Genomic DNA, 57,671 nt, shown 5'->3' on the forward strand with positions numbered 1-57,671 from the left:
GAGTCGTCGAAGCGCATGCGACGAAGTCGCGAGTCTCGACGACTCGGACGCGAGACGGGCCGCGAACACGCAGCGCCGCAGGCGCTGCCAACGACACAGCACACGGCGCGCCGCAGGCGTGCCAAATTCAACACAGGTACCGTACGGCCGTGACTTCTGTGGAACCCCCCGAGCACGTGCGCGCCACGTTCGGTCTGCGCGAAGTGACGCCGGTTTCGCTGGGAGACTGGGACGGCGGCTGGCGGCTCGGTGACGTCGTGCTGAGCCCGGTGGCCGATCATGCCAGGGCGGCATGGTCGGCGAAGGTCCGCGAAACCCTGAAGGTGGACGGCCTACGCGTGGCACGCCCCGTGCGGGCCACCGACGGCCGCTATGTGGTATCCGGTTGGCGCGCCGACACCTACCTGGAAGGTGTGCCCGAGCCGCGCTATGACGAGGTCGTTTCGGTATCGCTGCGACTACATCAGGCCACGGCACAGCTCGAACGACCGCGTTTCCTGGTCCAGCCGCCGGTGACCCCCTGGGTCGATGTCGACGTCTTCGTCGCCGCTGACCGCGCCGCCTGGGAGCCGGTGCCGCTGCGAAGTCTGCGCGCCGGTGGCATCACTCCGGCAACCTCCCCCGACGGCCAACGCAGTATGGAACTGATCGGCCAACTGGCCACCTTGCGCAAACCGGTCCAAACCCCCGCGCAACTGGTGCACGGAGACCTGTTCGGAACGGTACTTTTCGCCGGAGTCTTCACCCCGGGCCTGACCGACATCACTCCGTATTGGCGCCCCGCACCATGGGCCGCCGGTGTCATCGTCGTCGACGCGCTCGCCTGGGGCGGCGCCGACGACGGCCTGCTCGACCGCTGGTCCGATTTGGCCGAGTGGCCGCAAATGTTGTTGCGCGCGGTCATGTTTCGGCTTGCTGTGCATGCGCTGCACCCCCGCTCGACCCCCGAAGCGTTTCCCGGATTGGCGCGCACCGCGGATATGGTTCGCCTGATGCTCTGAGTTTCGTCCCGACCATGTAATCGCCTGGTTATCTGATCCGGCGCCGTGTGCTGCATCGATTGTTCTATGCTCGGACGACCGCCGTCAGGCGGCGATTGCTCTACCTGCTCTGCGGGCTGCCGGATGCTCCGCGGTTGCCCGTGTTCGGACGGCCTCGCGACCGATTCCACCGATGCCGGAATGGAACCAGATCGGACCCTCGTGGAGCCAGCGTAAGCGTTGTGCCCGTGCTAATTTGACGTTCGTGGACGCGGTGTGGACCGGCGCGCCTGCGACATGGGGTGAGGACGGCAGCAGGTGAGAATCCAACCGAGGCAACAGATTCTGGATGTGTGGCGCGCGATGCTCGCCGCGTGCTGGGATGGTACGGACTGGCGCTGGGGCGGGCTGATGGACGCCAACTCCATCAGCGACTCCGAGCAGTTGCTCTGCCTGCTGTATCCGGCCACCGAGATCGATACCTTCGCACTGGACAATCCGGATCGCATGGAGGACGACGTCAGTTCGGTCCTCGAACCACTCGGCGGTCCGACGCAGATCGGCAGCTTCATGGTTTGGCTGCTCGAACGTTATATCGAGCGGAACACGCGAAACGACGGGCAGCCGAATTTCTCCTCGGGCAGCTATCTCCGCTCTACCGATGAGCGCGAACCCAATGCGGCGCAGCGCGGCATCGAAGTCGTCGACTCGTACTCGATGTCGCTGACCGTCTGTATGGCTGGCCTGCGTTTCTTGCGTGCGTTCCGCGGCTGGGCGCGACCGGGGGACCTGACGCAGCGGATCGATGGTCTCAGCGAGCAGCTCAGCGCGCGGCTCACCGCGGCGATGACCGGACTGGTTCGCAGCTTCGTCGTCAATACCGTGAAGCCGAAATCCCGTGAGGGACAGGCGATTCTGGAAATGCTGAACCAGACCGGCGAGCCCGAGCAGGCCATGGTCGACGGTGTGCGGCGCAGTCTGGAACGGGTGCGGGCACGGTTGCGCAGCGATGTCACCCTCGGCCAGGAGGAAACGGTCAAGGAACTCGAAAACGAGAATTTGCTGTTCGAATGCGGGTGGAGTTGGGGTGTGGTGCAAGACGCCACCGAGGTCGACTTCGTCGAGGCGCAGATCGCGAGTCAGAAGGGCATCGCCGATCCGCGCCCATACCTCTATTTCACGGTCGTCGCACTGGACGGCATCAACGACCTGGTCTCCCCGCGCACCGGTGAACTCGGTCTGCTCGACGAGAAGCAGCACCGGCTGGCCCAGGCCCTGCGTACCCGCTGGGAGCTGACCCAGCGCTATTGGTCGACGGTCGCGCGCTTCGGCTCGGGCAGTTGGCCGCTGGAGGATATTCCGTGGCGTACCTCCGATGGTGAGCAGTCGGACTACTTCAGTCTCATCGTATCCGCGGTACTGATCCAGGATCTGGTCGCGCGCACCGCTTCCGATGACGATTTGACAAGGGCCGTGGCCATTTTCGACGAATTGGCCGGCCGAGGCCGGATCATTCGGCGGACCATGCGCGAGGATCCCGCGGTCGCGATGCACACTCCCGGCGTGCGGCTGACCCTGCGGGGCAGTGAGGTCGTCGATGACGGACCGAGGCTGCAATGGGAGGTTTCGGACTTCTCGGCGGTGCTGCTCAAGCGAATGCTGCAGACGGCCAGGCTGTCCAACAATGTCGCGGCCCGCGACAAGCTGATGGAATTGGCCAAATCGGTGATGGAGCATCTGGATCGGCGCATGTTGCGCGTCGGAGCGCCCGGGCTGTGGGATGACCCAGCGGGCGCGTTCGGGGAGAACGGCGCTGTCGAGGTCACAAAACCGTCCTGGTACATGACCGAACGCGTCATCGAATGTCTGGTGGCCGCGGACCGGACCTACCGCGAACCGCCGCCCAACTGGCCGGATCTGCAGGAGATCGCGCGGCTCATGCTGAATACCGCTGAGCATCGGTTCGATCAGGAGATGCTCGGTGTGAGCATCGATGACACCTCGGGCAATCGGACCACGCTCGATCGCGTGGAGGACCATATCGACCAGGCCAGGCGGTTGGTGCGCAACGATTCCGCGACCACCTTCGTGCACGCCTTCGCCGCGCTGCGTGAAATCGACCGACTGGCCACCGGCCGCCGCGACGCGACAAGGAACCCTTAGCGCATGATCGTGTTCGCGACCTCGGACAAGGGCGGCACCGGCCGCTCGGTGACCAGCTGCAATCTCGCCTATCGGATGTGTGTGCGGGGTAGACGGGTCGCCTATCTCGATTTCGATTTCGGTTCCCCCACCGCGGGTGCGCTTTTCGAGATCAGCGGTGTCGAACGCGGTATCTCCGGTGGCGACGGGCTGCACTCCTATCTGCTCGGTAAGGCGGGCGTGCCGGCCCGAATCGACGTGCGGGACAACACCGATCGACGCGAATTGCGTAAGATGCGCACGCGAACCGGCAAACTGTTCTTGTTGCCGGGTGATGCCGGTGGCGCGGAGTTCGCCAAGATCGATGACCGCGCCCTCGACAACTGCGCCAAGTTGCTGCTAGAGCTCGATCAGGATTTCGACGTCTGCCTTGTCGATCTCAGCGCGGGGCGCTCGGTGGCGATGGAAATCGCGCTCAAGGCAACGGCTTTGCCGCAGTTGGCCGGGCGAACAGTGCGCTGGTTGGTATTTCATCGTTGGACCCGTCAGCACATCATCGCCGCACACGGTCTGGTGCGCGGCGAGTATGGACTGCTCGATTGTGGCGAGGGCGCGGGCCACGATCGCGAGGCGCTGCTGGACAACATCCGGTACGTGCGCACCGCAGTGCCGCAATTGAACGAGGCGACCGAATCCCCTGGGCCGCAGGCGGCTTGGTTGCACCAGCAGGACTCCATGTTGAAAAGGCTGGCATCGACGAACAAGGTCGGTGCGAGCGCGATGCTCGGCGAGACCCCGGTCGAGCCGGTTTTGCAGTGGCGCGAACAGTTGATCCTGGATATCGACGTGCAGAAGGAAATTGCCAACAAGGCAACCGTCGAGGCCTTCGACACACTCACCGATCGCGTGCTCGATCCAGCCACCTGGCGCCGAATCTGAATCGACCGAACTCGAGAACACTGTCCTGGAAAGGGATTTCGAGCACATGGAGTATGCAGCAGGGTACAGCGAAGCTACCGAGCACCCGCGCGTCGCCAGGGTGCCACTGTCCCATGTGTCGATCGAGGTCGGACATTTCTATATGCACGATCTGGCCAATGGTCAGGAGAAGATTCGCGCGCAGTTTCGTCGGATCGTGCCGCTGGTCGCGGCATTCACCGAGGCCGCGAAAATCGAATTCGGTCCCCGTGCCAGAGTGAGCACCTGCTTTCTGGTCGACGACTATTTTCGGTCCGATACCAATCCCGGCGAAATCCTCGATACATTGCTGCACAATGCCGACGAATGCGGTTTGGCCATCGACTATTTAGCGCGCGAGGCGGGCTGCTGGGAGGTTCCGGCAGCCGAGTACGGCGCGGTGAGCGCGCCGCGTATCGAGTTGGCCGAGTTGGTTCGCGCCCGCATCGTGGCCGAACCGCCCGAGGGTGCGAACGGTCGCAGGCCACCGACCGCGGAATCCGGCTGGCTGTGCAATGGCCGACGTGCCTCCGATGATCCCTCGGAACAGGCCATGCACGACGAGCCGTACGAACCGGCCGAGGAGTTCGGGCGGCGCGAGCATTCGATTTTTCTCGATGTCGAAATGTGGACCAAGCAGACCCGAAAGGTAAACGGGCGCAAGGAAGTATTCACCAAATGGTCCTGCCCGTATCTGGCCGCCGTCTGGCAGTTGCTGCGACTGGGCATGCTGCGTTTCGACGGTATGCCGGTGGTCGAGCCGCAGCCGTGGGATCCGGGTATGCCATGGCCCGGCAGTTGGTGGGAGATGCCCGCGGTGGTGCAGCTGAATCCACGGGCCAAACCATTTGCCGCATATCGGTCACTTTCGCTACTGCCACAGCGATATCTGGGTATCGAGCACGCGGTGCGAGTAATACTCGATCACATCCAACTCGACGATGAAGTGGTCGATCAGATCGTCGCCCGAGGTAACGAGGAGGGTATCGCCGTATCGCGCAAGGTGACCGAACGCCTCACCCATTTCCTGCTGGACGGATCCTGACGTGAACGAACCGAACGATGCGGCCGCGCGCCGGGTACGCACGGCCCGCTCCACGCCGCACTTGCGGCAGCTGCGCCGCGGCCGAGCCGTGCGCCTGCTGGAGCGCGCGGGTGCGGCGCAGACCAGGACACCCGTCGGCCCCCTGATCGTATTCGGCGAGGTGGACACCTGCCTGCTGCCCGCGGCGACGCCGCTGTCGCGCGGTGATCTCGAGGAACTGCTCGAGCTGGTGCCGGGCCGTCCGATGTTATGGCGGGAGCGGCCGATGTCGCTTGCGGTGTCGCCGACCATCGCCGAGGGGGTGGATTGTCGATTGGCCGCTCCGTCGCATACCGATGTGCGGGCGATCGGCACGGTGGCAATGCATGCGGTCGTGGTCGGTGGGCGGGTGCTGCAGAGTTCGGCGCAGACCAGAGTCGTTCGAGCCGCTGGCGATCAGCGCCGTACGTGGTCGCACTATTTGAGCCAGGTCGGCATATCCGAGGTGATCACCAAGGTCACCGCGGAAACCGGCGCCCGGCTGGTCGAGGGCTTCCTGGCCGCCGGCCCGGCGCCGGTGGGCACCCTAGATCTCGCGTCGATCGCCAATCGGCTGCTCGGCCGCATCCGGATGGATCATCGCCTGGACCAGAACACGCCGGTGCAATCGGGAACGACCAGGCTGCGCTGGGCGGCGCGGATCGGCGATCCGGCGCAGCCGGTGGTGTGGTTCCGGATGCAGAACGATACGGTTCGCACCGCGCTGATCACCGTGCGCACCGAGGCGGAACTCGCCGACGTGCAGCGGTTCTGTGAGGATCTCGCGGTGCACGATTGGCTGCTGTCGGTCACCGCCGCGGCGCTGGAGCAATCCGATCTGTTCGCACCGGGCAGTGCGGAATCGGTGGCGGTGCTGGCCCCGGTGCTGCACCACCTGGCACATCTGTGGGTGCCCGGCGCGCATACGCCACCGGCGCTGCGCGGACTCTGGACGCAGCTGAACACCGATCCGGATTTCACCGCGGGACGGCGGGCCTTGATCGATCAACTGCACAATCGGGTGCTGGTGGCGACGCTGGATGCGGTGCGGCACACCAGGATCGGCACCGAGGACTACAGCGCGGATTAGCCGCCGCGGCGGCATCAGATTCGAAACCATCGCCGGACCAGCAGTGCGAAGAACAGCGAGTTGAGCACGAGTCCGGCGTAGGCCTCGATGGTCAGAAGTGTCCGTCCGGCGCCCCTGATGTCCTCCAGATCGCCGAGGCCGAGTGGATTCAGGTAGTTGATCAGGCACATGTGCAGCGCGGTCGGGATCGGCTGGCCGTCGGTGGCCCACAGCACGACGGTGCTGATGAGCAGGACGGCGGCGATCCAGCAGAGCAGGCGGAACGGCCGAAAACCATAGCCGCACAACACTTCCAGGGTCCAATGCGGGATCCGCTTCCAGGCCGGATCGATGGAGCGGCAGCGAGCTTGTGCCAAGGCGTGTCCGCAGCGGTCCTGCGCATCGAAGTCCTCCTCGACGCGGTGCAGTCCCACCGCGCGTTTGAAAGCCAGTGCGGCATGTTGGGGCAGATCGGCGGCGATCAGCGCGCGGCCGAGATACTCATAGGTCTGGGCGATCCGGGTGTTCTGAGTGCGGCTCAGCCGTCGTGGGCCGCGGAATTCGACCTCGGCGGCGAGCAGAGCTGTCAGCGCGGGCAGGGGTCCGTCGTCGTCCGCGGCGGGTTCCTCCGCCACCTCGTAGATATGGGAGAAGACCAGGCTGTCGCCGGGCTGGGAAATCTTTACCGGGTCGTAGTCGAGCTCCAATGTCTCGACGTGGGTGTTGAAGGTGTCGAGTAGCCGCTGTTCGGATCCGGCGCCGGCCTGTTGGAAGTATTCGGCGATCTCACCGGCGTACCGATCGGCATGCCGATCGATCAGCATCGTCATCGAATTCACCGCAGGTGATAGTTGGGATAAGCTCGCGTATTCGGTCATCGTGTGTTCCCCCGGGTGCAGCCGTCACATTCGATGTGATATCCACCATACCAACGTGATTCGACTATCAATCCGGTGCTCGACCGCCCTTGAGCCACCGCTTGTCGTTCGGTCCTGGGAGCTGCGAGGTGGTCGGCCAGTGATCGATGCGGTGTACCAGTACATCTCGCGGTTCGTTCGCGCCGAAGTAGCGCTGTTCGTGTCCGGCCCAACGGAATCCGGCGTTCTTGTACAGCTCGACCGTGCGCTGATCGGTTGGCCGCACCGTGAGGTACACCGAATCCGCCTGTGCGGTGCGGCAACTCGTCACCGCCTGGTCCAGCAGCGCCCGGCCGAGGCCGCGGTTGCGGTACTTCAGTGCGACCGCCAGACCCATCACCCAGCCACGTCGGCGGGTGCCGACGCCGACGAGTGCGTAGCCGCGCACTCTGCCGCCGATTTCGGCCACCACCCAATCGGGTCCGTGCAGGTCGAACAGTTGTCGCAGCGTGACATACGGGTAGCACAGATCGCCGAAGTGTTCCCGCTCCAGCGCGGCGATATCGTCGAGATCCGCCAATCGCGCGGTCCGGAATACCGGTTCCCCCGCCCCCGTGGAGTTATCCAATGCTCACCTCTCCCGGTGTGAGTCTGCTGTCCAGCGTAAAGCCCCGACGCGCGCGCGGGGCCGAGACCGCCAAAGCTCAGTCGCGGGTATCCCAGCCCGATCGCTTCCCCAGCGGCCGTCGCTCACCGATGGGCTCGGACAGATGACTGATCGACAAGGGGATCGACACTGGCGCTGTGTCGATTGGCGGTTTCCTATTACTGGAACGCCGCAGCAGCGATATCAGGTGGTCGAGCAGGTGGTGTCGGATGGGAAGCATTGTGCATCCAGCGAATTCAGCTCGTCGAGATCGGATGCCTCGGTGTTGCGGATGCGTGCCATCTCGCCGGAGCCCCCTCATGCTGCCTACTGACTCGGCGTGATATCCGCCCACAGCAATGTGATTCGACTCGTGGACGGCCGAATGCCGCGCTGGGGACCTCTTCCGGCGCGGCATTCGGGTCTAACAGATGCGGTGGTCAGACGTTGGCGTAGGCCAGTGAGGGGACGCGGGTCACGGCGAACGAGGAGCGCAGGTAGAAGAACCAGGTGACCGCAGCCATGACAAGGAAGGTTCCCGAGTAGGCCCAGAAGGTCGGGTTCATGCTGTGGAAGTTGATGTTGGACAGGCGAAGTGCCTGCTGGAGCAGGTAGCCGCCGGAGGCGCCGATCGCGCCGATGACACCGATCGCGGCACCGGCCTGCCGCTTGGCCGAGGCCGCGGCGTCGGTGCGGTCGAGTCCGTGTTCGGCGGCGTATTTCTCGGCTTCGGCGCAGAAGATGGACGGGATCATCCGGTAGGTCGAACCGTTGCCGATGCCGGAGAGCACGAACAGCGCCAGGAATGCGATCAGGTAGAGCGGGAAGCTATTCGCCCGCAACCCCACCATGATCAGTACACACGCGATCGCCATACCGCCGAAGACATAGATGGTGATCTTGGCGCCGCTGACCTTATCGGCGATCCAGCCGCCGAACGGACGGCTGAACGAGCCGACCAGCGCGCCGAGGAAGGCGAGGTTACCGAGGGTGGTGATCCAGCCGATATCGGCCAGATTCGGGAAGTTGGCCTTGATCAGCGTCGGGAAGGCGAAGGAGAAGCCGATGAACGAACCGAAGGTGCCGATGTAGAGGAACGACATCACCCAGGTGTGCTTATTGGTCAGCGCCAGCTTGTAGGACTTGCCGTCGGCCTTGGCGGTGCTGATGCTGTCCATGTACCGCAGCGCGCCGAACATGGCGATCAGGATGAACGGCACCCACACCAGCACCGACAGCGTGATACCGAAGCGGTAGCCCGCCGCGTCCGCGGCCACGATGTGCGTGCCGAGGGTGATCAGCAGCGGCAACACCAACTGGGTCTGCGCGACACCGAGATTGCCGCCCGCGGCGTTGATACCAAGGGCCGCACCCTTTTTCCCCTCTGGGAAGAAGAACGAGATATTGGCCATCGACGACGAGAAGTTTCCGCCGCCGAAGCCGGCCAGCGCCGCCAGAACCATGAACACCCACATCGGGGTGCCGGGGTGGTTGACGAAGTAGGCGAGGCCCAGCGTCGGGATGAGCAGCATGACCGCGCTGAACGCCGTGAACGCGCGCCCGCCGAACTTAGGAATGGCGAAGGTATACGGAATGCGCAGTGCCGCACCGACAAGCGTCGGGGTGGAGGTCAGCAGCAGCGCGTTGCTCACCGCGCTCGGGTTGCCCTCGCCGAGTCCGGCCAGGAAGTCGAAGCCCGCCGGGCCCATGCTGGTCACCACGGTGCCCCAGATGACCCAGATGCTGAAGCCGAGATTCTCGGCGAACACGGAGCAGATCAGGTTCTTGCGGGCGGTGTATTTGCCGCCCGATTCCCAGAATTCGGTGTTGTCCGGCTCCCAGTGGTCGAGCCAGCGCCCCTTTTTTTGATGTGTGAATGCTGGGGTTTCCGACTGCTGGCCGGTGGCAGCGACTGCGGCGGTCATCGGCTTCCTCTCGATCTGGCTCGGTGGGTTCGCCGAGCTACGGTCGAGACAAAGGTAGGAGCCGGTTGTTGCGGGTAAATGGCCCCGAGTGACATTCCCGGCAAATCCGACTCACACAGTGGTGAGTCGATCGGTGACCTGTTGGCTACCTGGTCGGGCGCAAGGGGTTCGGTCGTTCGACCAGAGGTCTACCTATCCGGGTATTCGGCGATCAACGAGGTGAGGAAACAGCGCGCGGCCTGAGCCGCTCGTTCCGGATCGCCATCGATGACGGCATGCACCAATTCATTGTGCTCCGCATCGTAGGCATCGTCGGATTTCGCGGATCGCGCCCGGATCACCTGTTCGATAATCGGCAGCAGCGAATCGTAGAACTCGAGATATACCGCGTTATGGCTGGCTACGACGATCGCGCGGTGCAGTTCCACGTCGGCTTCGATCGCCGCGACGTTCTGTTCGTCCCAGTGCTGCCGGCTGCGTTCTTCCAGCAGTCGCCGCAGATTCGCGACATCGGTCTCATCGCGCCGGCGCGCGGCCAATGCCGCGGCGTTGGTGTCCATGGCCATCCGCAGTTCCAGCACATCGCGTTCCTCCGCGTCGGCGAAGTACTTGGCGAGCGTGCCGCCGACCTCCGAGGCCGCGATGACATAGGTGCCCGAACCTTGGCGCCGCTCCAACATCCCGGCGTGGACGAGCGCTTGCACCGCCTCGCGTACCGTATTTCTCCCGGTGCCGCTGAGCTCGGTCAGCTCTGGTTCGGTGGGGATTCGGGAGCCGATAGGCCAACGGCCGGAACGAACTTCGGCACGCAGCTGCTCGGTTACCTGGGCAATGAGGCTGGTCCGCCGGACGGGTTGCACGGCATCAGAGTACCGCTCATCACAAATCCTTGCCCCCTGTCATCGGGTCATCCTATGATTTCGCAAGTGTCAGCAACTCTCCCGGAAACCACGGTTCGCCCGGAATACGTCCGGGTCGAGCGGCGCAAACGTGCACTGACCGAAGGCCGACTGCTCGTCCTCGCCGCCATTGTGATGTCCGCGCTCACCCTCCGGGTCGCCGTCACCGCATTCACGCCACTGGCCGAGCGCATCGGCGCCGATATCGGTTACTCGACGGCCGTCGTCGGTGTCTTCGGCATGATCCCGACGCTGATGTTCTCGATTTCGGGTCTGCTCACCCCGCTTTTCGCGCGTCGAATCGGGCTGGAGCGCACCGCGCTGGTCGCGATGCTGATGTCCGGACTCGGCATGCTGATCCGGGCGGCGGTCGGCGGCACGGCCGAATTGCTGATCTTCTCCGCACTGGCACTCGGCGGTATGGGCATCGGCAATGTGGTGATTCCGCCGCTGGTCAAACGGTATTTCCCGGACCGGCTCGCGCTGGTCAGCTCGCTGTACATCACCATGGTCCAAATCGGCACCGTGGTGCCCGCGCTGATCGCGGTGCCCGTCGCCGACGCGCACGGCTGGCGGATCTCCTTGGGACTGTGGGCAATTCTCGGCTTCGCGGCCGCTCTGCCGTGGCTCGGTGTGCTGCGCGATCGCCGCGGCAACGATCGGGTCGACAGCACCGGGCTGCCGCCGCGTACGCAGGAGCCCAAGGGCAAGGTGTGGCGTTCGCCGGTGGCCTGGGGCATGGCGGGCATGTTCGGCATGACCTCGCTGACCACCTACGCCGTGTTCACCTGGCTGCCCAAGATCCTGTCCGAGGCGGGTGCGAGTGCCGGATTCGGCGGAACCATGGTCGGTGTGTTCGCGCTGATGGGTCTGGTGCCGGCGTTCGCTGCGCCGACGGTGGTCGCGCGGTTCCGCAATCCGTTCCCGTTCGTAGTGGGTTGTGCCGTCTTCTTTTTCACCGCATTCGCCGGACTGCTGATCGCGCCGATGAGTGCGCCGCTGCTGTGGGTCGTGCTGTTGGGCCTGGGCCCGAGCACCTTCCCGATGGCATTGACGCTGATCAATATGCGCACCAGGACCCCGCAGGGTTCGGCGGCGCTGTCGGGCTTCACTCAGGGGGTCGGATACGCGGTGGCGTGTGTCGGTCCGGTGCTGTTCGGCATGTTGCGCAGTGCGACCAACGGCTGGGCCGCGCCGTTCGGGATGCTGGTCATCGCGGTTCTGGTGCTGCTCATCGGTGCGTGGCAGGCGTGCAAACCACGCATGCTCGAAGACACCTGGAATTAATAGACTCGTCCGCCTCTTCAGGCTGTACAAGCAAGAGCCGCGCGGCTTGCGCTCAGGTCCTGCGTCGTGTGCGCGGCTGGTTTTAGGCGTACCCGGTGAGTTACCTCGACCATTCGGTCTGCTCGGCGGGAACGCTGAGATCCGCGCTCCGGCCGCGCAGCTGGAACTTCGCGTGGAAGGGTCGCCGCGGGATCCGTTCCAGCTCGGCGCTCAACTCTTCGCTGGACACGGGTGACCCCGTCGTCTTTCAGCTGTGCTGGGCGGTGATGTTGAACATCCAGCTGATCCCGAACCGGTCCACGAGCGAGCCCGCCTCGTCGCCCCAGACCTGGGTTTCCAGCGGCAGAGTGACGGTGCCACCGACAGACAGCTTCTGGAAGTAGTCGCGCAGTTCGCCGTCGTCGCCGCCGAGGAAGACCGCGACGTTGTTGCCTGGCTGATAAGGAGGATGGCCCGGCCTGTCGTCGGGGAAATCCCATGCCATCAGCGTGTAGCCGACCGGTGTGTCCAGACGAGAGTGCATGATCTTGTCGGCGTTGGGTGCGTCCGGTGAGCCGAAGTCCGCGACGGTTCCCATCTCCAGCTCGCCGCCGAACACCTGCCGATAGAACTCCATCGCCTGCCGTGCATTGCCGTTGAACGTGATACACGGATTGACCTGAGACCCCATTTGGACGCTCCTTCGTGACGTGACCTATCGGGCCGTCCGATGGTCGCCGAATCAGGATCTCAACTAATCACGACATCTCCTGTCGTGATTACCGGTAAGACTTCATGTATGCGCGCCGACCGACTGGTCTCCCTAGTGCTACTACTGCGCCAGCGTGGACACCTGTCCGCCAGTGTGCTTGCCCGGGAGTTGGAGGTATCCACTCGTACCGTGCTCCGTGACATCGAGGCGCTGTCTCTGGCCGGCGTCCCCGGCTACGCCGAGCGCGGCCGACACGGCGGCTTCGCCCTGCTACCCGGATTCCGGACCGAACTCACCGGCCTGACCGACGATGAAGCACTCGCGTTGCTGGTAGCCGGATCGCGGCGCGGCGCACAGGCTTTCGGACTCGGATCCGCACTCGCCTCGGCCGTGCTCGAGGTCGTCGACGCGCTGCCCGAGAGCAACCGGAACACCGCGGTCGGCGTGGCCGAGCGGCTACTCATCGATCCCGATACCGACCTACTCTCGCGCCGACTCGTCACCGAGGAGATCCCCCGACACGACGATGATCGAGATTCGGCGTGCGGTGCTGACCGGACACAAACTACGCATCCGCTGCGCCGCAGCCGGTCGATCACCGAAGCCGGCCATTACTTCGAAGATCGGCTGTTCGTGATGCGCGGAAATCGGTGTGTCACATGCCCGAAACATTTTCGTTGAAACTCACCCGGCTTACCCGGTAATCGTGAGCAACCGTTGATTTGACGGTCATTTGGGGCAGCATTTCGGCAATACCCGTTTCCTACCTTGGGGCTAACCGATTTTGGGAGGCCCCTGTTGAGCACGCCCACGTGTAACCACAACATCGAGCATTGGGATGCCGAGGGTGTGTCGCGGCCCGGCAGGCCGCTCGACTCCGAAGTCGTCGCGTTGGCCGTGGCGCTCCTCCTCGAAGCCGAGGCAGGCAACCCGTCCCGGTCCTCCAGCAGGTCGGCCCGACCCGGACGCCGAATCATCAAGGGAGGACGGTCATGAACTCGACAGTCGACCCCACCCAGCGCAAGACCGTCGTTGTCGCCGGCCACGGCATGGTCGGGCACCGGTTCGTGGAGGCGCTGCGGTCCAGGGACGAGGCAGGCCAGTGGCAGGTCGTCATCCTCAGCGAGGAGCAGTTGCCCGCCTACGACCGCGTCGGACTCTCGTCGTATGTCGGCACTGGGGATGCCGCCGCCTTGGCGCTGCCGGGTAACGAATACGCCGGTGACGAGCTGGTCGAGCTGCGCCTCGGCCAGTCCGCGCAGTCCATCGACCGCGCGGCGCGCAAGGTCACCACCTCGGCGGGCGACACCATCGCCTACGACGCGCTGGTGCTGGCGACCGGTTCGTACCCGTTCGTACCGCCGGTGCCCGGTCACGATCTGCCGGAGTGCTTCGTCTACCGCACCATCGATGACCTGGACGGCATTCGCGCGGCGGCCACCGCGGCCGGACCCGGTGCGGCCGGTGTGGTCGTCGGTGGTGGTCTGCTGGGTCTGGAAGCGGCCAACGCGCTGCGTCTGCTCGGTATGACGCCGCATGTCGTCGAGTTCAACACCCACCTGATGCCCGCTCAGGTCGACGAGGGTGGTGGCGCCATCCTGGAGAAGCTGGTCACCGACCTCGGACTGCAGGTGCACACCGGTGTCGGCACCGCGTCGATCGAGACCGTCGCGGATGCGGGAGCGGCTGCGCGCCTGAAGGTTACGCTCTCCGACGACACGGTGATCGACGCCGCACTGGTGGTCTTCTCCGCCGGTGTCCGGCCGCGCGACCGGATCGCCCGCGACAGCGGCATCGAGGTCGGCCCGCGCGGCGGAATCGTCACCGATCTCGGCCTGCAGACCTCCGATCCGAATATCTACGCGATCGGCGAATGTGCTGCGGTGGAAGGTGTTTGCTACGGCCTGGTCGCCCCCGGCTACACCACCGCCGAGATCGTCGCGGACCGAATGCTCGGTGGCGCGGGCGAATTCCCGGGCGCGGATATGTCGACCAAGCTGAAGTTGCTCGACGTCGATGTCGCCAGCTTCGGTGACGCGCACGGCACCACCGAGGGCGCGCTACCGGTCGTACTGCACGACGCCGCCAAGGGCACCTACGCGAAACTTGTCGTATCCGATGACGCGCGGATCCTGCTCGGCGGCATCCTGGTCGGTGACGTGACCGCGTACTCGGCGCTGCGTCCGCTGGTCGGGCGTCCGCTGCCCGCCGAACCGGCCGCACTGATCTCGCCCGCCGGTGCCGAACTCGGTGCCGACTCACTGCCCGACGATGCCCAGATCTGCTCCTGCAACAACGTTTCCAAGGGTGCGATCTGCGGGGCCATCGAAGCGGGCGCCTGCGATATCGCGAGCGTCAAGAAGTGCACGTCCGCCGGAACCTCTTGCGGCGGTTGCGCTCCCATGCTCGTGAAGCTGCTCGAGCAGTCCGGCGTCGAGATGTCCAAGGCGCTGTGCGAGCACTTTTCGCAGTCGCGGGCAGAGCTTTTCCAGATCGTCCAGGTCACCGGCATCCGCAGCTTCTCGGGCCTGATCGCCAAGTACGGAACGGGCACCGGCTGCGATATCTGCAAGCCGACGGTCGCCTCCATTCTGGCCTCCACCTCGAGCGAGCACATCCTCGACGGTGAACAGGCCGCGCTGCAGGACACCAACGACCACTTTCTGGCGAATCTGCAGAAGAACGGCACCTACTCGGTGGTGCCGCGGATGCCCGGCGGTGAGGTCACCCCGGATCAGCTGATCACCATCGGTCAGATCGCCAAGGACTTCGGCCTCTATGTCAAGGTCACCGGCGGTCAGCGCATCGACATGTTCGGCGCCCGCGTCGAACAGCTGCCACGGATCTGGCAGCGCCTCGTCGATGTCGGCATGGAATCCGGGCACGCGTACGGCAAGTCGCTGCGCACCGTGAAGAGCTGCGTCGGCTCCACCTGGTGCCGTTATGGTCAGCAGGATTCGGTCGGTATGGCGGTACTGCTGGAGCAGCGCTACCGCGGTCTGCGTTCGCCGCACAAGCTGAAGCTGGCCGTTTCCGGTTGCGCCAGGGAATGTGCCGAGGCGCGCGGTAAGGACGTCGGTGTGATCGCCACCGACCATGGCTGGAACCTGTATGTCGGCGGTAACGGTGGTCTTACCCCGAAGCACGCGGTGCTGCTGGCCGGTGATCTCGACGACGAGACGCTGATCAAGTACATCGACCGGTACCTGATGTTCTACATCCGCACCGCCGACCGGCTACAGCGCACCGCGCCGTGGCAGGAGGCGCTGGACGGCGGCATCGAGTACCTCGAGCAGGTCGTGTGCGAGGACAGCCTCGGTATCGCCGCGGATCTGGAGGCGGCCATGGCCCGGCATATCGACGGTTACCGCGACGAATGGGCCGCGGTGCTCGAGGACGAGGAGAAACTGTCGCGTTTCGTGTCCTTCGTCAATGCCCCGGAAGCGGCCGATCCGACCATTTCGTTCGATGAGACCGGGGAACGGAAGGTGCCGGTGCTGCTCGGCATGCCGGAAATCCCGGTTGCCATACGCGGGAAATAGCCGCTTAACCCCGAAGAAACAGAACGCCGGTACCAATGGGTAAGGCGTTTGGAGGATGACACCGATGACCGTGATGGATACCCCCGGCATTGCCACAGCTACCACCACGGGCTGGACGCGGGCGTGCCGAATCGACTACCTGATTCCCGGCCGCGGCGTCGCGGTGTTGCTGAAGGGTGGCCGTCAGGCCGCTCTGTTCCTGATGACCGATGGCGCCCTCGCCGCCGTCGGCAATATCGATCCGATCGGCCGGGCGGCAGTGCTATCGCGCGGGATCGTCGGTGATCGCGGCGGTATTCCGGTCGTGGCCTCGCCGCTGTTGAAGCAGGCGTTCTCGCTGCTGGACGGGCACTGCCTGGACGACGATTCGGTGACATTGCCGGTGTACGCGGTGCGCGTCGACGATCGCATCGTTTCGATTTCCAATGAGCCGGTCGATGCCGCGCTCGTCGCCACGGATGGTGGATCGGCATGACGACAATCGATACGGGTGCCTGTATGGCCGGTTTCACGGTGGGTGTCACGGCCGCCAGGCGGGCTGATGAGTTCGCCACGCTGCTCACCCGACAGGGCGCCGGTATTATCGTCGCTCCCGCCATCCGGATTATCCCGCTGGCCGACGACAACGAGCTGGAGCGGGTGACCCGCGTGCTCATGGCCGATCCGCCGCGGATCGTGGTGGCCACCACCGGCATCGGATTCCGCGGCTGGATGGAAGCCGCCGAAGGGTGGGGCATTGCCGAGGATCTGCGGCTGACGCTGTCGTCCACCAGGATGCTGGCGCGTGGGCCGAAGGCCAAGGGCGCCATCCGCGCCGCCGAACTGCGTGAGGAATGGTCGCCCGCGTCCGAATCCTCGGCCGAGGTGCTCGATCACTTGCTCGCCGAGGGCGTTGAGGGTGTGCGGATCGCCGTCCAATTGCACGGCGCGACGACCGAATGGGAGCCGGTACCCGACTTCTGCGAGGTATTGCGTTGTGCCGGTGCGGATGTCGTTCCGGTTCCGGTATATCGGTGGGTGCCACCGGATGATCAGGGCCCGATGGATCACCTGATCGAGGCCATCGCCACCTCCAGCCTGGACTGCGTGACCTTCACCAGTGCGCCCGCCGTGGCGTCGATGTTGATGCGCGCCAAGGAAACCGGACTGCTCGAGGGCGTGCTGCACGCGCTGCGCGGACAGGTGCTGCCCGCTTGCGTCGGACCGATCACCGCAGCTCCGCTGGAGGAACTGGGGGTGGCGACCTCGATGCCCGGACGGGCGCGCCTCGGTGCGCTGGCCCGGCACGTCGCTGAGGAATTGCCGCGGCGCGCCAATCGGATTCAGGCCGCTGGACACACCATCAGTGTGCGCGGGACGTGTGTGGTGGTCGACGGTTCGGTGCGTCAGCTCGCGCCCGCGCCGATGACCTTGATGCGATCGCTGGCGCGGCAGCCCGGTCGGGTGGTGTCCCGGGAGGATCTGCTCGCGGCGCTGCCCGGTGGCAGTGACGACACCCATGCCGTGGAGACCGCGATCGCGCGGCTGCGCGCCGGTCTCGGGACCCCGAAAGCTATTCAGACCGTGGTCAAACGGGGCTATCGACTGGCGCTGGACGCCGCTGATTCTGCACGCACCGTCGCTGATGGCCGTGCGCCGGTCGCGGGCATCGCCACTCCGGCCCGCGCGCCGAGGAACGTACAGATCGCGGGGAGTTGGTGACGGCTCCGGCCCTGGTCCTGGTCGCACATGGCACCAGGAGTACCAGGGGTGTGCGGATGATCGCCGCGCTCGCCGCGGCGGTGACACGAGAGCTCGCGGGGATGACGGGTGGCGCGGGGGAGTACGGCGTCGCGCTTTCGGCGCGCGACGCCGATACCTCCCCGGCTCCGGTTTGTGCAGATCGCGTCGTCGCGCGCGGGCTGGAGGCCGCCGAGAAGACATGGGTGCGTACCGCTTTCGTGGACGTGCTCGGTCCGTCGCCGTCCGAGGTTCTGCGCGATCTGACCGATGCCCGAGGGGAATCGGTTCCCGCCGTGGTGATTCCGGCCTTCCTCGCCTCCGGCTACCACGTGTATCGAGATGTGCCGCGTGAAGTGGCCGAGAGCGGTCATCCCGAGGTCGCGGTGACATCCGCGATGGGACCGGATCCGGCATTGGCCCGCATCATGGCCATGCGGCTGCGCGCGGCGGGCTGGCGGCCCGGTGACGCGGTGGTCTTCGCGGCGGCCGGATCCTCGGATGCCCGTGCGCGCCAGGATGTTCGGCGCGCGGCCGGCATGTTGGCCGAACATCTCGGTGTCCCGGTTCGCATCGGCTACGTCGCCATCGGAGCGCCGCGCGTGCCGGAAGTCGTTGCCGAACTTTGTGAGTCGGGTGCGCAGCGTGTCTTCATCGCCTCGTATCTGCTGGCCCACGGTCTCTTTCAGCTGCGCCTGCGCGAGGCCGGAGCCGATGGCATCGCCGAACCGATCGGGGTCCACCCGGCGGTCGTCCGTTTGATCGCCGACCGCTACCGCGCCGCCGCCCGAGAACTGATGCGAGCCGATACATTCCCCGTGGAAGTCAGCGGCGCGTAGCAGACACGCGACGCCGTGCGAACCCATGTGTGCGGCGAAACGCGCCTTAATCGGATCGATCAGGTCAGGGCGCGTTTGTCCTACTAGGACCTGTGCTCGTGGGCGGCTGGTTCAGCAGGCGATCGCTGGATCTGAATGGAATGTCGGCAATCACAGGTGCATACGGCAGTGCGCTGGTCGGCCCGGTATCGATTACGTCGGTTTCGCGCGGGCACGTCGGTGTTCGTGATTCTCAGAGCCCAGCGGCCCGGCGCTCGTCTTCACGCCGTCCGAGCGGGATGCGTTCACCGCTGGCCTGAGTGGTGGCGAATTCGAGCGCCTCTGACCTAATTCGAGACATGCGCCCCGCCTGAGCCAGTGCTCGGGTGGTGTGTTCCCGATCCGCCGCCCGCGAGTTGGTTCGGGCGCTATTCGATTGTGGACCGACAAGCCGTAGTACGACGTAGCAAAAATGCCACACTGAATTCATGTCTCAGCCTGAGCGGGTTTCGGTGCGCGAACTGCGCAATCACGTCAGTGAGGTGCTACGGCGAGTCGAGGCGGGTGAGACCCTCGAAGTTACGGTGAACGAGCGTCCGGTCGCCCTTTTGGTGCCTCGCCGTGAGCGGCCGTCCGCTATGGCGACGCGGGCACTCTTCGCTGATCTGCCGCTTGCTGATCCGGGCCTGCGCGATCAGCTTGCGGATGAGTTGACCGAGACCACGGACGACACCGTGGGTCCGTGGCGGTGAGCGAGCGCATGAGCATGGGCCTGCTCGACACGTCGGTATTTATCGCGCGGGAAAGTGGCCGCCGCATCGACATCGACCTGCTTCCGGAGGAGTCGGCCGTCAGTGTGGTTACTTTCGCTGAATTGCGGTGGGGTGTGCTGATGTCCGTCGATGATGAGTCTCGTTCCCGCAGGCTGGATACTTTGATGGCAGCGCAACGTTTGCAACCGATTCCGATTGATGAGCGCGTGGTGGCGGCGTGGGCGCTGCTGCGACAGCGGCTGAAGGCGGCCGGGACGAAGATGGAGATCAACGATTCGTGGATTGCCGCGACTGCGATGGCACACGGGTGGCCGGTAGCCACTCAGGACACCGGGTTTTCTTCCGTTGTGCCAGAGCTGACTGTCATTCAGGTATAGCCGAGCCACACCGGGGTTTGCTCAGGCGGATCGGCGTGGGGTGCGGGTGAAGGCGGCGCGGTAGGCGCTCGGAGGTAGGCCTACATGGCGGATCATGTGCTGGCGCAGGGATTCCGCGGAGCCGATGCCGCTGTGGCGGGCCACCTGATCCATGGGCAGGGTGGTGGATTCGAGGAGTTCGCGGGCGCGCTGAATGCGTTGGTGCAGTAGCCATTTCTGGGGGCTGAGGCCGGTTTCCTCGTGGAAGCGGCGGGTGAGGGTGCGCACGCTGGTGCGGGCGTGGGTGGCCAAATCGTCCAGGGACAGGGGAGTATCGAGGCGTTCCAGGGCCCAGGTGCGGGTGTCGGCGAGGGTGAGTCCCTTCTCGGGCGGCAGTGGTGAGTCGACGAATTGGGCTTGGCCACCGGGGCGTACCGGAGTTACGACGGCGGCGCGGGCCGCCCGCCGGCCCGCGACCCCGATCGAGGACATCGACCGAGCGCGGGCACTGCGGCCCGACCATCCGGCGTACCTGCTCTATCCCTCGACCGCAACGGGCACCCCGAAGGGCATCCTGATCACCCACCGCGTACTCGACCGCCACAGCGTGCTGACCGGGCACCCCTTGTCGTAGCTGGGCACCCCGTGCGTCGGGTGCCCAGCTATCAGACAGGGTGCCCGGTCTCAGGCATTCTCGTACGCGTCCTGCAGCACCTTGATATCGAGCTTGGTCATGGACCGCAGCGTGGTCGCGACCGCGCCGGCCTTGGTGGGGTCGGCAGCATTCAGCAGGGCGGGCAGTGCGGCCGGGACGATCTGCCAGGACAGGCCGTAGCGATCGGTGAGCCAGCCGCACGGGCCGGGCGCACCGCCGTCGACCAGGGCGTCCCACAGGCGATCGACCTCGGCCTGGGTATCGACGTTGACCTGGATCGACGCGGCGTCGGTGGGCGGATGCCCGGGACCGCCGTTCATCAGGGTGTACGGGTGACCGTCGAGTTCGATGGCGACGATGAATGCCGAGCCATCGGGGTGGCGAGTGACCTCGACGATGCGGGAGTTGGGGATCAGTGCGGTGTAGCGGGTGGCGGCTTCCTCGGCGTCGCTGTCGAACCAGAAGAAAGTGTTGACCGACATGGTGGGCTCCTCGGTGTGGTGATGACCAACTGTCACCCTTCGGTCGGAGCCACCCCGATGCCTACGACATATCTCCGCGAAATTTCTGAAGAAAACTTTCGCGCAGGTCAGACGCTCGTGACGGCGAGGATGTGATCGGGGATGATCGTGATGAACACCCGCGCACGCTCCACCTCACGCAGCGCCGGCCCACTGCCGCACTTCTGCCAGATGCGCTGGGTCCACACGCCATCCGCGTCGATGGTCAGTTCAGCATCCCCGATCACCCGCACCTGCCGATTCGGCCACTGCCCACCGGCCCGCGACCCCACAACCTCCCGATCGATCACCAATCCGACCCGCGGATTCGCCAGCATCCGCCGCACGGAATGTGTCGGTGGGTGAGTGCATACTGGCTCGCGTGAGTAACACCGAACCGGGTGCGCCCGAAGCGAATACGCGTGAAATAGCCTCCTACAACGATCCGGACGCCCCGTGGAACCAGAAGTTCTCCGATGCGGAGATGGCGAATTGGAACGACGACGTCATCAGTGAATTCCGTGCGAATACCGGCAAGGTGAGCGGCGCCTACGACGGTGCGACGCTGCTGCTGCTGACTACCACCGGCGCCAGAAGCGGTAAGCCGCATGTGGTTCCGCTCGGCGCGCTCTATCGCGACGATACCTTGTATATCAGTTCGTTCATCGAGGATCGCTATCCGGCCTGGTACCACAATGTCAAAGCCACTCCGCAGGTGGCGGTGGAACTGGGTGGCAAGTCCTACCGTGCCACCGGTCGTGCGCTGGAGGGTGCGGACTACGACGAATTCGCGGCATGGGCGCTTGCCAACAACCCCTTGTTGGCCGACTACCAGTCGAAGGTCGACCGGCCGCTGCCGCTGGTCGTGCTGACCCTCGACAGCGAAGTCTGATGCCGGGCCGTTACCTTCCAGGAGGCAGGGTGCAGGGGCGCCGAAACATGGTCGCCGACCGTGGCAATCGTCTTGTCGCGCAACGAATTCGTGCTGCGCGCGGTCCCCGACACACCCGATGAAGTGCTCATCGAGATCGTCGACGAGGTGTACTTGCCGCTGGCGCGGCAGCGCGCGCCGAGCTGACTAGGCGCAGTCGGGGGCGTCGGCGTCTTCGAAGAGCGGCTTACCGGTGGGCGGTGCGTAGACCACGTCGAGGACGAGCGGGTCGGGGCCGAGATTGCGGCCGATGTGCACATTCCAGGCGCCCTCGGGTTCGTAGATGAAATCCCCGGTGCGGAAAACCGGAGCCACACAGCCGGGACCGGGGTGGGTGAGGGTGCCCGAGCGGACGAAGCCGAAGACCGGACCGTAGTGATAGTGCCAGCCGGTGGAACCGCCTGGGGCAATGGTGATTTCCCGGACGACGAGGTCGGTGCCCGCGACGAACGGCAGCAGGCCCGCGGGGATCTGAGTCTGGGCGAGGGTGACCGCGGTGATATCGGTACCTGGCGTCGCATGAACGGTCGCGGCACCGAATACGGAACCGCCCACGACGACCGCCACGGCCGCCGCACGCGTGAATGACGTCATCGCGGCAGCGTAACCCCGAACACGCCTTTGGAAAAGGGGAGAATGCCGCTGCCGCTGGGGCATTCGTACGTTTTGGGCGAATTTCGAAACTATTGTGTCGGGAGGGCCGAGGTTCGGCTCAGAGTTCACCAATTGTTCGTGGCTGGGAAGCGGTGTCGAGTTGCGTGATGCGCTGGGGCCGTAGAGCATCGGATGCTGTGCCGACGAATCCGTTGAACCCCGCTGGCGATCTGCCGGATACCGGAATTCCCGCCGCCGAGGCCGCCCATATGACCATGGCCGAGCAGCACGAGTGGCATCGGAATTACCTACGTCGGCACGTGGTCTCCCGGCGCAATGTGCTGCGCGGTGCGGCTGCGGCCGCCGCGGTCGCGGCCGTCGGAACCTCACCGTTCGGCAGGCGCGCCTACGCCGAGGACGTGCAGCTCGCAGTCGGCGGTCGACGTGTCGGGTATGGGCCGGATTCGACGAGTCAGCTCCGGTTCGCCGGTCAGCTCTCCCGGCCACCGGCGGGCACCAAGGTCTTCCTGGACCACGGCCCCACGCCCGCGCTCGGCAGCACCATCGAGGCCGAGGTGCGCAACCTGCTGACCCAGGTCCCCTCCGCCGACGGCGGTGTCCTGGCGGCCGAACAGTTCTATGTGCACGCTCCGGTCGACGGCTTGCCCGGACGCGTGCCGCACTTCTATCGCTGGCGTACCTCCGACGGATTCACCGGTGATCTCCGCACCGCCGCGCCCGCGATGCCGAGTGCGCGCGGCGCGATTCTGCCCTTCCGGTTCACCATGATGGGCGATCAGGGCACCGACGAGACTCCGGCGCTGCCGCCGGGCACCGTGCCGGGCGATTACGACGACAAGTACTACAAGTCCGATAACGATCCAACCGCACCACACGCGAGTAATGTGCTGCGCCAAATCGCCGCCGCTAAACCGGATTTCCACATTCTCGCCGGTGATATCGCCTATGCCGACCCGTCCGGCGGGGGCAAGCCGAACGAATTCGTCGCCAACGGTGCGAAGCTCGGCTCCGGTTTCGACAAGTACAACCCCTACGTCTGGGATGTCTACTTCGGGGCCATCGAACGCAGTGCCGCCGAGACACCGTGGATGTTCGCCACCGGCAACCACGATATGGAAGCGACTTACGGCCAGCACGGTTACGGCGGACATCTGGCGCGACTGGATTTTCCCGGCAATGGCCCCGCGGGCTGTCCGTCGGCGTATTCGTTCACCTACGGCAATGTCGCGGTGCTCTCGCTCGACGCCAATGACGTCAGCTATGAGATCAAGGCCAATTCCGGGTATTCCGGTGGGGCGCAGACGAGTTGGGTGGAGCGCACCCTCGCCGCCTATCGCGCGGACCCGAATATCGACTTCCTGGTCTGCTTCTTCCATCACTGCGCGTACTCGACCACCGACGCCCATGCCAGCGACGGCGGCGTGCGCGATGCGTGGGCCGGATTGTTCGACCGGTATCAGGTGGATCTGGTGCTGCAGGGCCACAATCACGTCTACGAGCGCACGGATCCGATCCGTGCCGGCGCCGCGACCAGGATCGCCGCGGATAATTCCATCGTCTACCCGGATACCGACGGCACGGTCTACTACACCGTCGGCGGCGGTGGCCGACCGCGCTACGACTTCCGACCCGGATCGCAGGAAACGTTCCGGGGTCACGAATTACCGGACACCACGGTCCCGAACAGCTATGTCTGGACCGAATCCGGCGGCAAACAGGATGAGGCGGCCCCGTGGTCGCGGGTGCGGTTCCGCAACTATTCGTTCCTGCGCGTCGATGTCCGCCCCGGCATCTTCGCCAGTGAAATGGATGTGGTCGCGGTGGACGAATACGGTCGGGAATTCGACAAACTCACCTTCCGCCGTCTGGTCCGCTGAACCGCTACTTCTCCTTCGGCGGCAGCGAACGCGCATAGCTCACGCCGCGGTCGATCCATTCATCGAGCGCCGCATCGTCGGCGACGGCCGCGCCGTCGACCAGCAGCCAGTTGTTGGACATTTCGCGACCGCCCATCACCATCGCGCCGATATATTCGCGGGCCAGCAGGGTGGTGCTCTCCTGCGGGTCGACGCGGACGAGGAGACCGCCATTCCGACTCGCCGCGACTGCCATATTGCCGTTGATCAGGAAGGCGAGACCGCCGAACATCTTCTTCTCGCTCACCTCGGGTGTCGGGTCGATCAGCTCCCGGATCCGATCGGCGAGCACCTTGTCATAGGTCATACCGCATTGTCGACCAGGGCACCGACACGTTTGTGGCGAATGGTGGGCTATGCGCCGATGGCGGCGGCGAACAGCGGCCAGGACTGGTGGAGATCGTCCTGCCAGTACGCCCAAGCGTGGGTACCCCCGGGACGGAGATTCACGGTGGCGGGTACGCCCGCCGCGGCCAGCCGGTCCACAAAGGGGCGGGTGCAGTAGTCGATGACGGTCTCCATGACACCGCCGACCAGCATGCGATCCAACAGCCGGACCGGATTGCCGTCGATGCCGGAATCGCCGAGGGTTTCGTGCGGTCCGGGCGCGCCGTTGCCGGACGAGATGTAGAGCGCCATGCCGCGCAGTTGGTCCACGTGCAGCATCGGATCGTGTTCGGCCCAGGCCGGATTATCCGGGGCACCCCACATATTGTCCGCATTGGCGCCGAAGGCCGCGAGCTCGCCGTGCACATAGGCATTGGCGGCGGGGTCACTGGTGCGCGGGCAGCCACTGTAGGCGCCGACCGCCTGATAGAGGCCGGGTGCGCCGACGGCCAGATTCAGTGCCGAGGTCGCCGACATCGACAGGCCCGCAATAGCATTGCGCCCGGTCATCCCGAAACGGGACTCGAGCAGCGGCGGCAGCTCTTGGGTCAGGAACGTCGTCCATTTATTGCGGCCCAGGGCCGGATCGTCATTGAACCAATCGGTGTAGTAGCTCGCGCGCCCACCGATCGGCATGATCACATTGACGTTCTTATCCGCGAAGAAGTTCGCGACATCCGTGCGGGTCGTCCACGGCCCGCCGCTTTCGCCGCCGTCGACCGCATTGAGCAGATACAGCGCGGGCGCACCTGGACCGGGATGCGACATCCACAGCGTGATAGGCCGATTCATCGCCGGCGAATGGACCACGACCTCGAATTGTCGCCCGCCCAGCGGCCGGACGTCGAGAATCTCGGAGCCGGGATCGGCTCCGGCGGTTACGGGGACGATCGCGGTGCAGACCGCGAGGAGGAAAACCAGGCAGCGCGCCAGCCGGTACATGGGTCGATTCCTATCATGGCCGCGCGCGCGTCGTCGGGATTCGCCGGGCGTGTTTGCTGAAAAGTAACACTTCCCCATCCGCTCGAGCCTTGGGTGCTGGGAGTCGTCGCAACACCCCCGTTCAGGGGAGATTGCGATGGACTTCAGGATTCGGGCGGACCGGAAAACGGAACCTAGTAGGGGCACGTGAGGATGCCGAGGAATTCCTGGGCCGCCTCGACGTCGCCTGGCCGCTCGCGGCTCGGGCGGGTCGGGACAGCGAAATGTCGCCTGGTTGCGGGTGATGTGCCCGCACTGTCCCGGTGCGGACTCAGGGCAGCGTCAGTTCCGCGAAAGAGGAGATCCAATGATGCGGGGGACGTGCGGGATTCGGTTCACCGGGACGGTGGACACCGGTCACCGACCAGCCGGCGGTGACCGCGGCATCGAGTTCGTCGGGATGGTCGGACAGGAACAGGATGTGATCGGCGGGGGTGCCGATGCTGCTCGCGATCTTGTGGTAGGACGCGGGTTCGCGTTTCGGCCCCGCGCTGGATAGATCGAAGTAGCCGCTGAGGAGTGCGGCCAGATCGCCGTCGCGGGCGAAGGTGAACCAATCCTGTTGGTTGCGTACCGATCCCGAGGAGTAGATGTAGAGCCGCAGACCAGCGGCGTGCCAGGCGGCGAGGGCGGGCGGGACGTCCGGGAAGAACTCCCCGTGCAGTGCGCCGTTGCGGAAGCCCTCGGCGCAGATGATGCCCTGCGCGGCCTTGAGTGGTTCGGCCTTCACATCGGAGCCGAGCCAGTCGCGCAGGATCGCGGCGACCTCGTCGGTGTCGGCATCGGGGCGGCCGGCGAGTTCGCGGGTGGCCGCGATAATGGGCGCGGCCGCATCCGTGCGGTTTTCGGCCAGCCATTCGGGCAGGCGGGCGCGGGTGTAGCCGTAGAGGTCCTCGCGCACCGAATTGGTCGGGCTGGTGGTGCCCTCGATATCGACGACGACGGTGGCGATCACGGGGCCGTCAGCAGCTGATCGAGGGTCGGGAAACCCGAGCTGATGGGATCGCCGGTGAAATCGCCGACCCAGCCGTCGGCCTCCTCGAAGAAGCGGATGGCGATGAAATCGGGGCGGGTGCCCATATCGAACCAGTGCAGGGTGCCAGCGGGGACCGAAAGCAGGTCCCCGCCTTCGCATACCGCCGCCACGACCTCGTCACCGAGATGCAGATAGAAGCAGCCGCGTCCGGCCGCGAAGAACCGCACCTCGTCCTCGGCGTGCCGATGTTCGTCGAGGAACTTCGTACGCGCGCCCTCGGCGATCTGCGGCCACTCCGGATTCGCGTCGTCGGGGTGGATGCGGGCGATATCGATATGCTGGTAGCGGCCGGAGGCATTGAGTTCGGCCACCCGGTCGTCGTATTCGGCGAGCAGTTCGTCCGATGCGGTCGCGGTCGCATTGTCCAGCACCGGCCAGCGGTTGAAAGTAATGCCACGGGCGGCCAATTCGGCGCCGATCACCGCATCGTCGGTGGTGCGCAGCAGTACCTTGGCGGCATCGTCGGCGGCCATAACCTGCAACAGCGTCATGATGTCAGTCCAATCTCGCGGATCTCGTTCGGATTGCGTGCTGATCGTTTCGAGCGACCTGCGAGCAATCGCTAGCGGTGAAGGCCTCTCGACGGCCGGTGCGGGCCACTAGCTCGCAGAGGGCCTCGAGGCATTCGGTGCGGTCGCGTGCCTGGGAAAGATTGTCTCCCCATGTCGTGATCCCGTGTCCCGCGATCGCCAATATCGGTGCCGCGGTGGGATTTTCGAGCAGATAGGCCTCTACATCAGCGCCGATGCGTGCGACGTCGGGCCAATTCGGGAAGACGGGCAGGTCCAGGACGGTCGGATAGGTGCCGTCCGGCTGCTTGGCCACCAGACCCTTGATGAGTTCGTAGTCGGCGATCCGCAGGGTGGTCAGTGCGTCCGTCGAGCCGGCGCGCGTCGCGGCGGTCGTCGCGTAGGGCGGATGGATATGGACAACGGCCGCGGCATCGGTGGTGCGGTACACCGCCGTGTGAATTGTGGTCTCCGCCGAAGGTTTCCGCTGCTGATTCGGTGTCGGCGCGGAGTCGGCGATGCGGACGGTCACCATATCCGTGCCGGTCAATTCGCCCTTGGACAAACCACTCCCGGTGATCACCGCGGTATCGCCGGTGCGCACCGAGATATTGCCCGCGGTGCCCGGCATCCAGCCACGCCCGTACAACTCGCGGGCGATATCGGCGATGGCCGCCCCCGGATCACCTTCGGCCAGTTCGGCATTCGTGCCGTGGACGACACCCAGCTCGGTGACGACGGCCGTCACCAACTCCGCGGGCGTCACATCGAACGCCGGATTGAACACCTCGGTGTCGACGGGAGCCGTTGTGGCACCACCGAATCCGGTCACCTCGGCCGCGGCCCGCTGTTCGACGACGATATCGGCACCGGTTGCCATCTTCGGGTCACGCGTCGATTCCGGCGCGACCACGATGAACGGAATGCCATGGTGCTGGGCCGCGATCGCGAGCCCATAGGTGCCGATCTTGTTCGCGACATCGCCATTGGCGGTCACCCGGTCCGCTCCGACCAGCACGCAGTCGACCTGGCCGGTCGCCATCGCCCAGGCAGCCGCCGAATCGATGGTGAGCCGATACGGTATGCCCGCCTCGGCCAGTTCCCAGGCCGTCAGCCGGGCGCCTTGTAGCAGCGGTCGGGTCTCATCGACCAGGACGTTCTCGATCGCGCCGCGCTCTGACAGCACCCGCATCGCCCCGATCGCGGTGCCGAAGGCGCTTGTCGCCAGTCGCCCGGTATTGCAGTGCGTGAGCACCCGCAGCGGCCGGTCCGGGCACAGCCGCTGTACGAGATCGGCGGCATGGGTCGCGGCGGCGCGATTGACCCGGCCGTCCTCGGCCAGCATGGTCAGGGTTTCGGCGAGTACCGCCTCCGCACCGAGCGGCACCTTGGTCAGCACCCGCCGCACCGCCCAGGCCAGATTGACCGCGGTGGGCCGGGCATCCGCGATCCGTGCGGCATCGGCCTCGGCCCGCGCCACATCGACGACACCGTCGGTGGTATGCGCGGCGGTGGCGATGACCACGCCGAACGCCCCGGCGATGCCGATCGCGGGCGCACCACGGATGGCCAGCGTCTTGATGGCGTCGATTACCTGCTCGACCGTGCTGAGTCGCAGTTCACGCGCCTCGTGCGGCAGTTCGCGCTGGTCGATGGTGACCAGCGCACCGTCGTCCCAGATCAGGGAACTGTCGTCCATCAGGTGCATCCTTCGGTCGGGCACGGTCGGGGTGTTGTGCCTGGTCAACGGTATCGGACGGGCGGTGCCGCCGGAAACCCGCACCGGACCGGGCAGCGGCGCATCGTGCGCGCCGTGATCATCCTGCCCACTGGACCGACCCGGCCGCTACCCGCCGGATGTGCCGGGCCGCAACGCATCACTGTGATTACTGATGGGAGTTGCTGTCCGCCAATGACTTCGGTACACCGGTCGCGCCGATCGTCTTCAGCAGCAGCCGATCTCGGTGAGTCCTCGGTCGAGGAAGCGGATCATCCAGTCGAAGAGTTTGCCGGTCGATCCACGTCGCCGGAGATATGCGGGGCCCCGGCTGCGGCGGCCGTACTGTGCCCTGGTCTGCGGAGTGTGATCAGCATGTGCCCGCTGTCCTCGTCCGGATGACGACCTTCCTCGGCGAAGCCCATGGTGGTGTAGAAACCGCGGGCCTTGTGGTTGTTCTCGTAGACGTCGAGGGTAACGCTGTCGTGACGTGCCGCGGCAAACTCCACGAGGACTCGGCCGATGCCGGCACCCTGTGCGTCCGGATGTACGAACAGTCCGCCGATTTCCGAACCGAGCATGCCGAGCAGCGCGACAACCCGGCCGTTGGCGTCCTCGGCCACCCAGTTGTCGGCCTGGACGAGGTATATCTCACGCATCTTGCGCTCCCGCTCGCCACCGCCCTCACCGGGCACGAACGGGTGCGCGATCCGTGATGCGCGCGCCCAGAGGTCGACCACCACATCCTCGTCGGCAGGCCGGTACGGGCGTATACGCCCGACTGTGGCCGCTCGATAATCGGGTCCTGAGAGCACCACCGAATGGTATGCCGTGCCACCCAGGCGACCACGATCGCCTCCAGCACCGGACCAGCCGCGCGCACACCTGCCGATACCCGCCCCCGCCAACAGCGGATACACCACCACCCGCGAGTGCGGCGCCCCGCACCTGCACGGCGTTGGTCCGACCGTCGTGTGGCGGCAAGGACTTCCACGCCTTGCGCGGTGTACCCCTCAGCGTCGCACCGCGCGAGGTGATCGATCGGATCGGCGAATCCGGTTCCGGCAAAGGCGCATTCGGCCGGACCTTGCTCAGTCTGGTGCCCGTGCACGCGGGACAGGCAGAGCGGCGAGGATTTTCGCTGCCCGACTGCCGAACCGGGAGCCGCGTGCCCTGCGCAAGAACGTCGCGTTTGGTGGACCAGGATCTCACCGCGTCACTCGGCCCGCGGCACGGCATCGAGGACACCATCGGCGAACCAGGTGCACCGAGTCGCCACCTGCGCCCCAAGGTGGGCGATCTCCTCGAATCCTTCCGTCTACCACGCGATTACGCGGCGTGACGCCCCGGCGAACTAGCCTGCCTGTTCATCAGCCACGACCTCGCGGTGGTCCACCAGGTGGCCGACCCTGTCGTGGTGCTGTGCCAGGGCACCGTCGTCGAAACCAGACCTGTCGCCGAGGTATCCGCCTCCCCGCGCGCCGACTACACACAGCACCTCCTGGAAGTAGTCCCCATTCCCGATCCCACTCGCCGTATTCCCGACAGCCCAGCGCTACTGCGCCGCGTCGCCTGATCTGCCGCCGCCGTCGAATGATTGCCGCGCCGTTCGATTCGCTTCGATGGGCACGCAGAATTTCTGCGGCAAAAGGCAAGTCGCCGAGGCGTGGCCATCGGCGGTGAAATTCGACGCGTTCGAAAGAGTGCGTCAAATTTTGCGGATCGATCGGCCGGAATGTATTGCCGTGAATAGTTTCCCAACGGCTCCGAATCGGGCGACCGGGGCGAAACGAACCGGGCCGCGCGCAACCGGGCCGCCGGTTCGCGCATGGGAACCGGCGGCCCGTTTCAGATCAGTGCTGTCCGCTTCGGCGCTGGTCAGCGCCTCGCCGGTCCGAGCCCTGGCCGCGCTGATCATTGTCCATGCGGTCGCGGTCGCCGGCCGGGCCGGATCGGTTCATGCCCTGGTCCTGGCGCTGCTGTTGCTGCTGCCGTTCCATCGGTTTGGGCATTTTCTTAGGCGTTTTCTTCGACTTTTCAGCCATCTCCACTCGGTCCTTTCCGAAGTGTTGTTGTATTCGCCTAACCATCACACAATAGCGAGCGGACATCATCAGTGGAAGAAGAATTTCGATTCTTACATCTGGAGCGGGAGGAATTCGACGAGGTCGTCGTCGGTGGCCTCGGCGGGGACGACGACCAGACCATCACGGTCGACCAGGCCGCCCAGATGGGTGGTGCGGACCTGTGGATCGCCCAGCCAACCGCCGTAGGGGGCGAGCCGGGCCGCGACGATGCGGGGCACGGGCCCGGAGATCATGCTCGCATTGCGCAGTGGCCCGATCATCGGTCGAAGCTGATGGCTGCCGGTTCGGCCTTCGATGAGTGCTGGGGACAGGGCCATCAGCACCGCAACGGCCGCGAACGGGTTTCCCGGTAGACCGAGAATGGTTGTACCGCTGGATAATTCGGCAACAATGGTGGAGCCTCCCGGGCGCAATTTCAAGCGGTGCACCAGGATTCGGGCCTCGGCACGGGCGATCGCGGCACGCAACTGGTCCGCGGCACCGCCGCCGGTAGCGCCGACGATCACCAGCAGATCGCAATCGTGCGCCGCACCGAGCACCTCGTCGAAACCGCGCGGAGTATCGCGCAGGTGGACCTGATCGATTGCGCGAATTCCGTACCAGGACAGTACATCCGGCAGAATCGGTCCGATCGAGTCGCGGGTCTGACCGGTCTGCAGCGGGCCGGCGCTGCGGATCTCGTCGCCGGTCATGACGATGCGGGCCCGCACCGGGCCGCGCACCACCGCCTCGGTCACCTCCACACTGGCCGCGGCGGAGATCAGCGCCGCCGTGACCGGGGTGCCCTCGGACGCAACGAGATCGCCCGGATTCCGGTCCTCCCCGCGACGGCGAATATCCATGCGCACGGGGGAATCCTCGTGCTGATACAGCATTTCGTCATCGATCCGCGCGAATTCGTCACGGAGCACCCGCGTGGTTCCGTCGGGCACATGTGCGCCGGTGGCGATCCGCACCGCCTCACCCGGCAGCAGCCCGACCGGCCGCCGACCGCCCGCGAAGCCGATATCGCGCCGCAATCGCCACGGTCCGTCACCGGCGACCGCGTATCCGTCCATGGCGGAGACATCGAAGCGCGGCAGTGGTCCGACCGCCGTCAGCGGTGCGGCGAGCGCGGCACCGCGCACCGAACTCAATTCGGTCCGATACTCGGTGAGTCGAGAGATGTTGGTACGCAGGATATCCCGTGCCTCGTCGAGCAGCGGCGGCGTTGCGGTAGCCGGCACCGTCGGTGTGCGACGAGCCGCTCCGACGGTGCCGGCATCCCAAGCCATCCTGGCCCGGCGCACCTGCTCCTCGGTATCGCAGTCGGCGATACCGGCCATGGTGACGGTGACCGTATCGGCCGGGATCAGCGCCTTCATCGGCTGATTGATCAGCGAATCCAGCCGCTGCAACGCCTCCGCCAGTGCTTTGCGCCGCCACACGCCGATCAGATACTGCGGCCGACCGGATTCGTCGGCCGCGAACACCGCGTCCGCACCGGATTCGGTGCCGTGCCGAATCAACTCCCGCACTGTCGTCTGCGACAGGAACGGCAGATCTGCCGCGAGCACCACCACCAGCGGGGCGGCGGTCGGTCCGAGCGCGCGCAATCCGGCCCCCACCGCGGCGACCGGACCCGAACCCGGCGGCACCTCACGCACCTGCACGATCCGCGCGTCCAATTCGGGCCGCTGCGGTCCGACCACCACGGTGCGCGCACACGACGTCACCGCTGCCAGGGCTGCCTCGAGCATGGATCGACCGCCGATGACAATGGCGGGCTTATCGACGCCCCCCATGCGGCTGGCGCGTCCGCCCGCGAGCACGATCGCGTCGGCCGTGATCACCGGTCAGCGCTCGGCGCGAGAGAGGGCATGGCCGACATGCTAATTCGTCGGCTGTACAGATCCGGGGATGGCGGTCCGGTTCCAGCGGTCGATGGACTAGACCGTCGAATAGTCCGAGGCCGTTCGGAGCAGACAGAACTCATTGGTCTCCGGATCCGCGAGCACCAGACCGGGCGTGCCGCCGACATCGTTCGTGTCGACCTGGGTCGCGCCCGCCGCGCGTAGTCTGGCTACCTCGGCGGCCGGATCATCGGTGGGGAAGGACGCCAGGTCCAGGTGCAGCCGGTTGCGGCCGCGCTTGACATCCGGGGTGCGGACGAACTCCAGCCAGGAACCGAGCCCCGTCGCCGAACGGAGCCCGGCCACCTGCGCGCTGCCGTGGGCGATCGGCCAGCCGGAGGCGGTGGACCAGAACTCGGCGAGCCGTACCGGATCGTGGGTATCGATCACGATGGCGGCGACCGCGCCGGTATCCACGTACTCCTCGCGCGGTTCCAGCACGCAGAACTCGTTGCCCTCCGGATCGGCGAGCACCACCCACGGCACCGCGCCCTGGCCGATATCGATGTGCCGGGCGCCGAGCGCCAGTGCCCGGTCGACCAGCACTCGCTGATGATCGAGCGAGCGACTGGCCAGATCCAGATGTATCCGGTTTTTGCTGTCCTTGGCGCGCGTCGTGGGCAGGAAGGTCAGGGCCAGCTCGAGACCGTCCGGATCGGGCGCCGCCACATCGGTCTCGTCGGTGCGGTCGATCGTCACCGCCCAGCCCAGCAACTCGGCCCAGAAATCCGCGACGATCCGGGGCCGGTCCGCATCGAAGACGACACATGCCAGGCGGGTGGACATAATTCAACGTTAACCGTCGATCGACGGCGGCGGGGCCGTTTACGAGAGCGGAAAACGCGCGGCGCGCAGGTCGACTCGGCCGTCGCGGATCGGCACGCCCTCGGCGGCCAGCAGGCGCAACTGACGCTCGGCCAGATGCGCGGCGGGCTTACCGCCCGCACCGATCACCCGATGCCACGGCAGATCGGCGGCGTCGGTGCGCATGATCCAGCCGACCGTGCGCGGGGTGGACAATCCGGCCGCCGCGGCGATATCGCCGTAGGTGACGACCCGGCCCGCCGGCACGGTCGCGACCAGCTCCCGCACCCGCTCGACCTCGGCCTCGGTGGTGGCCATCCGACTACAGCACCGATCGGATCAGCGACGCGGTCTCGGCCGGCCGGGCCTGGGCGACCATATGGTCGCAGTCCCACTCGAGCATGGTCAGATTCTCGCCGAGGTGCGCGGTGAGCGCGGCGCGGAACTCCGGGGTGACGTACGGCGGCACCACCTTCATCGCCTGCACCAGGATCGTCGGCAGGTCCGCGGGCGGCAGCACATAGTGCCGGGCCAGCTGACCCCAATAGGAATTGACGGCGGGCAGGCTGACCCGCCAGCCGACCCGGCCGTCGGCGGTAGGCATCAGATGTTCGGTGAGCTCAGCCTCGAGCAGGCGCGGCTCCACCTCGCCCCAGCCGGTCGCGATCTTGTCCTGGCGCGCGTGTTCGACCGTGTCGTAGTCCGGTGAGGCCAGGCTGGACAGTGCGATGTCCACTAGGCGCTCCGGCTCCAGCGCGATCGCCGAATCGAGCAGGATCAGCTTGCGCACCAGGTCCGGATGCTGACGCACCAGGTGCAGCGCACAGGCACCGCCGAAGGAGTGCGCGACGACGACCACCGGTTCATCGGTCTCCGCGGCGAGCAGTTCGACCAGATCCGCGACGATGGTCTCGAAGTTCCATGGCGGCAACGAGGTCGAGCGACCGTGTCCGCGCAGGTCCGGGGCGATTATCCGGACATCGGGCAGATGTCGGGTGGCCAGTTCCTCCCAGCGTTTGCCGTGCCCGGTGACACCGTGCAGGGCCAGAACTTTCGGCCCGTCGGCAGGTCCGAACCGATACACATGCAGAGACGACACAGTTCTCATAGTGACGTATATCGAAATCCGTCGCAGATCGAGGCGTGTGTCGGACCTCACCGATCGGTGAATCTCCTGCGTGCCGTGTCGGACGTGTCTGTTGCAATAGCCCGCGTGGTGCGATCGGATAGCGCGGTGCGACTTGTTCGCCGGAACGTGGCGGCGCCCCCGGCTCGGACCTGGGGTGCCGATGTCCGCATGCTGTTCGATGCCGCGGCGACGGTCGGCCCGATTCGGCCGGACTGGCGGCCCTGGCAGGTGCTCGGCGGACCCGGAACCGGCAAGACCGCACTGCTCATCGAGCTGGCCGCCGAGCGCATCGCCGCGAGTGCCGATCCGGAATCGGTGCTGGTACTGACCCATTCGAAGCAGGCGGCGAGTACGGTCCGCGATGCCATTACCGCCCGGCTGACCGCTCCCGACGCTGCCGAGGGCGGGGTACCCGGTGCCACCAGGGAACCGCTGGTGCGCACTGTGCACTCCTACGCGTTCTCGGTATTGCGCAGACATGCGAGCGCACACGGCAATCCGCCGCCGCGATTGCTGACCGGTGCCGAGCAGGATGCCGAGCTGCGGGAAATGCTGCGTGGCGACCTGATCGATATCGCGGCCGGGGCGAGTGACCTGTGGCCGGAACAGCTGCAACCCGCGCTCGGCCTCGGTGGATTCGCCGAGCAGTTGCGCGATCTCATGCTGCGGGCTACCGAACGCGGTCTCGGACCCGAGGATCTGGTGCGGCTCGGCCGCGAGCACGGTCGACCGGTTTGGGTGGCGGCGGGCAGATTCGCGGTCCGATACGAGCAGTCGATGCTGCTGCGCTGGTCGGTCGGGGTGGAGGCGCCCGAGGCGACCGCACCCGCGCTGGATGCGGCCGAACTCGTCGGAGCCGCCCTGGACGCGCTGGCCGGTGATGCCGATCTGCTTGCCGCGGAACGGAATCGGATCCGATACCTGCTGGTCGACGATGCCCAGCACCTGGATCCGCAGGCCGCGCTGCTGGTGCGGGTGCTGGGTACGGCCGCACATACGGCGGTCGTAGCGGGCGATCCGGATCAGGGGGTATTCGCCTTCCGTGGTGCGGATTCCCGCTTTGTCGCGGAACTGCCCGCCTCGGATGGACAGCGAATCGTCCTGCGGGACAATCACCGATCGGGTGGCGCGGTGGAACTGGCCCTCGCGCGGATCGCGGCCAAGTTGCCAGGCAGTGCGCCACAACGCTTTTCGGCACCCGATCACGCCGTGGCGCCGAAGGACGACGACACCGAGGTGCGCGTGCGGGTGCTGGCCACCCCGGCGAAGGAGGCGGCCCTGATCGCCGACCATTTGCGCCGCGCTCACCTCACCGATGGTGTGCCATGGTCGCGAATGGCGGTGATCGTCCGGTCGGTGCCGTTGTCACTGGCTCCATTGCGCCGCGCCCTCTTGGCGGCCGGAGTACCCGTGCAACAGCCCGCGCTCGACGCGCCATTGGCTCGACGGCGCGGCGCGGCCTGGATGCTGCTCGCGTTGCGCGCGCTGCTCGCGGAGGATGCGCAGCGACGTGGGCGGCGGCGTTCGGCCGAGGCGATGTTCTCGGCCGAGGACGCGTTGGATCTGCTGGCCGGACCGCTCGGTGGCGCGGATCAGATCACCCTGCGGCGGTTGCGTCGCGGTATCCGGCGCAGTGTGCTGGAGTCCGCACGCCGCGAAATCAAGGCCGAACGGGCCCGCGCGAGTTCCGCGTCTGGTGCTGAACTGGATTGGGCCGCTGAGGGTTTACCCACGGATGAGGAGGGGTTCGCGCCGGACGAGGAAGACTTCGAGCTCGGCGCGGACCGCTCCGAACGGAATGTGACGACGGCCGAGCGGAATATCAGCCAGGTCGAACGGATCGCCGACGATGCCGATTGGTACGGCATCGAGCCGGAGTTCAGTAGTCGAGATATGGAATGGCAGCGCGACCCTCCCGAATCGGCCGTCGACGATTCCGAGCTGGATAGCGCTGACTCCGAACAGGGGAGTGCGGCACATCGACGTTCAGACGCCGCAGGGCGAGGTCGGGGCGATGCCGGGCTGGCCGCAGCCGAGTGGGGCGCGGATGATGACGCCAACCGAGGCGGTGGTGACGGTGAAAGGGGCGCAGACCAGACCGAACTGGTCGCGAGTGTGGACGCCTCCGAGCGGAACTCACTGCGAACCGAACAAGGTGGGGCGGATAAGCGGAGCAGCGACGATCCGAAAGGGGACGCATCAGCACCCGAACCAGACGGCCGCGATGCCCAATGGCGCGCGTATGTCGACAAATCCTCTGCGGAGGTGCTGCGTGATCTGCTGGTCGGCGCAATCGATCGGCGAATCATGGATCGGCTCACCGATGTCGAGGCGGCGCCGCTGAAGCGGGTGTTCGACGCGCTCGGTCGAGCCGGCAAGGCTCGGCGGCGCGGTGCCGGTCTCGAGGATGTGCTGTGGGCGCTGTGGACCGGGTCGCGGCTGGAGCGGCGGTGGGTGGCGCAGTCCGAACGCGGTGGGGCGGTAGGCATGCAGGCCGATCGTGATCTCGATGCCGCCGTCGGATTATTCGATGCCGCGGCCGCCTATGTGGATCGGCTGCCACGCGCGAGCATCGAAGGATTTGTCGAATTCCTTGTGCAGCAAGAGATTCCGCATGACACTAGATCGCTGACCGCGGCCGGGGAGGCGGTCGCGCTGCTCAGCGCGCACGCGTCCGCGGGCCGGGAGTGGGATGTGGTCGCAGTTGCCGCTGTGCAGGAGGGCATTTGGCCGAATCCGCGCCCGCGCGGCACCCTGTTGCAGACCGAGGATCTGGTCGATCTCACCGCGGGCATCGTCGACGCGGGTGCGGTGGTGAGCCGTGCGGCCCCGATCATGGCCGAGGAACGCAGACTGCTGTTGGTCGCGTGCAGCCGGGCCCGGCGGTCGCTGCTGGTCACCGCCGTGGAATCGGTATCGGGCGAACGCGATCTCGTACCCTCCCGTTTTCTGGCCGAACTCCTCGGCCACGATGGCGACAGCGAACCCGGCGCGCTCCCGGTCGCCGATCCGGGCCGCGCCCTGGTCATGCATGCGCTGGTGGCCGAATTGCGCGGTGTGGTCTGCGATTCCGAGGCCGAACCGGAGCGCCGACGCCGCGCCGCCCACCAACTCGCCCGTTTGGCACATGCCGGGGTGCCCGGTACCCATCCCGACGAGTGGTATGGCACGGCCGATCTCAGCTCGTCGCGTTCACTCTGGGATGACGACGACACCGCGGTTGCCCTGTCCCCGTCCACGGTCGAGCTGCTGCGCACCTGCCCACTGCGCTGGGCGCTGGAACGACATGGTGGCACCGACGGCGACAACCCGCACGCCGTCAAGGGCAATCTGGTCCACACGCTCGTCCAGGCCCTGGCGGGCAAGGTGCCGGAATCGCAGGTCCACGCGGCATTGGACAAGGCATGGCAGGCCGTCGATCCAGGCACCGGCTGGCATTCCCGTCAAGAATTGCGTCGGACCGAGGCCATGCTGGAGACCTTCATGGCCTGGGTGCGCAATACCCGCGGTGAATTGACCCAGGCCGGGGTGGAGGTCCCGGTCGACTGCGTACTGCCGCCGCGGACGGAAGACGAACGCGCCGTACGGATTCGCGGGCGGGTCGATCGACTGGAGCGCGATGCCTTCGGCCGGTTCGTCATTGTCGATGTGAAGACCGGGAAGTCGCCGGTCACCAAACAGGCTGCCGCCGACCACGCTCAGCTCGCGACCTACCAGGTGGCCGCCGCCGCGGGCGCGCTCGCCAGCACCGTGGACGATGCCGCGGAATCCGATACCGCCGCCGGGGAATCCGCCGAACCCGGTGGCGCGCGACTGGTCTATGTCGCCAAGCCGAGCAGCAAGGAAGGCGCCACCCAGCGCATGCAGCCCGCGCTCGATGCCGAGGCCCTCGATAAATGGCGGGGCACGATTCATGATGCCGCGGCCGCCACCCAGGGCCCTAGCTACCTCGCCATGCGCAACGATGGCTGTAGGCACTGTTCGGTTGCGGGCAGCTGCCCCGTCCAGGACACCGGAAGGCAGGTGACCGACGAATGAGCGGCGCCGTATCGCCGAACCGGCTCGCGGAGGCGCTGGGCCTCCCACCCCCCACCGCGGAGCAGGCCGCGGTCATTGCGGCCCCACCTGGACCGACCCTGGTGGTAGCCGGTGCGGGCGCGGGCAAAACCGAGACCATGGCCGCCCGCGTGGTGTGGATGGTCGCGAATCGTCTCGTCCTGCCCGATGAGGTACTCGGCCTGACCTTCACTCGAAAAGCCGCCCAGCAGTTGACCTCCCGCATCCGCACCCGGCTGGCCCGGCTGGCGGGTTCGCCGCTGCTGCGCGACATCGACACCGACGGTGAGTTGCGCGCCCAACTCTCCGGCGCCGAACCCGAGATCAGCACCTACCATTCGTATGCGGGCCGCCTGCTCACCCAGCACGGCCTGCTGCTGCCCGTGGAACCCGCCGCGACACTGCTGACCGAAACCCAGCTGTGGCAGCTAGCCCACCAGGTGGTCCGCAACTGGGACGGCGACCTCGACACCGACCGCACCCCGGTCTCGGTCACCGAGGCCGTCCTCGCGCTGTCCGGCCAACTCGCCGAACATCTGGTGGAACCCGAACAACTCGCCGAGGCCCACACCGAACTCGAGAAACTGGTGCACACCTTGCCCGCGGGCCCACGTCAACGCGGCGGGCCGAGCCAGGCTCTGCAGAACATCGTCCAAGTGCAACGCGAACGCGTCGCCCTGCTGCCCCTGGTCAAACAGCTCGCCGAGGCGTTACGCGGCCGAGGCGCACTGGATTTCGGCGCCCAAATGTCGCTGGCCGCCCGTCTCGCCGCCGAACATCCCGAGGTCGCCGCCGCCGAACGTGCCCGCTTCCGCCTGGTCCTGCTCGACGAGTACCAGGACACCGGCCACGCTCAACGCATCCTGCTCGCCGCGCTGTTCGGCGGATTGTCCCCGCAACCGCACGTCAAGCGATCACGAGAATCCGCCGACACACCGAAGTCGAGTGAGCATGTTGGGGATTCCGGCGGGCCGGATCTCGACGCTCAGGGGATTCAGTCGGATGCCGAGCACAGCACAGCGAGCCGCGCCGGACAGCGTTTGGCGGTCACCGCGGTCGGTGACCCGATGCAATCGATCTATGGCTGGCGCGGCGCATCCGCCGCCAACCTGCCCAGGTTCGCCACCGATTTCCCCAGCGCCCCAGGCATTCCCGCGCCGATCCTGCCGCTGCTGACCAGCTGGCGCAACCCGCCGGAGGCGCTGGCCCTGGCGAATCTTGTCGCCGAACCATTGCGTCGCAATGCTATCGACAGCGGCGGCGTAACCGTCGATGCTCTACGCGCTAAACCCGATGCCGAATCCGGCATCGTCGCGCTGGCGCTCACCGAAACCGTTGCCGACGAACGGGATTGGGTGGCGGACCGGATCGCGGCGGAATGGGCGACCAAACGCGAGGCAGCGGAGCCGCCACCGACCTCGGCCGTATTGGTGCGACGCAATGCCGATGCCGCTCCGCTCGCGGAAGCCCTACGCGAACAAGGACTTCCGGTGGAAATCGTCGGCCTCGGCGGCCTGCTCGCCACCCCGGAGGTCGCCGATATCGTCGCGACGCTGCGGCTCATCGCCGAACCCGGTGCGGGCAGCGCGGCCATGCGGATTCTCACCGGTGCCCGCTGGCGCATCGGTGTCGCGGACCTCGCCGCGCTCGCCCGCCGCGCCCGGGATTTGTCGATCAGCCGTCTGCACGGCAATGAAGTCGATGAAATCACCGATTCGACCGCACTGGCGGAGGCGCTGCGCGAGGTGGCGCCCGAACCGGCCGAACAGGCGGGGCTAGCCGACGCGATCGCCGATCCTGGCCCGCCGGAACAGTATTCGGAGTCGGGATGTAAGCGCATCGTCACCTTGGGCCGGGAACTGGCCGCATTGCGTGAGCGCAGTGGTCAACCGCTCGCCGAACTGGTCGCGGATGTGGAACGCACCATCGGCGTCGGTGTGGAAACTCAGGCCCGCCGCGCCATGCTCGGCGCCGGTGCCGGACGCGAACATCTGGATGCCTTCGCCGAGGTGGTCGCCGGTTACGCCAGCGATCCCGGCGCCTCGCTCGGCGGCCTGCTCGCCTTCCTGGCCGCCGCCGAATCTGTCGAAAACGGCCTGGAACCGGGCGAAGTCGAAGTCGCGCGGGACCGTGTCCAGGTGCTGACCGTACACGCGGCCAAGGGTCTGGAGTGGGAGATCGTCGCGGTACCGCACGTGACCCGCGGCGTCTTCCCGTCCGGCGCGGCCTCGGGCACCTGGCTCGGTGCACTCGCCGAACTCCCCACCTCCCTGCGCGGTGACCGCAGACAGGAGGATGCCGCCGAGGGCGTCCCCGTACTCGACCTCGCCGACCTCTACGATCGCGCCGATCTGGAGCGGGCGATCAAGTCCCATAAGGAATCCCTGGACCGCCGCCGCATCGACGAAGACCGCCGCCTGTTCTATGTCGCCCTCACCAGAACCGAACGCGTCCTGTTCGTTTCCGCCCACCACTGGGCCGAAACCGGCACCGCGCCGAAGGGGCCATCGGATTTCCTCCTGGAACTCAAACACGCCAGCGAGGCCCCCGATAGCCCGGCCAATGGCGCGGTCACCTTCGACCGCTGGGACGACGCCCCCGATGTCGATGCCGTCAACCCCTTCACCGACAACCCCGCAACCGCCGAGTGGCCCCGCGACCCGCTCGGCAACCGCCGCCGCCCGATTGAACAGGGGGCGTCCCTGGTCCGCGCCGCCCTCGCCGAACTTACCGCACAACCTGGCACCGGCGGCACTGCGATGGACCGCATGGCCCGAACAGCACCCAACGACAAGGCAACTGCCCCAGTCGATTTCGTGGACCGCGCGCCCCATGACATCGACATGACACCGACTGTAGCCCCTGCCACCGACAACTTTGCCGACCCGAAAACAACAACCGCTCGGTCCGCTGAGCCCGCTGCGGTCGCGCTCTCGGCCGACCCGTATGCGGATGTCCCTCCACCCGGTCTTCCCGATGTGCCCGGACCGTTTGACGATGTCTACGAACCGTCCGCGCGCTTCCCGGATGTGCCGGATCCGCAGGACCCGGATAGCTTTTCGCGGCCTGCACGCGGCTTCGACTCGAATTTCGACGAGTTCGAGCCACCTTTCGAGGTCTTCGAACCGCCCTTCGACCACGTCGAACTACCCCCGGACGAGTACGGCGCAGCGATCTCCGAACCCACACTGCCCCACGATCATTCCCCCGACCCCGACGACCCCGACGGTTGGGCCGCCGATGTCGACGCCCTCCTCGCCGAATTCGAAGCCGACCAAGCCATTGCCGAGGAAGTCGAACTCCCCGGCCAGATCGCCGCGACCGCCCTCGTCGAAATGCGCGCCGACCCAGCTGAACTCGCCGCCCGCCTGCGCCGCCCACTGCCCTTCCCGCCGAATCCGCTGGCCCGCCGCGGCACCGCCTTCCACGCCTGGGTGCAGCGCTGGTTCGCCGCCGATCGGTTGCTCGGCTTCGACGAACTTCCCGGCGCGGCCGACAGCTCGGCCGCCGACGCGGGCCTGGACACCGAGCTGGTCACCATGCAGGAGTCCTTTCTCAACTCATCGTGGGCCCATCGCAGCCCGCTCGAGGTGGAGATCCCCTTCGAAACCTCCATCGCGGGCACGGTGATCCGCGGCCGGATGGACGCGGTCTTCGCCGAACCCGGCGGCGGTTGGATCGTGGTCGACTGGAAAACCGGTGCCGAGCCCGCACCCGCCGACGAGCCCGCGGTCGCCATGCAGCTGGCCGTCTACCGACTGGCCTGGGCCAGGTTGATGGCGGCGCGCGACCACGGCACCGAAGCGGAAATGCTCGAACGCATCGGCGCCGCATTCCATTACGTGCGCACTGGACGCACCATCGCGCCTGCCGAATTACCCGGCCCGGACGAATTGGCCGAGCTCATCCGGAATGCGGCGCCGACGCCCCTGGAATGATCCAGAGATTCACCAACCGTTCGCCTCGGGGCCGAGCGTCGCCGGCGGAACCCGGTAGGCTGCCGTGCGTGCCCGAGGGACAAGCAACGCCGGAGACGGCCGACGCCGTGGGATCGGCGAGCACAGTGGCGGCGGGTGCGTCCGGTGTTCGGTGATCGCGCGCGCAGTGTCGGACTGTCCAGTCGGCCGGATTTCGCATTGGTCGGGGTGCTGCGCATCCCCGAAATCCAGACCAGCCCAGGGGCTTCGCTGGTACGCCGGGTGCTCTTCGCGATCGGCCTGCTGTTCGCCGCGACGCTGGTGGTGTACTTCGGGCGCGGTGGCTACCACGACAATTCCGGTGACGAGCTGTCGTTCCTCGACGCCCTCTACTACGCGACGGTATCGCTGTCGACCACCGGCTACGGCGATATCACGCCGGTGACCCCGGAGGCCAGGCTGGCCAATATCGTCATCATCACCCCGCTGCGCGTGCTTTTCCTCATCGTGCTCGTTGGTACCACCATCAGCGTGCTCACCGAGCGCTCCCGGCAGGCATTCAAGATTCAGCGTTGGAGGCGCAGCGTGCGTAATCACACCGTGGTCGTCGGGTACGGGACGAAGGGCCGCACCGCGATCGATGCGATGCTCGGCGACGGCATACAGCCCGCCGACATCGTCGTGGTCGACACCGATGCGGTGACGCTGGAGGCGGCGGCGAATGTGGGCCTGGTGACGGTGCACGGTTCGGCCACCCAGTCCGATGTGCTCCGGTTGGCCGCTGTGCAGCGGGCCGCCTCGATCGTGGTCGCCACCAACCGCGACGACACCGCCGTCCTGGTGAGTCTCACGGCGCGCGAACTCAATAAGAGCGCCAAGATCGTGGTCGCCATTCGCGAGGCCGAGAACACCCATCTGCTGCGCCAGTCCGGTGCCGATTCGGTGGTCGTCTCCTCCGAGACCGCGGGCCGGCTGCTCGGCATCGCAACCACTACCCCGACCGTCGTGGAGATGATCGAGGATCTGCTGACTCCCGAAGAGGGCTTCGCGGTCGCCGAACGCGATGTGGAACCGTCCGAGGTGGGCGGCTCTCCGCGCCATCTCGGCGATATCGTGCTCGGCGTGGTGCGCGACGGTGAGTTGATCCGGGTGGGGCAGGCCGAGGTGGACGCGCTGGAAGCGACCGACAAGCTGCTCTACATCCGGCACGCACGCCGGTGATAATGGCGCGATAGTCTCGAACCGTGGCCTCTGGATTTCAGCTCAATGGTGTTCCATTGCTTTCGCGTTCAGTGCTCGACCGGGCCGAGGAGATCCGGGCCGACGAACAGGCGCTGAAGGAGGGCTGGGCCGAGGCCGAGTTGCTCCGCATCAATTCGCGCGGGCAGTTCCGCTTCGAAGACGGTGCGCTGGTGCTGGCACCGGCGATCGACCTGTCCGCCGAGCCGAATCCGGCCGCGGTATTCCTCGGCATCCACGGCGGCAAACATGTGTGGGCGGTGCGGGATGTCGAACTGCAGGGCACGCTGACCGATCTGCGCGCCATGGCGGGCGGTCTCGATGATCTGACCGCTGACCTGCTCACCTCCGCCATGGCCCTGCTGAACTGGCACGACAAGGCCGGATTCGATGCTGCCGACGGCACCACGTCCGTGGCGACCAAGGGTGGTTGGTCACGGGTCACCGAGAACGGCCGCGAAGAGTTCCCGCGGCTCGATCCAGCGGTCATCTGCCTGATCCACGATGGCGGAGACCGGGTGCTGCTGGCCCGCCAGCACACCTGGCCGACGACGCTGTTCTCGCTGCTCGCCGGATTCGTGGAGGCGGGGGAGTCGCTGGAGCGGTGCGTCGAGCGCGAGATGCGTGAGGAGGTCGGCCTCGACGTGCGCGACATCGCCTACCTGGGCAGCCAGCCGTGGCCATTCCCGCGCTCGCTCATGCTCGGCTTCGCCGCCATCGCGGATCCCGATCAGCCGCTGACCTTTTCGGATGGCGAGATCGCCGAGGCCTACTGGTACACCCGGGCCGAGGTGCGCGAAGCCCTGGCCGTCGGTGACTGGTCCGCGCAGAACCAGGGCGCGCGGCTATTGCTGCCGGGTTCGATCTCCATCGCGCGCACCATCGTGGAGTCCTGGGCCGCGCTCTGATCGAAGACATGCGAGAGTTCCGTGCGGGTCGATCGGTCCGCACGGAACTTTCGCAGTCTGATCAGGCGAGCGCGGCCAACGTCTGTTTGACCGTGGCCAGCGACGGATTCGTCGCCGTGGACCCATCCGCGAACTTCACTGTCGGCACCACATGGTTGCCGCCGTTCACACTGCCGACGAACTCGGCCGATGCGGGATCCTCTTCGATGTCGATCTCGACATAGCTGATACCGGACTCCTCCAACTGCTTCTTCAGTCGTCGGCAGTAGCCGCACCAGGTGGTCGAGTACATCGTCAAGGCGGGGGTCACGTCACTCACGGACCGTTCAACATTTGACGGCCCGATCCTGTTCCATCGGACTTGCGCAGAATTTAATATGCGCGCATACTAAATCCATGACAACGATCGCCACCGCACAAGCCACCTCGACCGCGGCACCCGCCGCCTTCTTCGCCAAGTGGGCCGATATGGCCACCTGGCCGGAATGGAACAACGACACCGAATGGGTCCGCCTGGACGGCCCGTTCGCGCAAGGTGCCTCCGGCACCTTGAAGCCGAAGGGTGGTCCCGAGGTGCCGTTCATCGTGGAGCGGCTCTCCGATCGCGAATTCGTCGACGTCTCCAAGCTCATCGGCGCCCGCCTGATCTTCGACCACCAGGTCGCCAGCGACGCGGAGGGCACAACGGTGACGGTGACCGTCTCGATCGAGGGACCGCTGCGCTGGTTCTGGACCAAGGTGCTCGGCGCGGACCTGGCCAAGTCGGTCGAGCCCGATCTGCGTGCGCTCGTTGCCGCGGCCGAGGCGGTGCTCGTATGAAGTACTGGCTGGGTGTGGTTTCCCTGGAGCATGTGCGTCGCGGTGTCGAACTCGGCATCGCCCAGGTCAACCACGGTAAGCGGACACCGCTCGAGCGCATGCGTCCCGGCGACGGATTCCTTTATTACTCGCCGCGCGCGGGCATGCGCAGCGGTGCGCCGATCCGGTCCTTCACCGCCATCGGCACCATCGACGACCGGCCGGTCTGGCAGGCGGATCCACGGGATGGCGGCTGCTTCCAGCCGTGGCGGCGCGCGGTGCACTATCGGACCGATGCTCGCGAGATCCCCATCGACGACCTGCGCGACCAACTGGATCTCACCAGCACGTCGAATTGGGGCATGGTGCTGCGCCGCGGGCTGGTCGAACTGACCGCGCACGATTTCGCCGTGATCGCACAAGCAATGATCGACGAACCAGTGGTAAGGGAGGCAGATGAGTGAGGACAGTGGCCTGCGCAGCCGATTCGCCGAGTCGGACGAAAGTCCGGGCCTCTTGCTCTGGCAGGTGACCAATCGCTGGCAGGCCGCTCAGCGCGCGGCACTTGCCGCCTACGAGCTCACCCACGTGCAGTTCGTCCTCTTGGCCGCGCTGACCTACCTCGCTGCCGGCCGGGATGAACCGGTCATGCAACGCGATCTGGCCGCCCACGCCGCCACCGACCCGATGATGACCTCCCAGGTGCTGCGCGCGCTCGAGCAGAAGGGGCTGCTCGAGCGCCGCGACCATCCGCACGACCGCAGGGCCAAGGCCCTCGTCCCCACCGAAGACGGTGTGGCACTGGCGAATCGGGCGATTGTCGCGGTCGAGAACTGCGATCACGAATTCTTCGCCCCGCTCGACGGCGATACGCGTGCATTCGCCGGCGCGCTGCGCCGCCTGCGCGATCGCTAGTGGCGCGACCGAGCCCGCGAAACGGTGCGAATCCGATCCGAACCGGATCCCTTGGGGCCCGACTTGTCGGCGGACACTGCCATGATGTGTGTCGTGTCGGCAACCAGTACGAGCGAGCCCACCCGCCCGGAGTTGGCTGATGCTTCAGCCGGGGGGCTTGACCCCGAACAAGCCGCGGCTGTCCGCGCGCCCCGGGGTCCGGTCTGTGTGCTCGCGGGTGCCGGTACCGGCAAAACCAGGACCATCACCTATCGCATCGCGCACTTGGTTTCCGCCGGACACGTCAAGGCCGACCAAGTGCTCGCGGTGACGTTCACGGCGCGCGCGGCGGGGGAGATGCGCGGCCGCCTGCGTGCGCTCGGACTCGGCGGCGCGGCCAATCAGGTGCAGGCCCGCACCTTCCACGCGGCTGCGCTGCGCCAGCTCAAGTACTTCTGGCCGCAGGTCGTCGGCGATGTGCCATGGCAGTTGCTCGATCGCAAATTCCCGATCGTGGCGCAGGCCGCTCATCAGGCCGGATTGCCTTCGCACACCGAGGCCGTCCGCGATCTGCTCACCGAAATCGAATGGGCGAAGGCCACTCTCATCGCGCCGGAGGACTATCCGGCGGCCATGGCCAAACACCGCCGCGAGCCGCCCTATGACCCGATGCGGGTCGCGGCGGCCTACAGCGGCTACGAAAAGTTGAAGGCCACAGCGGACGGTCTGCTGCTCGACTTCGACGATCTACTGCTGCACACCGCCGCCGCGTTGGAGGACTATCCGTCCGTGGCCGACGAATTCCGCGGGCGCTACCGCAGTTTCGTGGTCGACGAATATCAGGACGTCACGCCATTGCAGCAGCGGGTGCTCGATGCCTGGCTCGGCGACCGTGACGATCTGACCGTGGTCGGCGACGCGAACCAGACGATCTACTCGTTCACCGGTGCGACCCCGAGCTATCTGCTGGACTTCTCCCGCCGCTTTCCGGAGGCGACGGTGGTCCGGCTGGAACGCGACTATCGCTCGACACCGCAGGTGGTCTCGTTGGCCAACCGGGTGATCGGCGCCGCGCGGGGGCGCATTGCGGGCACCCGGCTGCAACTGGTCGGCCAGCGCGACGACGGCCCGGAACCGATTTTCGCCGAATTCGACGACGGCCCGGCCGAGGCCGATGCGGTCGCGCGGTCGATCAAGAAGCTGATCGCCGCGGGCACACCAGCCGCCGAGATCGCGGTGCTCTATCGGATCAATGCGCAGTCCGAGGCCTACGAACAGGCGCTGACCGAACTCGGCCTTCCCTATCAGGTCCGCGGTGGCGAGGGTTTTTTCACGCGAACTGAGGTTAGGCAAGCCATATTTGCATTGCGTCAGGTGGCTGCTCGCGAGGATCTGCCCGACCAGTCCCGCAGCGGTAAGGCCCTGGTTACCTTGGTGCGCGCCGCGCTCGCGCCGGTCGGTCTCACCGCAACCGAGCCCGCGGGCGCCCAGGCCCGTGAGCGTTGGGAATCGCTGCTGGCGCTGGTGCGGCTGACCGAAGAGCTGGTCGAGCACGACGACACACTCGACCTGATCGGTCTGCTGCGCGAGTTGGCCGCCCGCACCGAGGCCAGGCACCCACCGACCGTCCAGGGCGTGACCCTCGCATCGCTGCACGCGGCGAAGGGGCTGGAATGGGATGCGGTATTCCTCGTCGGCGTCGCCGACGGGACGCTGCCGATCGCGTATGTGCTCGGCGACGACGGTTCGGTCGCCGATCAGGCCGCGCTCGAAGAGGAACGGCGACTGCTCTACGTCGGCGTGACCAGGGCCCGCGAATATCTGCAACTGTCGTGGGCGCTCTCGCGCGAGGGCAGTAGGCGCACACGGCGGCGCTCCCGATTCCTGAACGGCCTGGTACCCGATGACTCGCCGGCGTCGCGAATCGCCGCACCGATTTCCGATACCGCCTCGAACGGTGTGCGCCCAACCTGCCGGGTATGTGCTAAACCATTGATCGGCACCTACGCCACCATGCTGGGTCGCTGCCGCCGCTGTCCGGCCGAACTCGACGCCGAGCTACTCGCGGCGCTACAGGCGTGGCGCGCGGAGAAAGCGCAGGATCTGCGGGTGCGTGAGTTCGTGATCTTCACCGACACCACACTCACCGCGATCGCCGAGCAACTGCCCGCCGTTGACAACGCGCTCGCCGCGATTCCGGGAATCGGGGCGAAGAAGCTGGAGCAATACGGTGCCGAGGTGTTGGCGATAGTGGCATCACGGCTGCGGTCAAGCCCACAAAACCGCAGGTAGAAAATAGGTTGTCGCGATGCGTGGCAACACATATGGTGGGAACACGCACCGGGAGGTCATCTCGGCGCGCATAGTTACCGACACGAGTACAGGAGGGAGGCAGACCAATGAATGGCAATACGAATTTCAACGCCAATGGCGTTGCGGTGAATGCTGCATCCGTCATGTCTGTCTCCCGGGGGATCCTCGCTGCTTTGCAGGGGATCGGTCTGTCCGGTGTCGACCTACACGGGGATCAGGGCAAAGCCATGAGCATGCATTCCCCGAGTTGCGTCGTCATTCAGGACAAGCCCAGCGCGGGCTGGCACCCGGCCTTTGCCATTACGGCAGAGGCTGGCGTCTTCGCAGTCGAGGCCGGATATGCACCGGCAGATCTGCGGGCAGCACGCCTGCGCCGCACCGCACACCCAGCGACCGTGATCAGGATTCGACAGAGATGTCGAACTAGGTAGGGAACACTCCCAGACCTCCTGGCCACGGATCGCCCGACGCGAAACCGTGGCCAGTATTTTTTACCGGCCCTTCAGCCAGCACCGGCCTCGGTTTCGCGGAACGAACGAACGTACCGCTGCAAACGAGCTGAAGGAGAACGACGTGTTCACCGCAGAGAGGCCACAAGCCACTACTGACGTGACATGCCGAACCGTGGCGCTGGCCACCCGCCCCCGGGAGGTTGCAAAGGTCCTGCCCTGTCGAGCCGGAGACCCCGATCTGTGGTTCGCCGAGAGCCCGGTCGAGTTGGAACAGGCCAAGGCGCTATGCGCGTCTTGCCCCATCCAAAAGGGCTGCCTGACCGCGGCCATGGATCGGCGCGAGCCGTGGGGTGTCTGGGGCGGTGAGATCTTCGACCAGGGTGTCGTGATCGCCCGCAAGCGCCCGCGTGGTCGCCCGCGCAAGGTCGCGATCTCGGCATGAGATCCATGCCTGCTTTTCCCCCGGTAGACGGGGCCCTCCCTCCGGTCGCTGAGGCCGCCTGTCCGGTCGGTTCGGATTCGGTCGAATCCGATCGACCCGAATCCGATCGGTACATGGCCCAGGAACGAGAAAGCAAACAAGCCGCTCACCGTGAGATCCGGTGGGCGGCTCGTTTGCGTTCTCGGCCAATCTATTTCGGCTTCGTTCAGCTCGCGGAGCGCTCCTCGTAGAAGCCGGGCATCCAGGTCCGCACCAGTTGCATGAACGGCAGTTCCGCATCGAGCTGGGCCAGGATGCCGACCGAACCGCCGAGCACGCGGAAGATCATCACGTACTGCGCGGGCAGTTGCAGTGCCCGCGCGGTCTTCATATTCGGACTGCTGATATCGGAGGCCTTACCCGCCACCCGCTGCATCCACTTGCGGGTGAAGTGAAATGAATCGGTCTGGATCGGATCGGTGAACGGCCGCAGGTAGTCGGCGATTTCCTCATCGGTAATGGTCCGGCCCGGAATCACCCAGCCGTTGTCGTACATGAGCTCGATCAGTTCATCGAAGCGTTCGTCGACTTCGAGCGCCAGCATCCGGCCGAGGACCTCCGGAAAACCGTCCGGCATGGGCGCGCAGGCGCCGAAATCGATGACGGCCAGTTTGCCGTCGGGCAGCATCATGAAGTTGCCGGGATGCGGATCGGCGTGCAGCAGACCAGCGGTCTCCGGTGAGGAGAAGTGGAATTTGCCCATCAGTGCCGCTGTCCGGTTGCGCAGCGTGCGCGTGCCCTCCGGATCCTCGGCCCCCTGCTTGATGATCTGCGAGACCGGGGTGCCGTCCAGCCATTCGGTCACGATCACCTTCGGCGCGCTGGCCACCACCTTCGGCACCACGATCTCCGGATGTCCGTCGAAAGCCTTGGCGAAGGCGCGCTGGTTGGCGGCCTCATTGCGGTAGTCGAGTTCCTCCTCGGTGCGCTCGGTGATCTCGGCCAGCAGCGGCTTCACGTCCGCGCCCGGAATCACCGAGGTGATCAGACCGGTCATCCGCGACAGCGTCTTGAGGTCGGCGCGCAGCGCCTCGTCGGCGCCCGGATACTGCACCTTTACCGCGACAGCCCGGCCGTCCGACCACACCGCCTTGTGCACCTGGCCGATGCTCGCCGATGCGGCGGGAAGGTCGTCGAAGGACTGAAAGCGGTGCCGCCACTGGGTGCCGAGCTGCTGGTCCAGAACCCGGTGCACGGTCTCGGCGGGCATCGGCGGCGCGGCGGCCTGCAGTTTGGTGAGTGCCTCGCGATAGTGCTCGCCGAATTCCTCGGGAACCGCGGCCTCCATGACGCTCAGCGCCTGGCCGAACTTCATCGCACCGCCCTTGAGCTCACCGAGCACGGTGAACAATTGCTCGGCGGCCTTCTGGTTCAACTGGGCGTTGATCTCCCCTTTATCGCCACCGGCCAGCCGCTTCCCTAACCCGACGGCGGCTCGTCCGGCGATACCCAGCGGAATCTTGGCTAACTTCGCATTGCGGGACGAGCGACGGCGCACGATCTCAGACACGTAACCCATCATGGCGGAAGAACCTGGACGATCGCCACGCCAATCTTTGATGTCCTTGCCTGGCGGACTGTAAGAATCGACACCCTCATCCGGCGGTACCAGAGAAAATTCGGCGGCATCCACAGCCGTCGTGCTGCGGCCATTCCCGGCGCGAGATCCGATGCGTATCGAGTTCGAGTTCGATCGTGGTGTTCATCGTGTCGAGCCGGCGCTCAGGGGAACAGTGCATGATCGCCTCGAGTTCGCCGAGCAGCAAAGCCGCCGTTGCCAGAATCCCGGCCGGCGAGGCGTGTCCTACCCGACCGAGCAATTGGCTCGCCAGCTGCGGCCACTCCGGGTCGTATTCACAGCGGGTCAGATCGAGGCAGCGCAGGCAGCTCGTCAGGCCGGGAAAGACCAGCGGGCCGACCACGCCCTTGCCATCGCGAATACGGACCTGCAGATGTGGAATCCCGTGCAGCACCAGCTCATTGGCCAGGCGCGGTTCGATGACGAGCGCATCGGCCAGCACCACGAGTTCGCCGTGCCAATCCAGCACCGAACCATCGGGGCAGTACCCACGCGAGCGGATCGGCCGGTGCCCGAGTCGCCGCAAACCGGTCGCGACCGCGTCCGAGAGCGGCCCGAGCCCGTGCACCCGCACCGAACGCACTCGCCCCAGCCGCGGATCCGGATGCAGCAGCAGCCCCGCGTCGTCGATGCGATCCAGCAGTTCCGTTGCGTCCTCGGGGTCGATGCCACACTCCCCAGCCCGCCAGATGACCTGTGGGCGACTGTGCATGCCATCCAGCAAGCGCAGAAAAGCCAGCACGGTATCGGTATCCAATGCGGTCCGATCCAGTAGCAACGCCCGCTCCGGGTCCCACCCCAACTGCACGACCCCGGACGGCCGCAGCAAGACCGTCACCCGCGGCGCCAGCATCGGCCCGCACATCCGCCTCGTCGTCATGGCAGCAGTATGCGGATCGGGTCATCGGCGAACAGCACGAATCCGGTGGTAATCCACAGGAATTCGCGTCTATCAACAGGACACGTCTCAGGACGCGTCGGTGTCCTTGCCGAGGTTCGGGCCGGATTCGCTGTCCCCGTTGGCGGCCTCGCGTTCAGCCTTTTCCCGTGCCTCGGTTTCGGCCAGTTGGGCCAGCGGATCGTCGAAGGCATTCGCGCCGCCGCCGATCACCGAATCGATGAAGCCTGCGGGGGAGTCCAGATCATTCGAGTCCGGCAGCAGATCCGGATGCGCCCAGATGGCGTCCCTGGCGTCGATGCCCGCATCGGCGGTAAGGCGTCGCCACAGCGCCGCCGCCTCGCGCAACTTCCGGGGCCGCAGCTCGAGTCCGACCAGCGTCGCGAAGGTCTGCTCGGCCGGGCCGCCGGTGGCGCGGCGGCGGATCAGGGTTTCGGCGAGCGCACCCGCGCCCGGCAGGCGATCACCGATCGCCTCGATGACGACGACCTGCACCCAGCCCTCGATCAGGGCGAGCAGCGTCTCCAGCCGCTCCAGGGCGTGCTTCTGTTCCGGGGTGGTCTGCGGTTCGAACGTGCCCTGGGACAGGATCTCCTCGAGTTTCGACGGATCGGTCAGCGACATCGGGTCGATATTCTGGGCTGCCGACTCCAGCGCGGAGAAGTCCATCTTGATGCCGCGCGCATAATCCTCGACCGCGCCGAGTACCTGCTGACGCAGCCACGGCACATGTCCGAACAGGCGCTGATGGGCGGCCTCGCGGGCCGCGAGGAAGACCAGGATCTCGCTTTCCGGCTGCTCGAGTCCGGCGCTGAACTCCGAGATGGCCGCCGGTAGCAGCGCCGCAGTGCCGGTCGGACCGAGCGGCAGTCCGATATCGGTGGAGGTCAGCACCTCCCTGGCGAGTTGGCCGAGCGCCTGCCCGAGCTGCGAGCCGAAGGCGAGTCCGCCCATCTGTCCGAGCATGCCCACCATAGGACCGGCGAATTCCCGCGCCTCCTCCGGCAACTGCGCGGTCCACATGCCGGAGATCTGTTCGGCCACCGGATCACACAGCCGCTTCCAGGTCGGCAGCGTTTCCTCGATCCAGTCGTTGGCGGTCCAGGCCACGGTTCTGTTGGCGCCTGCGGGCAGTGTGGTCGCGCCGTCCAGCCACAGTTCGGCCAGGTGCGCGGCATCTGCCACGGCCTTGACCGTGCCTTCGGAGACCGGCATCACGCTTGCGCCGAGCTGCTGGCGGGCCAATCGCTTGGCCACGTCGTAGTTGACCGGGCCGGATTGCGCCGAACCGGGCTGCCCCATCCCGCTGAGCATCTGGCCGATCGAGGTGAGCATCTGTCCGAGCTGTGCCGGATCGAAACCGCCCGCGCCTGCCCCGCCGAAGCCGAACGGATCGTTGGCCCCGGCACCGCTCGGCTCGTCACCGCGTTTGCGGTCGTCGTCATCGCGGTTCGAGAATCCGAAGGGGAGGTTGCTCATACCCCAAACACTACGCGTGTGGTGTATGGCTTCGATGTTCGCGCGGCGCGAAATCGCCGGCACGTATACGGCGGTAAATATGCGCCTCACACGACCTGGCGCGGCGGCGATCACTACTGTGGTCCAGGTGAATCGTCGGATCCTGACCCTGGTGGCCGCCCTGATCCCGGTGCTCGTCCTCGGTGTGGTGGGCAGCCTGCTCACTGTGCCGTTCGTTGCACTCGGGCCGGGACCCACGTTCAACACCCTCGGCTCGGTCGATGGCAAGCAGGTCGTCGACGTCCGCGGCGCCGAAGTCGACCCGGTGACCGGTCATCTGAATATGACAACGGTCTCGGTGCGCGACGGTCTGAATATCTTCGAGGCGTTCGGGTTCTGGGTCAGCGGTCAGCACGGACTGGTCCCCCGCGCCGAGGTGTACCCACCCGGTGTCCCGCGCGAGGAGATCGATAAGTCCAACCAGCAGGACTTCAAGGATTCCGAGGGCAATGCCGAGGTGGCGGCGCTGCACTTCCTGAACCTGCCGACGGTGGTGCTGGTGCGCAAGGTCTCCGACGACGGCCCGGCGAAGGAGATGCTGAAGGCTGGTGACGAACTGGTCAGCGTCAACGGCGCACCGATCGCCGCACCCAAGGATGTCGTCGCCGCGGTGTCCTCGCAGGCGCCCGGCAGTCAGATCACCGTGACGTATCGACGCGAGAACACCGAACAGACCGCGACCATCACCTTGGCCGCCCGCCCTGACGATGCGAGCAAGGGCTACCTCGGCCTGACCCCGACCGAAGGGGCGCGCCCGCCGATGCAGGTCACGTTCAACCTCGCCGATATCGGTGGACCGTCGGCCGGTCTCATGTTCAGCCTCGCGCTGATCGATAAGCTCACGCCCGGTGAACTCGACGGCGGCAAGTTCGTCGCTGGCACCGGAACCATCGATCAGGACGGCAAGGTCGGCCCGATCGGTGGCATCCAGTACAAGATGATTGCCGCACACGATGCCGGTGCGGAGACCTTTCTGGTCCCGGCCGCCAACTGCAATGAGGCCAAGCAGCGCACACCGGACGGCCTGCGCCTGGTGAAGGTCGAAAACCTCAGCGGCGCAGTGCAATCCCTCAATGACCTGAACGCAGGTCGGGAAACCGTCTCCTGCGGCTGAGCCTCACTCCAGCGTGTGGTGCAGTGCCTCGATGAGGTTGGGCGCCAGATTCGGATAGGTGCGCAGGTCGAGATCGCCGAAGTCGTCGGTATCGTCCTCGGGCTTGACCTGTAGTAGGCACAATTCCGCGCCCGTGCGCAGCACCGCGGCGAACAGTCGGGCCGTGCGCCGCCCCGGATGTGTCTCGGCCGCGGCGCGCGCGGCCGCATCGGCGGCCTCGTGATCGGCGAGCAGCGGTGTGAGCGCATCGTCGAGGGTGCTCTCGGCATCCGGCGGCAGCACGACGATCTCCTGGACCAGCAGACAGCCGCTCACAGCGTCGGGCCAGCTGGTGGTCGCGAGGAATTCGTCCAGCGCCATCGATCCGCCGGTGATGTCCTCCGGGAACGACTCCTGCGCAATGGCAGTCAGCTCGCTGCCCTGATCGAGCTCATCGAGCAATCCGGGTTCGGCCGCGACCAGATCCGCTGTCGGCACCAGCGCGAACATCTGCGGAGGTCTGCCCCAACCCTCGGCATCGACGAATTCCGCCACTTCACGGACGGAACGGGCGAGGACGAGTTCGGCGTGCAGGTCTGCGGTCACACTGGACATCCTTCCACCAGCAACCCTGTGTACGTATCTAGGGCGGCGTCATCTCGGAACCATGACGAAGCGAGTCTTACGAGCGAGGAGTTCGCGGCCCGTCGCGCGTCCGCGCGAAGGCACGGCCACCGCACCTCATGGGCCGCGAACACTGCCGCCGCCGAAGGCGCTGCCACTGTCAGAGCCAGATTCCGTAGAGTGGGCGCGAGACGGTCCGCTCGAGGACCACCTGCAATATTGGACTGCGGTGTGATGGCCGAGAACATCGGTGTGAGCGCCGCCAGACCTTGGAGAGTGGCATCGTGGGCATGCGGCCCCCCACCGGCTTACCTTCGTTGTCCCGACGCAGCCGAGTGCTGCTGGTGGCGGCCATCATCCTGGCGGCCTTGCTGCTGCTGGGACCGCGGCTGACCGACACCTATACGAACTGGTTGTGGTTCGGCGAGGTCGGTTTCCGCAGCGTTTATCTCACCGTATTGCGCACGCGGATCCTGTTGTTCATCGTCGTAACGCTGTTCGTCGGTCTGGTCGTCTGGTTGGCGCTGTTGCTGGCCTACCGGACCCGGCCGGTATTCGTGCCGGTCGCGGGCCCGAACGATCCGATCGCGCGCTATCGCACCACCGTGATGAGTCGGCTCAAGCTGTTCGGCATCGGCATCCCGCTGCTGCTCGGCGTGCTGTCCGGCCTGGTAGCGCAGTCGAATTGGGTCACCGTGCAGCTGTTCCTCAATGGCGGTTCGTTCGGCCAGACGGATCCGCAGTTCGGTCTCGACGTCGGGTTCTACGCCTTCGATCTGCCGTTCTATCGGATGGTGCTGAACTGGCTGTTCGTCGCGGTGGTCATCGCATTCTTCGCGAGCCTGGTGACGCACTATGTCTTCGGTGGCCTGCGCCTGACCGGCCGCGAGGGCGCGCTGACCAAGCCGGCACGCATCCAGCTGGCGGTGATCGCCGGCATCTTCGTGTTGCTCAAGGCGATTGCCTACTGGTTCGACCGCTACGAGCTGCTGTCGAGCAGTCGTAAGGAGCCGACCTTCACCGGTGGTTCCTACACCGATATCAATGCCGTACTGCCCGCGAAGCTGATCCTGCTGTCCATCGCGGTGATCTGCGCGATCGCCTTCTTCGCCGGTATCGTGCTGCGCGATCTGCGGGTGCCCGCGATGGCGGCCGCACTGCTTCTGCTTTCCTCGGTCCTGGTCGGCGCGGTATGGCCGCTGGTGGTCGAGCAGTTCTCGGTGCGGCCGAACGCCGCCGACAAGGAGAGCGAATACATCGAACGCAATATCGCCGCGACCAGGCAGGCGTTCGGCATCACTTCGGACAAGATCGAGTACAAGGACTACAAGGGCGACAGTTCGAAGAGTCCGCTGGAAGTTCCGGTCGATGCGGCGACGATCGCCAATGCCCGCCTGCTCGATCCGAATATCCTGTCGCCGACCTTCACTCAGCTCAAGCAGTTGAAGAATTTCTACGGCTTCCCGGAGTCGCTGGATATCGACCGCTACACCCTCAACGGCGATACCCAGGACTACATCGTGGCCGCCCGCGAACTGCACCCGTCGGCGCTGAGTGGTAATCAGACCGACTGGATCAACAAGCACACCGTCTACACGCACGGCAACGGCTTCGTGGCGGCGCCCGCGAACCGGGTCAATCGGCCGCAGTACGAGGACCCCAATGCCAATACCGGCGGCAGCAGCGACAGCGGCTATCCCATCTTCCTGGTCAGCGACCTGTTCAACTCGACAGACCAGCAGCAGATCAAGGTCGACCAGCCACGCATCTACTACGGCGAGCTGATCTCGCAGTCCAACCCGGACTACGCGATCGTCGGCGCGGCCAACGGTCAGCACCCGCGCGAATACGATACCGACCTAGCGCAATTCACCTATGACGGCAAGGGTGGCGTGTCGATCGGGAACTGGTTCAACCGGTTGGCCTTCGCGGCCAAGTACACCGAGCGGAATCTGCTGTTCTCCTCGGCCATCGGGGAAAACTCCAAGATCATCTTCAACCGCAGTCCGCGCGACCGG

Annotated in this window: 54 protein-coding genes and 1 pseudogene (1 of these 55 running past the window's edge); 30 read left to right on the top strand and 25 right to left on the bottom strand. The window is 66.2% G+C overall.

Annotated elements, in window-relative coordinates; translation table 11 throughout:
- The first annotated feature begins 149 nt into the window (after positions 1–149).
- The 5 genes from AB0J29_RS14470 to AB0J29_RS14490 all read left to right on the top strand — a co-directional run bounded on the left by AB0J29_RS14470 (position 150) and on the right by AB0J29_RS14490 (position 6,232).
- Complete coding sequence (locus tag AB0J29_RS14470) at positions 150–1,001, top strand: TIGR02569 family protein (protein WP_364784817.1); 852 nt, start codon at positions 150–152, stop codon at positions 999–1,001.
- 297 nt (positions 1,002–1,298) lie between these two features.
- Positions 1,299–3,143: an SCO2524 family protein gene (locus AB0J29_RS14475; RefSeq protein ID WP_364784820.1), complete on the top strand. Its 1,845-nt coding sequence runs from the start codon at positions 1,299–1,301 to the stop codon at positions 3,141–3,143.
- A gap of 3 nt (positions 3,144–3,146) precedes the next feature.
- Complete coding sequence (locus tag AB0J29_RS14480; RefSeq protein ID WP_364784823.1) at positions 3,147–4,061, top strand: SCO2523 family variant P-loop protein; 915 nt, start codon at positions 3,147–3,149, stop codon at positions 4,059–4,061.
- Between the two features lie 46 nt (positions 4,062–4,107).
- Positions 4,108–5,124: an SCO2522 family protein gene (locus AB0J29_RS14485; RefSeq protein WP_364784826.1), complete on the top strand. Its 1,017-nt coding sequence runs from the start codon at positions 4,108–4,110 to the stop codon at positions 5,122–5,124.
- 1 nt (position 5,125) lies between these two features.
- The gene (locus AB0J29_RS14490) at positions 5,126–6,232 is read left to right on the top strand and encodes an SCO2521 family protein (RefSeq protein WP_364784829.1); all 1,107 of its coding nucleotides are present in this window, start codon (positions 5,126–5,128) and stop codon (positions 6,230–6,232) included.
- Between the two features lie 14 nt (positions 6,233–6,246).
- On the opposite strand, the gene AB0J29_RS14495 is transcribed toward AB0J29_RS14490, so the two are convergent.
- From AB0J29_RS14495 to AB0J29_RS14510, 4 genes are all read right to left on the bottom strand, one after another.
- Positions 6,247–7,041 carry a hypothetical protein gene (locus AB0J29_RS14495; protein WP_364784832.1) on the bottom strand — a complete coding sequence of 265 codons (795 nt, stop codon included), beginning with the start codon at positions 7,039–7,041 and terminating at the stop codon, positions 6,247–6,249.
- A 115-nt stretch (positions 7,042–7,156) separates the two neighbouring features.
- Entirely contained in the window at positions 7,157–7,696 is a 540-nt protein-coding gene (locus AB0J29_RS14500; RefSeq protein ID WP_364784835.1) for a GNAT family N-acetyltransferase, read from the bottom strand.
- Positions 7,697–8,154: 458 nt separating this feature from the next.
- On the bottom strand, positions 8,155–9,639 hold the full coding sequence (locus AB0J29_RS14505) for a nitrate/nitrite transporter (RefSeq protein WP_364784838.1): 1,485 nt from the start codon (positions 9,637–9,639) through the stop codon (positions 8,155–8,157).
- 188 nt (positions 9,640–9,827) lie between these two features.
- Positions 9,828–10,499, bottom strand: a complete 672-nt coding sequence (locus AB0J29_RS14510) for an FCD domain-containing protein (RefSeq protein WP_364784840.1) — start codon at positions 10,497–10,499, stop codon at positions 9,828–9,830.
- Positions 10,500–10,565: 66 nt separating this feature from the next.
- Between AB0J29_RS14510 and AB0J29_RS14515 the strand changes: the two genes are divergently transcribed.
- On the top strand, positions 10,566–11,825 hold the full coding sequence (locus AB0J29_RS14515) for an MFS transporter (RefSeq protein ID WP_364784843.1): 1,260 nt from the start codon (positions 10,566–10,568) through the stop codon (positions 11,823–11,825).
- A 247-nt stretch (positions 11,826–12,072) separates the two neighbouring features.
- On the opposite strand, the gene AB0J29_RS14520 is transcribed toward AB0J29_RS14515, so the two are convergent.
- Positions 12,073–12,495 (bottom strand): VOC family protein, encoded by a 423-nt coding sequence (locus AB0J29_RS14520; protein WP_364784846.1) that lies wholly within the window; start codon positions 12,493–12,495, stop codon positions 12,073–12,075.
- A gap of 108 nt (positions 12,496–12,603) precedes the next feature.
- Here AB0J29_RS14520 and AB0J29_RS14525 point away from each other — a divergent pair.
- The 7 genes and pseudogenes from AB0J29_RS14525 to AB0J29_RS14555 form a co-directional block, all read left to right on the top strand.
- Positions 12,604–13,120: pseudogene (locus AB0J29_RS14525) on the top strand (HTH domain-containing protein); the annotation flags it as partial.
- A 388-nt stretch (positions 13,121–13,508) separates the two neighbouring features.
- The gene (gene nirB / locus AB0J29_RS14530; RefSeq protein ID WP_364784849.1) at positions 13,509–16,058 is read left to right on the top strand and encodes a nitrite reductase large subunit NirB; all 2,550 of its coding nucleotides are present in this window, start codon (positions 13,509–13,511) and stop codon (positions 16,056–16,058) included.
- A 64-nt stretch (positions 16,059–16,122) separates the two neighbouring features.
- Positions 16,123–16,533: a nitrite reductase small subunit NirD gene (gene nirD, locus AB0J29_RS14535; RefSeq protein WP_364784852.1), complete on the top strand. Its 411-nt coding sequence runs from the start codon at positions 16,123–16,125 to the stop codon at positions 16,531–16,533.
- Positions 16,530–17,759 carry a uroporphyrinogen-III synthase gene (locus tag AB0J29_RS14540; RefSeq protein WP_364784855.1) on the top strand — a complete coding sequence of 410 codons (1,230 nt, stop codon included), beginning with the start codon at positions 16,530–16,532 and terminating at the stop codon, positions 17,757–17,759. The genes nirD and AB0J29_RS14540 overlap by 4 nt, the downstream gene beginning before the upstream one ends.
- Positions 17,756–18,616, top strand: a complete 861-nt coding sequence (locus AB0J29_RS14545; RefSeq protein WP_364784858.1) for a CbiX/SirB N-terminal domain-containing protein — start codon at positions 17,756–17,758, stop codon at positions 18,614–18,616. Before AB0J29_RS14540 ends, AB0J29_RS14545 begins: the two co-directional genes overlap by 4 nt.
- Before the next feature lie 467 nt (positions 18,617–19,083).
- Positions 19,084–19,347, top strand: a complete 264-nt coding sequence (locus AB0J29_RS14550; RefSeq protein WP_364784861.1) for a type II toxin-antitoxin system prevent-host-death family antitoxin — start codon at positions 19,084–19,086, stop codon at positions 19,345–19,347.
- Positions 19,338–19,745, top strand: a complete 408-nt coding sequence (locus AB0J29_RS14555) for a type II toxin-antitoxin system VapC family toxin (protein ID WP_364784864.1) — start codon at positions 19,338–19,340, stop codon at positions 19,743–19,745. Before AB0J29_RS14550 ends, AB0J29_RS14555 begins: the two co-directional genes overlap by 10 nt.
- A 21-nt stretch (positions 19,746–19,766) precedes the next feature.
- Here AB0J29_RS14555 and AB0J29_RS14560 read toward each other — a convergent pair whose 3' ends face one another.
- From AB0J29_RS14560 to AB0J29_RS14570, 3 genes are all read right to left on the bottom strand, one after another.
- A complete protein-coding gene (locus tag AB0J29_RS14560; protein ID WP_364784867.1) occupies positions 19,767–20,216 on the bottom strand; it encodes a helix-turn-helix domain-containing protein in 450 nt (149 codons plus the stop codon).
- 192 nt (positions 20,217–20,408) lie between these two features.
- Entirely contained in the window at positions 20,409–20,861 is a 453-nt protein-coding gene (locus tag AB0J29_RS14565; protein ID WP_364784870.1) for a VOC family protein, read from the bottom strand.
- Positions 20,862–20,968: 107 nt separating this feature from the next.
- The gene (locus tag AB0J29_RS14570; protein ID WP_364784873.1) at positions 20,969–21,217 is read right to left on the bottom strand and encodes a hypothetical protein; all 249 of its coding nucleotides are present in this window, start codon (positions 21,215–21,217) and stop codon (positions 20,969–20,971) included.
- Positions 21,218–21,261: 44 nt separating this feature from the next.
- On the opposite strand from AB0J29_RS14570, the gene AB0J29_RS14575 reads away from it, so the two are divergent.
- Positions 21,262–21,771 carry a nitroreductase/quinone reductase family protein gene (locus AB0J29_RS14575; RefSeq protein WP_364784876.1) on the top strand — a complete coding sequence of 170 codons (510 nt, stop codon included), beginning with the start codon at positions 21,262–21,264 and terminating at the stop codon, positions 21,769–21,771.
- A gap of 60 nt (positions 21,772–21,831) precedes the next feature.
- A complete protein-coding gene (locus AB0J29_RS14580; RefSeq protein WP_364784879.1) occupies positions 21,832–21,957 on the top strand; it encodes a hypothetical protein in 126 nt (41 codons plus the stop codon).
- Here AB0J29_RS14580 and AB0J29_RS14585 read toward each other — a convergent pair whose 3' ends face one another.
- Positions 21,958–22,404 (bottom strand): cupin domain-containing protein, encoded by a 447-nt coding sequence (locus AB0J29_RS14585; protein ID WP_364784882.1) that lies wholly within the window; start codon positions 22,402–22,404, stop codon positions 21,958–21,960.
- Between the two features lie 197 nt (positions 22,405–22,601).
- Here AB0J29_RS14585 and AB0J29_RS14590 point away from each other — a divergent pair, with 197 nt between their 5' ends.
- The gene (locus tag AB0J29_RS14590; protein ID WP_364784885.1) at positions 22,602–24,302 is read left to right on the top strand and encodes a metallophosphoesterase; all 1,701 of its coding nucleotides are present in this window, start codon (positions 22,602–22,604) and stop codon (positions 24,300–24,302) included.
- A gap of 4 nt (positions 24,303–24,306) precedes the next feature.
- Here AB0J29_RS14590 and AB0J29_RS14595 read toward each other — a convergent pair whose 3' ends face one another.
- The 6 genes from AB0J29_RS14595 to AB0J29_RS14620 all read right to left on the bottom strand — a co-directional run bounded on the left by AB0J29_RS14595 (position 24,307) and on the right by AB0J29_RS14620 (position 29,786).
- Complete coding sequence (locus AB0J29_RS14595) at positions 24,307–24,648, bottom strand: TfoX/Sxy family protein (protein WP_364784890.1); 342 nt, start codon at positions 24,646–24,648, stop codon at positions 24,307–24,309.
- 47 nt (positions 24,649–24,695) lie between these two features.
- The gene (locus tag AB0J29_RS14600; RefSeq protein WP_364784893.1) at positions 24,696–25,670 is read right to left on the bottom strand and encodes an alpha/beta hydrolase family protein; all 975 of its coding nucleotides are present in this window, start codon (positions 25,668–25,670) and stop codon (positions 24,696–24,698) included.
- Positions 25,671–25,980: 310 nt separating this feature from the next.
- The gene (mtnC, locus tag AB0J29_RS14605; RefSeq protein WP_364784896.1) at positions 25,981–26,664 is read right to left on the bottom strand and encodes an acireductone synthase; all 684 of its coding nucleotides are present in this window, start codon (positions 26,662–26,664) and stop codon (positions 25,981–25,983) included.
- On the bottom strand, positions 26,661–27,236 hold the full coding sequence (locus tag AB0J29_RS14610) for a cupin (protein WP_364784899.1): 576 nt from the start codon (positions 27,234–27,236) through the stop codon (positions 26,661–26,663). The genes mtnC and AB0J29_RS14610 overlap by 4 nt, the downstream gene beginning before the upstream one ends.
- A 4-nt stretch (positions 27,237–27,240) precedes the next feature.
- Positions 27,241–28,953 carry an S-methyl-5-thioribose-1-phosphate isomerase gene (gene mtnA, locus AB0J29_RS14615; RefSeq protein ID WP_364784902.1) on the bottom strand — a complete coding sequence of 571 codons (1,713 nt, stop codon included), beginning with the start codon at positions 28,951–28,953 and terminating at the stop codon, positions 27,241–27,243.
- A gap of 290 nt (positions 28,954–29,243) precedes the next feature.
- A complete protein-coding gene (locus AB0J29_RS14620) occupies positions 29,244–29,786 on the bottom strand; it encodes a GNAT family N-acetyltransferase (RefSeq protein WP_364784905.1) in 543 nt (180 codons plus the stop codon).
- Between the two features lie 182 nt (positions 29,787–29,968).
- Between AB0J29_RS14620 and AB0J29_RS14625 the strand changes: the two genes are divergently transcribed.
- Together AB0J29_RS14625 and AB0J29_RS14630 are read left to right on the top strand one after the other, a co-directional pair.
- Entirely contained in the window at positions 29,969–30,313 is a 345-nt protein-coding gene (locus AB0J29_RS14625) for a hypothetical protein (protein WP_364784908.1), read from the top strand.
- 57 nt (positions 30,314–30,370) lie between these two features.
- Positions 30,371–30,547, top strand: a complete 177-nt coding sequence (locus tag AB0J29_RS14630) for a hypothetical protein (protein WP_364784911.1) — start codon at positions 30,371–30,373, stop codon at positions 30,545–30,547.
- 277 nt (positions 30,548–30,824) lie between these two features.
- Here AB0J29_RS14630 and AB0J29_RS14635 read toward each other — a convergent pair whose 3' ends face one another.
- From AB0J29_RS14635 to AB0J29_RS14655, 5 genes are all read right to left on the bottom strand, one after another.
- Entirely contained in the window at positions 30,825–31,016 is a 192-nt protein-coding gene (locus tag AB0J29_RS14635) for a hypothetical protein (protein WP_364784914.1), read from the bottom strand.
- 92 nt (positions 31,017–31,108) lie between these two features.
- Positions 31,109–32,890, bottom strand: coding sequence for an NTP transferase domain-containing protein (locus AB0J29_RS14640; protein ID WP_364784917.1), 1,782 nt, complete (start codon positions 32,888–32,890; stop codon positions 31,109–31,111).
- Positions 32,891–32,986: 96 nt separating this feature from the next.
- Positions 32,987–33,736: a VOC family protein gene (locus AB0J29_RS14645; RefSeq protein WP_364784920.1), complete on the bottom strand. Its 750-nt coding sequence runs from the start codon at positions 33,734–33,736 to the stop codon at positions 32,987–32,989.
- Between the two features lie 39 nt (positions 33,737–33,775).
- Positions 33,776–34,072 (bottom strand): MGMT family protein, encoded by a 297-nt coding sequence (locus tag AB0J29_RS14650; RefSeq protein WP_364784923.1) that lies wholly within the window; start codon positions 34,070–34,072, stop codon positions 33,776–33,778.
- A gap of 4 nt (positions 34,073–34,076) precedes the next feature.
- The gene (locus tag AB0J29_RS14655) at positions 34,077–34,862 is read right to left on the bottom strand and encodes an alpha/beta fold hydrolase (RefSeq protein ID WP_364784926.1); all 786 of its coding nucleotides are present in this window, start codon (positions 34,860–34,862) and stop codon (positions 34,077–34,079) included.
- A 189-nt stretch (positions 34,863–35,051) separates the two neighbouring features.
- Here AB0J29_RS14655 and AB0J29_RS14660 point away from each other — a divergent pair, with 189 nt between their 5' ends.
- From AB0J29_RS14660 to nudC, 4 genes are all read left to right on the top strand, one after another.
- Entirely contained in the window at positions 35,052–38,921 is a 3,870-nt protein-coding gene (locus AB0J29_RS14660; RefSeq protein WP_364784929.1) for a PD-(D/E)XK nuclease family protein, read from the top strand.
- Entirely contained in the window at positions 38,918–42,877 is a 3,960-nt protein-coding gene (locus AB0J29_RS14665) for an ATP-dependent DNA helicase (protein ID WP_364784932.1), read from the top strand. The genes AB0J29_RS14660 and AB0J29_RS14665 overlap by 4 nt, the downstream gene beginning before the upstream one ends.
- A 135-nt stretch (positions 42,878–43,012) precedes the next feature.
- On the top strand, positions 43,013–44,077 hold the full coding sequence (locus AB0J29_RS14670) for an NAD-binding protein (RefSeq protein ID WP_364784935.1): 1,065 nt from the start codon (positions 43,013–43,015) through the stop codon (positions 44,075–44,077).
- 23 nt (positions 44,078–44,100) lie between these two features.
- Positions 44,101–45,003: an NAD(+) diphosphatase gene (nudC, locus tag AB0J29_RS14675; RefSeq protein WP_364784938.1), complete on the top strand. Its 903-nt coding sequence runs from the start codon at positions 44,101–44,103 to the stop codon at positions 45,001–45,003.
- A gap of 61 nt (positions 45,004–45,064) precedes the next feature.
- Here nudC and AB0J29_RS14680 read toward each other — a convergent pair whose 3' ends face one another.
- Complete coding sequence (locus tag AB0J29_RS14680) at positions 45,065–45,295, bottom strand: mycoredoxin (protein WP_364785210.1); 231 nt, start codon at positions 45,293–45,295, stop codon at positions 45,065–45,067.
- A gap of 104 nt (positions 45,296–45,399) precedes the next feature.
- Here AB0J29_RS14680 and AB0J29_RS14685 point away from each other — a divergent pair, with 104 nt between their 5' ends.
- From AB0J29_RS14685 to AB0J29_RS14710, 6 genes are all read left to right on the top strand, one after another.
- Positions 45,400–45,822 (top strand): SRPBCC family protein, encoded by a 423-nt coding sequence (locus AB0J29_RS14685; RefSeq protein WP_364784941.1) that lies wholly within the window; start codon positions 45,400–45,402, stop codon positions 45,820–45,822.
- Positions 45,819–46,265 (top strand): EVE domain-containing protein, encoded by a 447-nt coding sequence (locus tag AB0J29_RS14690; protein ID WP_364784944.1) that lies wholly within the window; start codon positions 45,819–45,821, stop codon positions 46,263–46,265. Before AB0J29_RS14685 ends, AB0J29_RS14690 begins: the two co-directional genes overlap by 4 nt.
- On the top strand, positions 46,258–46,716 hold the full coding sequence (locus AB0J29_RS14695; RefSeq protein WP_364784948.1) for a MarR family transcriptional regulator: 459 nt from the start codon (positions 46,258–46,260) through the stop codon (positions 46,714–46,716). Before AB0J29_RS14690 ends, AB0J29_RS14695 begins: the two co-directional genes overlap by 8 nt.
- Before the next feature lie 84 nt (positions 46,717–46,800).
- Positions 46,801–48,987, top strand: a complete 2,187-nt coding sequence (locus AB0J29_RS14700) for an ATP-dependent DNA helicase UvrD2 (RefSeq protein WP_364785213.1) — start codon at positions 46,801–46,803, stop codon at positions 48,985–48,987.
- Positions 48,988–49,094: 107 nt separating this feature from the next.
- On the top strand, positions 49,095–49,439 hold the full coding sequence (locus tag AB0J29_RS14705) for a hypothetical protein (RefSeq protein ID WP_364784951.1): 345 nt from the start codon (positions 49,095–49,097) through the stop codon (positions 49,437–49,439).
- A gap of 193 nt (positions 49,440–49,632) precedes the next feature.
- Positions 49,633–49,902 carry a WhiB family transcriptional regulator gene (locus tag AB0J29_RS14710; RefSeq protein WP_364785216.1) on the top strand — a complete coding sequence of 90 codons (270 nt, stop codon included), beginning with the start codon at positions 49,633–49,635 and terminating at the stop codon, positions 49,900–49,902.
- Between the two features lie 205 nt (positions 49,903–50,107).
- On the opposite strand, the gene AB0J29_RS14715 is transcribed toward AB0J29_RS14710, so the two are convergent.
- The 3 genes from AB0J29_RS14715 to AB0J29_RS14725 all read right to left on the bottom strand — a co-directional run bounded on the left by AB0J29_RS14715 (position 50,108) and on the right by AB0J29_RS14725 (position 53,897).
- Complete coding sequence (locus AB0J29_RS14715) at positions 50,108–51,463, bottom strand: AarF/UbiB family protein (protein ID WP_364784954.1); 1,356 nt, start codon at positions 51,461–51,463, stop codon at positions 50,108–50,110.
- 73 nt (positions 51,464–51,536) lie between these two features.
- Positions 51,537–52,400, bottom strand: a complete 864-nt coding sequence (locus tag AB0J29_RS14720) for a hypothetical protein (protein ID WP_364784957.1) — start codon at positions 52,398–52,400, stop codon at positions 51,537–51,539.
- An 87-nt stretch (positions 52,401–52,487) separates the two neighbouring features.
- Positions 52,488–53,897, bottom strand: coding sequence for a zinc-dependent metalloprotease (locus AB0J29_RS14725; protein ID WP_364784960.1), 1,410 nt, complete (start codon positions 53,895–53,897; stop codon positions 52,488–52,490).
- Positions 53,898–54,024: 127 nt separating this feature from the next.
- Between AB0J29_RS14725 and AB0J29_RS14730 the strand changes: the two genes are divergently transcribed.
- The gene (locus tag AB0J29_RS14730; protein WP_364784963.1) at positions 54,025–55,050 is read left to right on the top strand and encodes a PDZ domain-containing protein; all 1,026 of its coding nucleotides are present in this window, start codon (positions 54,025–54,027) and stop codon (positions 55,048–55,050) included.
- A 3-nt stretch (positions 55,051–55,053) separates the two neighbouring features.
- Here AB0J29_RS14730 and AB0J29_RS14735 read toward each other — a convergent pair whose 3' ends face one another.
- Entirely contained in the window at positions 55,054–55,644 is a 591-nt protein-coding gene (locus AB0J29_RS14735; RefSeq protein ID WP_364784966.1) for a PPA1309 family protein, read from the bottom strand.
- Between the two features lie 293 nt (positions 55,645–55,937).
- Between AB0J29_RS14735 and AB0J29_RS14740 the strand changes: the two genes are divergently transcribed.
- A protein-coding gene (locus AB0J29_RS14740) for a UPF0182 family protein (RefSeq protein WP_364784969.1) crosses the window boundary here: on the top strand, positions 55,938–57,671 show its 5' portion. The gene runs 1,269 nt beyond the window's last position; 1,734 of the gene's 3,003 nt are visible here — the first part of the coding sequence; the start codon lies at positions 55,938–55,940; the stop codon falls past the right edge of the window.

Origin of the sequence: Nocardia sp. NPDC049707, from assembly GCF_040674855.1 — a bacterium.
GTDB lineage: Bacteria > Actinomycetota > Actinomycetes > Mycobacteriales > Mycobacteriaceae > Nocardia.

Bases quoted from the DNA above. Each gene is read 5' to 3' on its own strand.
- AB0J29_RS14480 (WP_364784823.1), top strand. From the start codon at position 3,147: ATGATCGTGTTCGCGACCTCGGACAAGGGCGGCACCGGCCGCTCGGTG.
- AB0J29_RS14485 (WP_364784826.1), top strand. From the start codon at position 4,108: ATGGAGTATGCAGCAGGGTACAGCGAAGCTACCGAGCACCCGCGCGTC.
- AB0J29_RS14495 (WP_364784832.1), bottom strand. From the start codon at position 7,041: ATGACGATGCTGATCGATCGGCATGCCGATCGGTACGCCGGTGAGATC.
- AB0J29_RS14505 (WP_364784838.1), bottom strand. From the start codon at position 9,639: ATGACCGCCGCAGTCGCTGCCACCGGCCAGCAGTCGGAAACCCCAGCA.
- AB0J29_RS14520 (WP_364784846.1), bottom strand. From the start codon at position 12,495: ATGGGGTCTCAGGTCAATCCGTGTATCACGTTCAACGGCAATGCACGG.
- nirB (WP_364784849.1), top strand. From the start codon at position 13,509: ATGAACTCGACAGTCGACCCCACCCAGCGCAAGACCGTCGTTGTCGCC.
- nirD (WP_364784852.1), top strand. From the start codon at position 16,123: ATGACCGTGATGGATACCCCCGGCATTGCCACAGCTACCACCACGGGC.
- AB0J29_RS14540 (WP_364784855.1), top strand. From the start codon at position 16,530: ATGACGACAATCGATACGGGTGCCTGTATGGCCGGTTTCACGGTGGGT.
- AB0J29_RS14550 (WP_364784861.1), top strand. From the start codon at position 19,084: ATGTCTCAGCCTGAGCGGGTTTCGGTGCGCGAACTGCGCAATCACGTC.
- AB0J29_RS14560 (WP_364784867.1), bottom strand. From the start codon at position 20,216: ATGTCCTCGATCGGGGTCGCGGGCCGGCGGGCGGCCCGCGCCGCCGTC.
- AB0J29_RS14565 (WP_364784870.1), bottom strand. From the start codon at position 20,861: ATGTCGGTCAACACTTTCTTCTGGTTCGACAGCGACGCCGAGGAAGCC.
- AB0J29_RS14570 (WP_364784873.1), bottom strand. From the start codon at position 21,217: ATGCTGGCGAATCCGCGGGTCGGATTGGTGATCGATCGGGAGGTTGTG.
- AB0J29_RS14585 (WP_364784882.1), bottom strand. From the start codon at position 22,404: ATGACGTCATTCACGCGTGCGGCGGCCGTGGCGGTCGTCGTGGGCGGT.
- AB0J29_RS14595 (WP_364784890.1), bottom strand. From the start codon at position 24,648: ATGACCTATGACAAGGTGCTCGCCGATCGGATCCGGGAGCTGATCGAC.
- AB0J29_RS14600 (WP_364784893.1), bottom strand. From the start codon at position 25,670: ATGTACCGGCTGGCGCGCTGCCTGGTTTTCCTCCTCGCGGTCTGCACC.
- AB0J29_RS14610 (WP_364784899.1), bottom strand. From the start codon at position 27,236: ATGACGCTGTTGCAGGTTATGGCCGCCGACGATGCCGCCAAGGTACTG.
- mtnA (WP_364784902.1), bottom strand. From the start codon at position 28,953: ATGGACGACAGTTCCCTGATCTGGGACGACGGTGCGCTGGTCACCATC.
- AB0J29_RS14635 (WP_364784914.1), bottom strand. From the start codon at position 31,016: ATGGCTGAAAAGTCGAAGAAAACGCCTAAGAAAATGCCCAAACCGATG.
- AB0J29_RS14645 (WP_364784920.1), bottom strand. From the start codon at position 33,736: ATGTCCACCCGCCTGGCATGTGTCGTCTTCGATGCGGACCGGCCCCGG.
- AB0J29_RS14650 (WP_364784923.1), bottom strand. From the start codon at position 34,072: ATGGCCACCACCGAGGCCGAGGTCGAGCGGGTGCGGGAGCTGGTCGCG.
- AB0J29_RS14655 (WP_364784926.1), bottom strand. From the start codon at position 34,862: ATGAGAACTGTGTCGTCTCTGCATGTGTATCGGTTCGGACCTGCCGAC.
- AB0J29_RS14660 (WP_364784929.1), top strand. From the start codon at position 35,052: ATGCTGTTCGATGCCGCGGCGACGGTCGGCCCGATTCGGCCGGACTGG.
- AB0J29_RS14665 (WP_364784932.1), top strand. From the start codon at position 38,918: ATGAGCGGCGCCGTATCGCCGAACCGGCTCGCGGAGGCGCTGGGCCTC.
- AB0J29_RS14680 (WP_364785210.1), bottom strand. From the start codon at position 45,295: ATGTACTCGACCACCTGGTGCGGCTACTGCCGACGACTGAAGAAGCAG.
- AB0J29_RS14685 (WP_364784941.1), top strand. From the start codon at position 45,400: ATGACAACGATCGCCACCGCACAAGCCACCTCGACCGCGGCACCCGCC.
- AB0J29_RS14690 (WP_364784944.1), top strand. From the start codon at position 45,819: ATGAAGTACTGGCTGGGTGTGGTTTCCCTGGAGCATGTGCGTCGCGGT.
- AB0J29_RS14695 (WP_364784948.1), top strand. From the start codon at position 46,258: ATGAGTGAGGACAGTGGCCTGCGCAGCCGATTCGCCGAGTCGGACGAA.
- AB0J29_RS14700 (WP_364785213.1), top strand. From the start codon at position 46,801: ATGTGTGTCGTGTCGGCAACCAGTACGAGCGAGCCCACCCGCCCGGAG.
- AB0J29_RS14705 (WP_364784951.1), top strand. From the start codon at position 49,095: ATGAATGGCAATACGAATTTCAACGCCAATGGCGTTGCGGTGAATGCT.
- AB0J29_RS14715 (WP_364784954.1), bottom strand. From the start codon at position 51,463: ATGATGGGTTACGTGTCTGAGATCGTGCGCCGTCGCTCGTCCCGCAAT.
- AB0J29_RS14720 (WP_364784957.1), bottom strand. From the start codon at position 52,400: ATGACGACGAGGCGGATGTGCGGGCCGATGCTGGCGCCGCGGGTGACG.
- AB0J29_RS14725 (WP_364784960.1), bottom strand. From the start codon at position 53,897: ATGAGCAACCTCCCCTTCGGATTCTCGAACCGCGATGACGACGACCGC.
- AB0J29_RS14735 (WP_364784966.1), bottom strand. From the start codon at position 55,644: ATGTCCAGTGTGACCGCAGACCTGCACGCCGAACTCGTCCTCGCCCGT.